The following is a 57,671-nucleotide window of genomic DNA, read 5'->3' on the forward strand; positions in this document are numbered from 1 at the left end:
ATTGCAGCATTTCCTAAAGCCGGAAGAACAAGCTTATCTGCAATTCTTTCAAAAACATGTAGATATACTATATTTCCCTTTCTTGTTGCTGCATATGCACTGTTAGGTTTATAAGGACCACCTTTAGTACCATAAATACTTGCACCATATTTATTTAACCAGTCTCCCATTTCTTTAAGACGTTCAGTTTGTCGGGCTTCTATGCGGCCGTCCATCATTGGACCGACATTAAAAAGTAAGTTCCCATTTCCTCCAGCGGTTTTTACAAGAGTCTGAATGCATTCTTTAAGGGATTTCATTTTATCATTTGGTTTCCAAGCCCATTGATTACAAATAGTAATACAACTTTCCCAAGGATCATTCATATTCAAATCACCAATTTTCTGTTCAGGCGTTAAATAATCACCCACTGAAGCTGAGGAGAATGAGTAATGATCTCCTTTTCCTAGTCTATTATTTACAATAACATCTTTATCAAGACTTTTTATGAATTTATAGACTTCTGCTCCATGTTCTAATTTCCATTGTTCTTCCCAGTTACCATCAAACCATAACATATAAGGTTTGTAGCGCGTAATTATTTCTTTTAATTCATTCTCCATCCTTGACACAAAGACTTTCATGCTTTCTGGTGTTTTCTTACTATAATCAGCGTCATGCCAGTCAGCGACTGTAAAATAGACACAAAATGCGATTCCGTATTTTTTACAAGCCTTTGCCAATTCATCTACTACATCTCTTTTAAAAGGAGAATTCATAATATTATAATTAGAGAAATCCGTTGGCCACAAACAAAAGCCATCATGATGTTTTGCTGTAATCGTAACATATTTCATTCCTGCATCTTTTGCCGTTTTTACCCAAGCTTCTGCATCAAATAGTACCGGATTAAATTCTTTATATAAATTATCGTATTCCTGTGTTGGAACTTCTTCTCCTCGGCTCCAGCCAATTTCTGTACCTCTCAATGTTACAGGTCCCCAGTGAATAAACATTCCAAAACGTTTGTCCATAAAACCATCCATAACCGCCTTGGATGTTTTAATATCGGAAGTTACCGCTTGTTGAGCATTGACAGTTACATTACAAAAAAGGGCGATAATTAATAACCCTGTAATCTTTTTTAAATATTTGGATGAAGCAGAAATATTGTTGCAAACACCTAATCGGTAGCTTTTAGTTCTAATAAAAAAATTGCGCATTATTACAAATTTAGGATTGATTATGAAGGCAAATTTATCTTTCCTTTTTTCCAAAATAAATAGTGCATTCAATTATTATAATGGACTATTTGACTGTTTTTGTTAAAATAATCAAGAACAACAATTATCAAACCGAATTTCTAATATAATGGAACTAAAACAGAGAAAAATTATTAATGAAATTCGCAATATATTTTTCAATTTACCATTCATAATTATAATAAAATCATAAAAATAAATCATACTTAAACATCATTAAACATAAAAACAACAATAAACACAATTGCGATACTGGTCAAGAAATTATTTTATTTAAATCGAAATGAAGGAATAAATCAAAACTTTAATTTGTGCGAAATGCTTTTTTATTTCATACAGAATACATTATATTTGAATTATAGATTTAAATCATGAAGAATTTCAAAATACGTGACGGATTTCAGGGAGAGAAATTAATTTCGCTGCCAGATACTGTCTGGAAAAAAGCTATAAAAGAAAACCCGGTACTAGCCAATTTGTACATTACTCATATTGGATATTTTCCGAAAGCAGCTTATCATTACAGAGCGCGAAAAAACGGATGTGCTGACAATATTCTCATTTATTGCGTTAGAGGTAAGGGATGGTATACTGTCAAAGGAACAAAGTTTGAAGTAGGCGTTAATGATTACTTTATAATTCCTGCCACAAAGGAAGCTACCTCATACGGCGCAGATGAGAAAGATCCCTGGACAATATATTGGATACATTTTAGCGGATCTGACATGAATACTTTCAACCGAAGTTTTAATATTGGCTTATATGATGGTCCACAGCAAATCACTCTTAATGAGAAAGGTTTAGAATTATGGGAAACCATGTATCGAAACCTCGAAATGGGATATGGAATTGAAAACCTCAACAAGACCAACCTATGTTTATATCACTTTGTTTCCACTTTTTTGTATCCTGACAAAAACCTCAACGAAAGAAGACAAGACGAAAAAGATTTAATTACCAATACGATTGCTTTTATGCGCGGGAAATTGGCTGACAAACTTACGCTGGAAGATTTAGCAAATATGAATAAATTATCAGCATCGCATTTCTCTACACTTTTTAGAAAAAGTACCGGCATGTCGCCTTTAGATTATTTTATTCACCTAAAATTACAACATGCCTGCTTATTATTATTAACCACTGAAATTAAGATTAAATACATCGCTGCAGATTTAGGATATCATGATCCTTACTATTTTTCGCGTCTGTTCAAGAAATACATGAAAATATCTCCAGTACAATATCGTTTTTCTGAGCTTTCGAAACATTTATAATCATAAAATTATTTTAGAAAATAAAAAAACCTCTAAATAAATATTCCCGAAATTAAAACAGTCTTAGTTGTGATTAATTCCCGTTAGCCCAATCAATTTTAAAAACATATGTTTCTGCGTTTTCACCGCCGCTTACATTTAAGCCCGCAGACGCATAAAAGTAAGCAGGTATACCATCTATCAAAAGTACCGCTGGACGCTCCAGTTTTCCACTTGAACTATATTCAAAATGTTTTTCATTTTGCAAGAGCTTTTTATGATCTTCCGGCGTTCCCCAGTAGTCAAGTATAGTACGCATTCCAACCTTTGCATCAGCGAGCTTAAAGTCTAAACCTGTTTTTGATTTCCACAATATGATATTTCCAAAAGTTCCTGAATTCGTACCATAATTATCCGTTGTCAACAAGAAGTACTCATTTTTAACTTTAAAAGCCATAGCGTCTTCGATATAATCAATATTATCTGTTATAGGATGATCCGAAAGAGTATAAGGCCCTTCAAGATTATCCGCTACAGCGTAACCATATTTGGCCGTTCTTTGAGTAGGCATTCCGGATTTAAAATAAATATAATACTTCTTCCCTATTTTCATAAATGCAGGATTATCAGTACCAATTACACCGCCGTATGTCCAATGTTTTGGATCTTTAGAATTTTCGACCATTAAACCATCATTTTTTCCTGCAAATCGCCATGGACCATTTATATCATCGGCAATCATCATTCCTGTATACATTAGCGCTTTATCTTTTTGCGTTTGAAATATATAAAGCAAAATATATTTCCCGTCTACATATTCAATTCGGGGATTATGCGGTGCCCACATTTTATCCGGATGTGGAAAATCAGAACTTTTTAAAACCGTACTTACATACTTAAAAGGACCTTCTGGTTTATCGGAAACAAAATGGGCTATTTCAGCATTTTTTCCCATCCATCCGTCCATTTGTTCTTTGGCCGGCCAACGGCTTCCAAAAATGTGAATCTTACCATCTTTTCCTTTAATTGGACTAACACACCAGTTATACCAATTTGGATCTGAAATTGCCGGACCAATTAATTTAGCCGTCTGAGCCATATGACTCAAAGGCATTTTTGTAGTTTTTTCTTTTGAAAGAACTTTTGTACTTTGAGAAGTTTGTGCTTTTAATGTTGAAATTGAGAAAATTGCAAGCAGCACAATTAGTGAAATATTTTTATTCATTACTTAATAGTTGATTTTATTAATTACTGAATATCAAGATTTTATTCAGCTTTTGCATTCTTGAAGTATTTACTATAAAATTCTTTATTTCCTTAAAAAGAAATAGATACAATTTCCAGCCTTATCATTAAACACAAAATTATATTTAAATCGACTTACCGTTTAATTCTATTTTATCATTATTTAGTTATTAATTGTCATTTTATGTTTTTCTGAACATTTAAAAAAAAAGCATTTAGTACTAAAATTAAAATTTACATTTATTTTAAAGTTTAATTACCAAGACACATCTTACATTTTTCAGTTATTAAAAAAACACTAAAACATCAATAATACCAATAAAAATAGATAATATTTAATACAAATTTACCATATAATCAATTTTACAAAACAATAATAGCTTGTTAATTTTGTAAGACAAATCTCAAATTTATTTTACATCCAAAATAATTGCTCTAAAAAAATAATCATATTATCCATCTTAATAATTAAATCCACTATTTATTTCAGGTAATGGATAAGATACATTTGCTTCATTAAGGATCTTAAATCTAGCAAAATGTCTGAATAAAAAAACCTGAATCGAGATTTGACTGCGCCTCTTTCTACGATGTATACATAAAAACAATTACATCAGCTTAATTTGACTAACAAGATGAACCCCCATTTCATCAGGCAATATTCTAAGGAAACTTCATTTGCCTACTTACAGACAAAAACGCTCTGAAAAACGCCCTCTACTTTACGAAGATATTCCCAGTACTTCGAAAGGTTAACCGTCTTTTTTTGATTTCAAAACTCGCTTTCCAGCGCATGCTTTTCAGCATTGCTAAGAAATTTTCTATTCCTTAAAAAAACAAACAAAAACGATTAAAAAAACTCAACTATTAACATTAACCAAACTTTAAACATTATGAGATTAACCAAAAACCGGCCTAGAGTTTTTTGGCCAAAAAATTTATTTGCACATTTTTCAAAATTTACCCCGATTGTCTTTTGCACAATTGCCTTACATGCTTCAGCATCAACAAATCCCACTACAGAAGCAACAACAAAAATCCATTCGTCTTTTGTTCAGAAAACAATAAAAGGAAAAGTAGTAGACGAACAAGGATTACCCGTTCCCGGCGCAAACATTATTGTAAAAGGCACCAAAATAAGTACACAAACCGACATGGATGGTAGCTTTAGTATTAGTGTTTCTGGCAATGCCTCCAAATTAATTGTTTCTTATATTGGCATGCAGGAACAAGAAGTTGCAATTACCGGCAATACACTTACAATAGTTTTAAAGCAAACAGGACAGAAACTGGAAGAAGTAGTTGTTGTGGGATATGGCAAACAAAAGAAAGTCAATCTTTCTGGCGCTGTAAGCACAGTAGATACAAAAATGATTACCAACAGAGCCGTTTCCAACCTAACCAATACTTTACAAGGAACTGTTCCCGGACTGACAGTAATCGCAAGACCTGGAGACGTAGGAGGAGATATTGGAACAATTAATTTGCGTGGAAAAGGAAACTTCGGATCATCTTCGCCTTTATTTATTATTGATGGTGTAATTGCAACTGCCGAATATTTTAACAGAATTAATTCTAATGATGTAGAAAGTATGTCGGTTTTAAAAGACGCATCTTCTTCTGCAATTTATGGATCTCGTGCTGCATACGGTGTTATCGTTGTAACCACTAAAAAAGGAAAAGAAGGCAAGGCGCAATTTAACTACAACAGTTATTTTGGAGTTCAGTCGGCTGTTATACTGCCAAATCGTGTCGATGCACTTCAATATGCTGAATTGTATAATGAAGCTAGACTTAATGCTGGTAAATCAGTATTTTACTCCCCGGACGAAATCAATAAAATCAAAAATAATTCAGATCCGGACCATTACGCCAATACAGATTGGTACAAGTTATTACTTCAAAAATCATCGCCAATATTTGAGCATGAAATTAATGTTTCCGGCGGAGGCGCAACGCGTTATTTTATAAGCGGATCCTTTTTTGAACAAAACTCACTTTTTGCCAATAAAAAAATCAACAGATATTCTTTCAGATCGAATACGGAGTCTAAAGTAAGTGACAAATTTACAATAGGAACTACCATTTCTTATAGCCATGATCGATTGGACAATGAAAATGGTGATCTGAATTTTACCTCTATAGACAGACTTGTACCATTGTCTGTAGCCACACAATCTGATGGTTCATACGGAGTTTTTACAGGAAAAGTGACACAGTCAGGTGGTTATTATTACAGATTACTAAAAGAAGGAGGAAGATCAGGATATACAAAAGATCGCTTTTTGGGTGCTTTGAGAGCCGTTTTTAGTCCAGTTAAAGGATTAGATATTACAGGTTCTGTTTCTTATAGTTTAGACAATGACTTTACAAATTCTTTTATCAATAGATTACCGGCTCTTGTAAATTTTGATACCAAAGCGGATGTTCCGGGAACAGCTGTAGTTCAAAATTCATATAATGAACAGTGGAGCAATTTAGGGAAATTCTTAACCGACCTTACAATCAGCTACGACAAGAAATTAGACAAGCATAATTTCAAAATTTTAGGAGGTCTTTCTTATGAAGATAACTCGGGGAGAAATATTTCAGTAACAAGAAAAGGATATGTTACTAATAATATTGAATCAATTAACGCCGGTTCATCAGACCCTATAAACACAAGTGCTTCCGGAGCTCCTGGACAAAATGCATTTCAGTCTTTTTTTGGTCGTGTAACGTATGCTTACAATAATAAATATTTATTCGAATCGAGTCTTAGATATGATGGTTCTTCGAAATTTCCGGTAGAAAACCGTTTTGGATTATTCCCTTCTTTTTCTGGAGCATGGCGTATTTCTCAGGAGGAATTTATGAAATCGACGGAGTGGATTTCAGAATTAAAACTGCGCGCTTCATGGGGTAAATTAGGAAGTGTGAGTAACGTAGGAAATTACGATTATTACAACACTTTAAACTCGGGAACACAAATTATTCTTGACGGAACAAAACAAGATGGAATTGTTCCGGGACAAATTTACAACCCTCTTTTAGGATGGGAAAAAGTAAATATGACAAACATTGGTTTGGATCTTGCTTTGTGGAACAACAAATTTAACCTACAAGTAGACGCTTATAACAAACTAACAGATGGTATCTTATTACCAAATCCTTACATCCCGGCTGAAGCAGGTTTGAGTACTATTCCTCCAATAAACTTAGGGCAAGTAACTAACAACGGTCTTGAACTTTCTGTTTCATACAACAACAAAGCAGGAGCATTAAAATATTCGGTAGGAGCAAATATGAGCCGTATCTGGAATAAGGTTTCAGACTTAGGCGATGTACAAGAAACTCCGCCTGACGGAAATTACATTAATAGAGTTGGTTCGCAAGTAGGTTCATTTTATATGTGGCAAGCAGAAGGACTTTTTGCTGATGCTAATGATGTTGCCAACCACGCGACGCAATCAACCAATACAAAACCGGGAGATATTAAATATAAAGATCAAAATGGTGACGGAAAAATTGACGGGGATGATCGTGTTATTTTAGGTAGTGAAATTCCTAAACTGACGTACGGATTCAATTCTACTTTGGAATATAAAAACTTCGACTTTGCTGTTATGTTGCAAGGCGTACAGGGAACAAAAGCTTATCTTGAAGCAGAAGCTGCTCAGGCTTTCTTTAATGGTGCCGGTGTAAAAACTTATGCATTAGACCGTTGGACAACAGAAAACCCAAATCCAAATGCAGCTTATCCGAGAATGTTGCTTTCAGCAGACAACACACAGAATCTTCAAAAATCATCTTTCTGGTTGTTTGATACTTCTTATTTGCGTGTTAAATCGATGTCATTGGGTTACAATTTACCAAGAACGGTATTAGAAAAAATTAAACTGCAAGGGTTTAGATTGTATTTAGCTGGAAACAACTTATTTACAATAAGAGGAGACAAACGCATGAAGGATTTTGACCCGGAAGTTGCTTCACAAAGAGCCTCTTATCCGCAATTGAAAACCTACTCTTTTGGTATAAACCTTTCTTTTTAATCTAACCAATTTGTCTTCTAAAAATTAAATCTGTCTGCATGGATTTTTTTTTTAAGACACATAAAAAACAGTACATACAAAATGAAAAATATAATTAACAAAATAGCACTATCATTTGCGGCAGCGACCATTTTTAGCTGTACTGCACCTCCGTTGGAGAGAGTGCCGCAAGATACAAATTCAAATAGTACATTCTGGACTTCAGAAAACGATGCCCGATTGGCATTAAATGGTTGTTACAGTTATCTGGCTTATGCCTATGGAAACTCCTACAATGACGGATCTGCGGATAATGCCTACTGTCAATATCCGTGGGAAAGTGACGCCACAACAATCAGTGAGGGAAACATTACTCCAGCATCATTAAGCGCAGGTAATTATTCGGGTAAATATCAAAGTATTCGAGGTTTTAATACCTATTTGGACAACATTGGGAAAATTTCAATGGATGAAAATCTTAAAAAACGTTTTATTGCCGAAGCAAAAGTTTTGCGTGCAATGACCTATTTTGACTTAATCCGTTTATACGGAGCTGTACCATTGCTTACAAGTGACTATACCAGTCCACAAGAAACCGCTGTAGTTCCAACACCAGAACCGGAGGTTGTAGATTTTATTATTAATGAGTTAGCAGCAGCCCAAGCCGATTTACCTCTTACTTACTCAGGAGGTCTAAGCAATGAAAAAGGAAGAATTACAAAAGGAGCTGCATGGGCACTAAAAGCAAGAGTAGAATTGGATTATAATAAATTTGCTGACGCCGCTGCAAGTGCAAAAAAAGTACAAGAATTAGGTGTTTATCATTTATTTAGAGGCGGCGATATTTCTAAAACCAAAGATGATTTTTCAAATTTCGTTGATTTTGCATCTACGGCAGAAAAACAAAAATTCAATCAGGGAGTTGCTAACTATGAACAATTATTCTGGGCTGCAAATGATGATAATTCAGAAGTAATTATAACTTCTCAAGCCATCAATAATTCATCCTATGAATGGGGAAATGGTTTAAATACTTTACTTCCTCCTAGTGATCTTGGAGGCTGGAGTTCAATAACACCTACAATTGAATTGGTAAATTCTTATTGGGATAAAACAGGACATTCTTTTAACGCGCCATCAGTTACAGAAAGAGCTTCAAATTATAATGGAGGAAATCCGAATGCTGCTTATTTTGCTGAATTTCACAACAGAGACACCCGTTTGTATGCAAGTATATTATTCCCTACCTCTCCTTGGGAGAATGCTTCACCAGGCTATCTTTATGATTGGGGTTCCTCTTACAGTTGGACTGGATACAATTTCAGAAAACTGGTAGATACTGCATATCTCTCTACAGAATGGGACGGCGCACAAGATTTTCCAATTTTACGTTATGCTGAGGTATTATTGATTTATGCCGAAGCAAAAAATGAAGTTAGCGGTCCGGATAGTTCTGTTTATGAAGCGATCAACGACATTAGAGATCGCTCAGGTATGCCGGCTGTGGATCAGACTGTTTATAATACAAAAGAAAAAATGCGTGAACTAATCCGAAATGAAAGACGTATTGAATTAGCGGGAGAAGGACAGCGTTATTTTGATATTCGCCGTTGGGGAATTGCCGATCAGGTAATGAAAACCGTTTACGACATTACAAATAACATCACGCAAGAACGCGGATGGCAAAATAAATTTGTAAAACTACCTTACCCTCAGGCAGCAGTAGACAAAAACCCTAATCTAGGTGCAGCCCAAACTGCAAAAGGATATTAAAACATAAATTTTAAAAGCATTATGGCTGCTGAAATTCTGAAACTAACCCTTCAACAGCAGCCATTTTAGTACCAGGCGTCGTTACATGTTATAAATAAAATTTAACATTGAAACAGACGGTCGTTTTGGTTTTTGTTTTTTGTTTAAAAGCACTGTCAAAACCTGACAGTGCTTTTTTTTATATCAAGACACAGTTAAAAAACATAGTCTACAAAAAAAGCTGCACAAACTCAGAATTGACATTTGCACAGCTTTTTATTAAAACTCCGTGAAAAGCGAACCTCTATTGTATTATAAAAATAGTATTAGGCAACCGCTACAATTACACTATTATTATTTGTTTTCCACAAAAATCAACTGATCAATCATCACATTGCTACCAGCAAGACTATTAGTACGGAGAATTAACTTACCATCATTTGTGTCTTCACGCATTACAAATAATTTGACCCATTTTCCTTTCTGATCCAATACACCGGTAACCGATTCTCTGCCTTCCAACAAGATTTTAGCTTCTCTATTTTCCTTATTCCAATCAGAAAAATGGACATACAAATCTCCTATTACACCTTGAGGTACATTTATTTCAATTTCAATTTCTTTTGCAAACCAAGCCGCTTTATCATCCCATCGCCAGATTGAAGGATTTTCATTGTTCTTAAAATTATATTGCATTTTTCGTTTAAGGACTGAAACATCCATTTCTTTTTTCCAAGGATATTCACCTGTTTCCTTTGGTACATTAATTCCTGCTTTTACATAAAGCAGTGCATTGGCAAATTCTTCCGGCACAGGAACTTTGCTTTGAGCTTCTTTTATTAGAGGAAATGTTGATTGTAAAAGTGACAATTCTACAGTACTAGTTGGATTGAAATCACTACTGCTAACATATTTCAACAAACTATAGCGAAGTTGTTTTGCCACAACATTTTTATTGTCTTCAATATCATATCCACAAACCAGCAAACGTCCTTTACCCACACGACATTCAAATAAAGAACCCAACTTTTCATTTATATGAAAATCGCTGATTGGCTGCGCAAAAGGCTCTATAGCCGCTGGCCAATTATCCAATTTAAAAGCCCTTCCTTTACTTATTGCTTCCCATTGCCAGTCTCCGTAGAAAGCTGAAGGAAAGTTTTTAAACGCTGGATGTTTTTCGTTTACACTCAAACCAAGAGTTGTATTTTCCTGTCCGGGAAAGAAAATATTAGACCAAAACAATGGTTCGAAAAATAATGGTCTAAAAGATTCCTGCTTACCTAATTTAGCTGCATACAAAACAACGGTCTCTCCTTTTTGCAAAGCTGCTATTGTTTTGTCATCAATCTTATTTGTCTCAAAAACTTTAGGAGACGTTTCATCAGGAAGACTTGACGGATAAATCCAAACTGTCCATTCATTATGATAAGAAGTTCCGGGAATATTAATTTTCAGTTTTGCTTCCGTAGCTTGTTGAATCGCATTTAGCGGCATATCAATTTCTTCAATAGTTTGAAGTTCTCCTCTTTTTATACTTGCTTTCTGTATTTCTCCTTTACCAATTGATTTTCCATCTGTCGCAATTAACTCCCATTCTACATCATTGATTAAATCTGCCGAACTATAATTCGCAATTTGAATTGTTGCTTTAAACCTTTCTTTGTTTTCCCATACAAATTTTTTAAATCTTGCCAACGGAACAATCACATTGCTATACTGTCTAAAATATTCAGGAGAAGTAGTTCCTTTATCATCATAAAAAGCATCAAGCCATCCAACCAATGCTTCACCTTGCCCTTGATAATCCTGCATACTTAGCATTTCAAAACCGGCACAAGACTTTGTTCTGTAAAAATTTTCAATTAAGGCTTTGTACAACTCTCTTTGTTGAGCACCACTTGCAGCGTGAAAATCTGCATCTTTATTCACAAGTCCATTTGACACCGCCGATTCCTTGCATTTTTCAAGATTACGCGCTTTCAAAACTCCTTTATATTTATCTATTTCACTCCATAAAGGATAAACTGGAAATTGTCCTACTTCATGAGCAATAATCGGAATAGTGCTTTTGGAGTAATTTTTTTCCAAATCATAATCAGTACTTGCCCCCTGAATTCCGTACGTTCCTCCTACTCCGGGAATATTATGAGTTACACTAAAATCATCTACAGGTGTAATTTTTCTTGCCGTTGAAACGGAATACAATCTTCTGCTATCTTTTTCTTTGAGCTTTTTTATCCATTGCTGCATCACATCAAAATTTGAATTCCCCAACTCATTTCCAATACAAAGCATCACAAAAGATGGATGATTACCATAAGCATCCAAAATACGCTGCAACTCTTCCTGAACAAACTTATCAGCTGAAGGATTTTTCCCCAAACCTTCCGGAAGTCCTTTTGTCAACATATCCGGTCGATCTTTTGGTGTGGATGTCATCCAGTAATCAATCCAAATAGTTTCGGCCTGAATATAAATCCCTAATTTATCAGCCGCTTCAAAAGCTGCTTCAGGCGGACACCACGAATGGAATCGCACATGATTTAGTCCATACGATTTATAAATTTTAAAAATTCGCTCCCATTCTTTGACATCACAAGATGGATATCCGGTAAGCGGAAAGTGTACGCAATCTAAATTCCCTCGCATAAATACAGGAGCCTTGTTGATTAAAATTTTTGAAGCTGATGTACTGACACTTCTAAATCCAAAGTCGGCACTTTGTTCTCCTCCATTTGCAACTTCAGCCGTAATTCTATAACGATTAGGTGTGAATTCATCCCATAATTTAATTGGAAAATTCATTTCCAATTTTTGCGTTTGTTCTTCGATATTCGAAAGTGTTTTTTTTGTCGTAACCACTTTTTCTCCGGTTTGTAAATCAGTTATGGAGTATACAATTTTACTTGCAACGGGATTTCGAAGCTTTAGTTTTACTTCCAATTCTTTTTTATCGGCATCCGGAAACAATTGCATATCATAAATCTGCATGTTTTCTTTTGCACGCAATTCTATTTTCCCAACAGCTCCATTCCATATACTTTGGGTATATTCTGTATAAACATGACCTTTATCTCCTATATTATAAATCAAATCATTATTTATTCTAATAGTAATGATATGTTTTCCGGGACTTAATTTTCCTAAACGATGCAAATGTGGCACCGCCAACGCATCTTCTTTGGTCAACAATTTTCCGTCGATCCAAACTTTCGATTCCCACATTACTCTTTCCAGAAAAAGTTCTATATCTTTTCCTTTCCATTTACTTGGCACATTTATTTCACGGCTATACCAGGCAGGTCCAACATATTTGTATTCGCGTGAAAGAATTCCATAATCAGGCCCGATTGTTTTTGTTCCTTTATGTCCTTCATCGGTTGTGCCGGGTAATTGAATTGTTTCCGAAAATTGCCCCATTGACCAATTTTCTTTTTCGCCATTGTCATTTGGATCTAATTTAAAGTTCCAGGAACCAGAAAGATTTAAGGTTTTATTCTGAGAAAAAATTTGATCTGCCGATAAGAAAAGAAGACAGACTGCAAGCATTAATTTAATTTTCATTTTTCTAAAATTTTAAATTGCCTGAGTGACAACTACTTTTTAAATATATTAATAAAACTAAAAAATAAAATTAATACAGTAGCTGATGCTATAAAATGGAAAAACTTACTAAATTGCTGGATAATTATCTGATTTAGACAAAAATGAAAGCAAAGAAAACATCAGTCCGGAAAAAGGAAGGTTTCAAGGGACAAAAGAGCATTGTCCTTCCTAATTTAGTGGTCGATCGTCTTTCTTCTAATCCAATCAATAGATTTTTATATGTTACCGACATTGGATTCTATCCTCAGGCATCAAATCATTATCGTCAAAGAAAACAAGGCTCATCAGAGAATATATTGATTTATTGTATTGGTGGAAAAGGATGGTGCAAAATTGAAAATCAACTTTACACAATCAAGCCTAATCAATTCCTGATAGTGCCAGTAGGACTTGCTCATACATATTCTGCTGATAAAGACGATCCATGGACTATTTATTGGATTCACTTCAAAGGAGAGGGCGGTTTACATTTAGCCACTAATTTGTATGAGAAGTTAATTGCTGGCGAAAACATGATTTATGCCAGCGAAGTACGAAATAATCTTTTTGAAGAATTATACAAAAACCTCCAACTTGGATATGGAAAATCTAACACAGGTTATGCCTCTATTCTATTATGGCAAATTTTAGGATCTTTTCTTTATGATGAACGCTTCGGCGCAAGCCTTATACAAGAACAATCTGATCCTATTGAAAAAGCGATAACCTACATCAGCGAAAATATTCAACGACGTTTAACTCTAGAAATGATAAGTGAACAAGCAAACTTATCCTTATCTCATTTCTCGATGTTGTTTAAAAACAAAACAGGTTATACACCAATAGAATATGTAAATCACCTTAAAATACAAACTGCTTGTCAAAATCTTCAATTTACAAACTTACGCATCAAAGAGATTGCGGAACTTTCCGGAATAGAAGATCCTTATTATTTTTCACGAGTTTTTAATTCACTAATGGGAGTTTCTCCAACACAATATCGACAGCAATTTTCACAAGCTGAAGCTGATTCTTCTTCTTTTTTATTCAAAAATAAATCGTGATTTTAAAGGTATTTCCAGCCCATTTCTAATCACTTTTGATGTAAAAATTAAAACGCTCCAGTCTTTCAGTAACAGAAAGAGATAGAAAGTCAGTTAACTATTAGAGATTCAAAGTAAAAGATAGCCTCACGCTATCTTTTTTTGTTACGTTCAAAAGGGTATCTTTGCCGCTTAAATAAAAAAACAGTCTTTATTATATAGAGACTAAATTAGAGACTTGTAGATTTAAACAAATTACAATTATCTGATTTTAAATAAAATAAAACAATGAACTACCTATCTGTAGAAAATATATCAAAGTCATTTGGCGAAAGAGTCCTTTTTGACAACATTTCTTTTGGAATCAACAAAGACCAAAAAATTGCTTTTATTGCCAAAAATGGTTCAGGAAAAACCACCATTATGAGTATTATTAATGGTTTGGATGAGCCAGATACAGGACAAGTTGTTTTGAGAAAAGGAATCAGAATGGCTTTTCTTTCTCAGGATAATAATCTACAAGATGAACTTACGATTGAAGAAAGTATTTTCGCTTCAGATAATGAAACACTTAAAATAATTGAGGCTTACGAAAAAGCATTAGAAAACCCAAATGACGAAGAAGCGTATCAAAAAGCTTTTGACGGAATGGATCAGCACAATGCTTGGGATTTTGAAACGCAATACAAACAAATTCTTTTTAAATTAAAACTGGAAGATTTTAAACTTAAAGTTAAAAATCTTTCCGGAGGACAAAAAAAGCGTCTTTCATTGGCGATCATTTTGATCAATCGTCCGGATTTATTGATTTTGGATGAGCCAACCAACCATTTGGATCTTGAAATGATCGAATGGCTTGAAAGTTATTTTGCCAAAGAAAATATTACCTTGTTTATGGTAACGCACGACCGTTTCTTTTTGGAACGTGTTTGCAACGAAATTATCGAATTAGACAACGGAAAATTATACCAATACAAAGGAAATTATTCTTATTATTTAGAGAAAAAAGAAGAGCGAATTACATCTGAGAACTCTAGTATTGACAAAGCCAAAAACTTATTTGTAAAAGAATTAGAATGGATGCGTCGCCAGCCAAAAGCGAGAACAACCAAATCTAAATCACGTCAGGATGACTTTTATGTAATTAAAGAAAAAGCACAAAGCCGACGTAAGGAAAACAAGGTTGAGCTTGAAATCAACATGGAAAGAATGGGAAGCAAAATTATCGAGCTTCATAAACTTTCTAAAAAATTCAAAGACCGTGTTATTCTGGATAATTTCAGTTTTGATTTTCAACGTGGCGAAAGAATAGGGATTATTGGTAAAAACGGAACCGGTAAATCGACTTTCTTAAATCTTCTTACAGGAACAATTCCGCCAGACAGCGGACGCGTTGTGAAAGGTGACACCATCAAAATTGGATATTACACACAATCCGGAATTAATCCAAAACCGGGTCAGCGTGTTATTGATATTATTAAGGAATACGGAGAATATATTCCGCTTGCAAAAGGGAAAATCATTTCAGCTTCGCAATTATTGGAGCGATTCTTATTCGATGCGAAAAAACAATATGATTATGTTGAGAAATTAAGCGGTGGAGAATTAAAACGTTTGTATTTATGTACCGTTTTAATTCAGAATCCAAACTTTTTGATTCTCGATGAGCCAACAAACGATTTGGATATCGTGACATTAAATGTTTTAGAAAGTTTCCTTTTAGATTATCCGGGATGTTTATTGGTTGTTTCGCACGACCGTTATTTCATGGATAAAATTGTTGATCATTTATTTGTTTTCAGAGGACAAGGCGAAATCGAAAATTTCCCTGGAAACTATTCTGATTTCCGTGCTTACGAAGACAGTGCCGATGTTGCTCAAAAAGAAGAAAACAAAGCTGAAAAGAAAGATTGGAAACAAAACAATCCAACTGGAAATCTAAGTTTTAACGAGCAAAAAGAATATCAGAAAATCGAAAGAGAAATAAAAGATTTAGAAATCGAAAAGACTAAAATCGAACAATTATTCTCTGACGGAAAAGTAGCCGATGCTGATATTGAGAAAAAAGCAAACGAACTTCAAAATATCATCAATAAAATAGATCAGAAAGAAGAACGCTGGTTTGAGCTTTCGGCTAAGATTGAGGGATAGTTTTTAGTTTTCAGTCGCAGTCGCAGTATTCAGTTTTACAAAATTGAGAGAAAATTCTTAGTTTTGTAAAAAACTGAATTATGGATTTTAAAGAATTATTAGCTTATAAAAAATCATTTGAACTTGCGATGGAGATTTTTGAATTGTCAAAAACTTTTCCAAATGAAGAAAAGTTCTCATTAACCGATCAAATACGTCGATCTTCAAGAAGTGTTTCCGCTAACATTGCCGAATCGTACCGAAAAAGAAGATATACAAATCATTTTATAAGTAAATTAACTGATAGCGATGCTGAAAACTCAGAAACGTGTACATGGCTTGAATTTTCTCTGAAATGTCAATACATTAATAAAGAAACCTTTGACAAACTAAACAGTAAAAGTCTCGAAATCGGAAGATTGATAAACTATATGATCAACAATCCCAATAAATTTGGATGCGGATAAAATTAACGACTATCACAAAACTGAAAACTGGCACTGCGACTGGCACTGCGACTAAAAACTATTTTCCTATATTTGACGCATTAACAAAATACCACCATGAAACATTTTTTATCTGCACTACTTGTTCTTACAGTTTTTATTTCTTGCTCAAGTCCTGAACAAGAACCTGTTACTATTGACCCACCAAAAGATTACACTGTAGAAAACGAAAAAGAAATCACCGATTATATCGCCAAACACAATTTAACAGCTCAAAAAACAGCATCTGGTTTATATTATGTAATCAATGAACCCGGAACTGGTGATCAGCCAACTATGACATCGAATGTAACAGTTGCTTACAAAGGATATTATTCTAACGGAGCTGTCTTTAACGAAAGTACAGCTGCAGGCATAACTTTTAACTTGCAACAAGTAATTAGAGGCTGGACAGAAGGAATTCCGTTTTTTAAAACTGGAGGAAGCGGCATTCTTTTGATCCCTTCTCGTTTAGGATATGGAAGTTATGATGACAGAGGAATCCCTGGAGGTTCTGTACTTATTTTTGATATTAAATTGATTGCAGTAAAATAAGTCCTTAATTAACTTTCAATTTCAAGATGTTTTTTCAAATAAAATCCTATTTAAATTTCCTTTGGAAATCCAAAAACGAACATGCCGTTCATTCGCCATTCGTATTTAATTTACTAACGAAATGTTTTTACGATAAAAAAACAAAAACCGAATATCAGGTTCTTAAAAATTATAGGAAATCAATTTTAGAAAATAAGAGTTTTATTGATGTTACTGATTTTGGCGCAGGTTCTAAAGTTTTTAAATCCAATAACAGACAGGTTTCAAAAATTGTTCAAACCGCAGGAATCTCTTCTAAAAGAGCCGAATTATTATTTCGTGTAACAAATTATTTCCAACCTGAAAATGTTCTTGAAATTGGCACATCATTAGGTTTGGCTACATCTGCGCTTTCTTTGGGTAATCCAAAAGCAAAAGTTGTTACGATTGAAGGTTGCCCATTAACATCGAGTATCGCTCAAGAACATTTACAACACTTTGAGTGCGATAATGTAGAAAACGTAGTTTCAGAATTTGGATCTTTCTTAATTTCGGAAGAGCTGCAATCTTCTATCTTTGACCTGATTTATTTTGACGGAAATCATTCAAAAAAAGCAACATTAGACTATTTTGAAGTTTTACTTCCAACTATCAACAATAATTCCGTTTGGATTTTTGACGATATTCATTGGTCGGCTGATATGGAAGATGCCTGGGAAATCATCAAAAAGCATCCGAAAGTAAAAGTTACAATTGATACCTTTCAATGGGGATTTGTTTTCTTTAGATACGAACAACCAAAAGAGCATTTTATCATTCGCACATAAAAAAATGGCAACCATTTCTGATTGCCATTTTACTACTAATTCAAAAACGTAAAAATTTATTTTTTAGCTTCTTTGTTTTCTTCAGATTTAGCTCCCATTCTGTTTACAGTATACATTGGAGCAAATTTTATTTTCAAACCTGCAATTTTTCTGTTGTCTTCAGAAGTTAAACCTTCTTTTTCAACCGTATTTTTTCGACTGTCAAGTGCTTCATACAAAAGTTTAATCTCATCCCAGTCTTCTCTTGAATAACGATCTTTATTATTTTCTACAGTGTGCACAAATTGCTGATAAACACTATGAATATTTTGAGCATTTACCCAGCTGAAACTCATATCGTCTCCAATTTTCCCTTCACCAAATAAAGCATTACGCAATTGTTGTTTCGGACTCGGAGCTGGTGGGGCAAAAACGGCGGTCATTTCTTTTCTAAACTCTTCGTATTTTACTTTACTTGTATTTATTTTTTCGGTCGCAGCCGAATTATCTTTTATATCAGCCAAAGCCAATTCAGCTTCCTGAGCTTTTCTATCATATTCAGATTCTACTGTTTTCCAATTTTCTTTCAAATCGGCTGCAGCAACATTTTTAACAGAGTCGACGTAGGTTACATAAGAGTCTACTGTTCGTTGTGCCTTTTCTTGTTTTTCATCTTTACAAGAAGTAAAGCTCAGTGCAATTAATGCAATTCCTGATAATAATTGTATGTTTTTCATAATTACTGATTGTTTAATTAATACATTAACAAATGTACCCATAACACAATATCTAAAATTACATTATTACCATGTTTTTAATATTAATAATATAATAAATCTATAAAAAACAAAAAATAATGACAATTATACAAAACATATCAAAAAAGATATAACTATTTTAATAATAACATTACTTATTATTAATTACGATTGTCGGCTAAAAGATGTTTTTGTAACAAAAACCAATTATCGACTACTCATCGTTTATTGAAAAGTGTTTTGTACTTTTAAAACCAAAATTGTAACACGAAATGGCAAATCCATTAATTAAGATCACAGACATAAAACGAAATTTTGTATTAGGTAATGAAATTGTTTATGTTTTAAAAGGAATTAATTTAGAAATCAATAAAGGAGAATATGTCGCTTTGATGGGGCCTTCAGGTTCCGGAAAATCAACTTTAATGAACTTATTAGGCTGTTTGGATACGCCAACTTCCGGACGTTATGTTTTAAATGGAAAAGATGTCAGTCAAATGAAAGATGATGAACTCGCCGGAATTCGAAATACCGAAATTGGTTTCGTCTTTCAGACCTTTAATCTTTTACCCAGAACAACCGCTTTAGATAATGTGGCTTTACCAATGATTTATGCAGGTTATTCTAAATCTGAAAGAAATTCACGCGCAACAGAAGTTCTTAAACAAGTAAATCTTGCAGACAGAATGGATCACCAGCCCAATCAATTATCAGGAGGACAGCGCCAGCGTGTTGCCATCGCCCGCGCTTTGGTAAATAAACCTTCAATTATTTTGGCCGATGAACCAACAGGAAACTTAGACAGTAAAACTTCCGTAGAAATCATGAAGCTTTTTGGAGACATTCACGCGCAAGGAAACACTGTAATCTTAGTAACCCACGAAGAAGATATCGCAGCGTACGCGCACAGAGTTATTCGTTTAAGAGACGGATTAATTGAAAGCGACACCACGAAATAATTTTAGATTTAAAATAGTTTAACCGTTTATTTGGTTAATTATTTAATCGCTTCAAAAAAAAACTTAGCATCTCAGCACCTTAGAATCTTAAAAAAATGAAAGTATATACAAAAACCGGAGATAAAGGAACAACTGCTCTTTTTGGAGGCACGCGCGTTCCTAAAGATCATATTAGAATTGACAGTTACGGAACTGTCGATGAATTAAATTCTTATATCGGATTAATTCGCGATCAGAAAATGGATGCACATTATAAGACCATTTTAATAGAAATACAGGATCGTCTTTTTACTGTTGGTGCCATTTTGGCAACTCCACAGGAAAAAGAAGTCTTAAAAAATGGCAAACTTCGATTAGAAAATCTCGGCATAATTGATTCGGATATCGAATTATTAGAAAACGAAATAGATAAAATGGAGGAAAGCCTTCCGCCAATGACGCATTTTGTTTTACCGGGCGGCCATCCAACTGTGTCACATTGTCATATAGCACGTTGTATTTGCCGTCGCGCAGAGCGTTTGGCAGTACATTTAAGCCATAATGAACACGTTCCCGAAGTAGCAATCAAATACTTAAACCGACTTTCTGACTACCTTTTTGTCTTGGCACGGAAGTTGTCCTCAGACTTAAAAGCGGAAGAAGTAAAATGGATTCCGAGGAAGTAGAAAGTCGCAGTTTCTAGTTTTCAGTTTTTCAAGCTGAAAATTAGCACCAAAACTGGATACTAAATGAAGTAACTTAGTTGCAAATTTAAGTCACAAGACTGCAAACTGCCGCTGAAAACTGATTACTAACAAGGACGTTCTTAAATTTTATTAAAATAAATCAAAATTTACTTGTCTTTTTCAGTAAAAAATTTATTTTTGCACAAACTAAACAGATAACAGATGTATTGGACATTAGAATTAGCATCTTATTTAAGTGATGCGCCATGGCCTGCTAACAAAGATGAACTTATTGACTACGCTATTAGAGCTGGAGCTCCATTAGAAGTAGTAGAAAACCTTCAATCAATTGAAGATGAAGGCGAGATATATGAATCAATGGAAGAAATTTGGCCTGATTATCCAACAGACGAAGATTATCTTTGGAATGAGGATGAATATTAAAAAATAAACCAAAGGAAAAAGTCTCATCACAGAGACTTTTTTTTTGGTTCAAATACATATATATAATAAAGAAATACAAAATAAATCATGAGTTTCATAAACAGTATTATTAAAGTCTTTGTAGGTGATAAATCACAGAAAGATGTCAAAGCTTTACAACCTTATTTAAACAAAATTAAAACATTCGAAACCAGCCTAATGAGTTTGTCTAATGACGAATTAAGAGGTAGAACCGTATATTTTAAAGATAGAATAAAAGAAGCCAGAGCTGATAAAGATGCTAAAATTGCTTCGCTTAAAGCGGAAGTAGAAAACATCGAAGACATCGATAAAAGAGAAGACATTTACGATGCAATTGATGCTCTTGAAAAAGAAGCTTACGAAATCTCGGAAAAAACTTTATTGGAAATTCTTCCGGAAGCATTTTCTGTAGTAAAAGAAACGGCACGTCGTTTCAAAGAAAACTCTCATATTGAAGTTACAGCAACTCCAAAAGATCGCGAATTTTCAGCAACAAAACCATATATTACAATTGATGGTGAAAAATCAGTTTGGGCTAACAAATGGAATGCTGCAGGAAAAGACATCACTTGGGACATGATTCACTACGATGTTCAGTTGATTGGTGGTATGGTTTTGCACGAAGGTAAAGTTGCCGAAATGCAAACTGGTGAAGGAAAAACGTTAGTTGCTACTCTTCCACTTTACTTAAATGCTTTAACAGGAAACGGAGTTCACTTAGTAACAGTGAATGACTATCTTGCAAAACGTGATAGTACATGGAAAGCGCCTTTATTCGAATTCCACGGTTTAACTGTAGATTGTATCGATAATCACCAGCCAAGTACTGAGGCTAGAAAAAAAGCTTACGATGCAGATATCACGTACGGAACCAACAACGAATTTGGTTTTGACTACTTAAGAGACAACATGGCGCACTCGCCAAGTGATTTAGTTCAGAGAAAACACAATTATGCAATCGTCGATGAGGTCGATTCTGTATTAATTGATGATGCAAGAACACCGCTTATTATTTCAGGACCGGTTCCTCAGGGAGATCGTCATGAGTTTAATGAGTTGAAACCAAAAATCGAAAACTTAGTTGCACAACAACGTCAGTTAGCGAATGGTTTCTTAGCTGAAGCTAAAAAATTAATCAAAGAAGGAAATACTAAAGAAGGTGGATTCTTATTATTAAGAGCTTACAGAAGTTTACCTAAAAATAAAGCATTAATTAAATTTTTGAGTGAAGAAGGAATCAAACAATTGCTTCAAAAAACCGAAAATCAATATATGCAGGATAACAATCGCGAAATGCATAAAGTGGACGAAGCTTTGTATTTTGTGATTGAAGAGAAAAACAATCAGGTTGAATTAACAGATAATGGTATTCAATACCTTTCTGGAGATACTGATGCTGATTTCTTCGTTTTACCGGACATTGGAACAGAAATCGCAGCGATTGAAAAACAAAAATTAGACAAAGACGCTGAAGCAGAAGCCAAAGAAAGATTATTCCAGGATTTTGGTGTAAAAAGCGAGCGTATCCATACTCTAACACAACTTTTAAAAGCATATGCTTTATTCGAAAAAGATGTAGAATATGTGATCATGGACAACAAAATTTTGATTGTCGATGAGCAAACAGGTCGTATTATGGATGGACGTCGTTATTCTGACGGTTTACACCAGGCGATTGAAGCTAAAGAAAACGTAAAAATCGAAGCTGCTACACAAACTTTTGCTACAGTTACATTACAGAATTATTTCAGAATGTACAGCAAATTGGGTGGTATGACAGGTACAGCAGTTACAGAAGCTGGAGAGTTATGGCAGATTTATAAATTGGATGTTGTTGAAATTCCAACCAACCGTCCGATTGCAAGACAAGACAAAGAAGATTATATCTACAAAACTACACGTGAAAAATTCAACGCTGTAATCGAAGATGTTACGCAACTTTCGCAAGCAGGAAGACCAGTATTGATTGGAACAACTTCTGTAGAGATTTCAGAATTATTAAGCCGAATGTTGAAAATGAGAGGCGTTACACACAACGTCTTGAATGCTAAAATGCACAAACAAGAGGCACAAATCGTAGAAGAAGCTGGTAAAGCCGGAGTTGTAACTATTGCAACAAATATGGCTGGTCGTGGTACCGATATTAAATTATCTCCAGAAGTTAAAGCTGCCGGAGGTTTAGCAATCGTGGGTACAGAACGTCATGATTCTCGTCGTGTTGACAGACAGTTACGTGGTCGTGCAGGACGTCAGGGAGATCCGGGAAGTTCTCAGTTCTACGTTTCTCTTGAAGATAACTTAATGCGTTTATTCGGTTCTGAAAGAGTAGCAAAAGTTATGGACAGAATGGGATTACAGGAAGGTGAAGTTATTCAGCATTCTATGATGACTAAATCTATCGAACGTGCTCAGAAAAAAGTAGAAGAAAACAACTTTGGTGTTCGTAAACGTTTATTAGAATATGATGACGTTATGAATTCTCAACGTGAAGTAGTTTACAAACGTCGTCGTCACGCTTTGTTTGGTGAGCGTTTGAAACTTGATATCGCTAACATGCTTTATGATACTTGCGAATTAATTGTAAGCAACACTAAAGTGACTAACGACTTTAAAGGATTTGAATTTGATTTAATTCGTTATTTCGGAATCACATCTCCAATTTCTGAAGCTGATTTCAATAAATTAAATGATATTGAAGTTACAGGAAAAGTATACAAAGAAGCTCTGGCTTTCTACACTGAAAAAACAGAAAGAAGCGCAAGAGAAGCTTTCCCAATCATTAAAGGAGTTTTTGAAGAGCCAAACAATCATTTCGAAAGAATTGTAGTTCCATTTACTGACGGAATCAAAACTTTGAATGTAGTAACTGACTTGAAAAAAGCATACGAAAGTGAAGGTGCTCAGTTAATTGCTGATTTCGAGAAAAACATCACTCTTTCTATTGTTGATGAGGCTTGGAAAAAACATTTACGTAAAATGGACGAATTGAAACAATCTGTTCAATTGGCCGTTCACGAACAAAAAGATCCATTACTTATCTACAAATTAGAAGCTTTCAATTTGTTTAGAGGAATGTTAGACAACGTTAATAAAGAAGTTATTTCATTCTTGTTCAAAGGTGATTTACCAGCACAAAACGTTAGTTCTGAAATTCACGAAGCAAGAGAAGTTCGTCAAAAAGAAAACTTACAATTAAGTAAAGACGAAATTCCAAGCAGTGAAGAAATTAACCGCGAAGCTGGAGAAACACAACAACGTCAAGTTACTGAAACCATTGTTAGAGATATGCCAAAAATCAACCGTAATGATACTGTAACAGTTCAGGAAGTTGCAACTGGTAAAACTGAAGAAATGAAATTCAAAAAAGCAGAAACGCTTTTAGCTTCAGGAGCTTGGGTTCTAGTTAAATAATTTTTTTTTGTATTCAGTCGCAGTTTTCTGTTTTCAGACTAATACTTAAATTTCATATCAAACCCGACAGGTTTTAAAAACCTGTCGGGTTTTTCTATTTAAAAAGTTTCCACTTTCCACATCAACTGTAAACTGAGACTAAATTTTTTTTTTATGTTAAATGGCAAAAATGATTATAATTAAAAATAATATAATGTATTTTTGCAGTCGAAACAACGAATTGACTCTTGAAGAAGTTTTTTATCATATTACTTTCTAGTATGCTTTTAGTGCCATCTTTTGGCAACTTCTTTGTTTATGCTTCTTTCAAATTAAATCAGGCTGAAATTACAAAAACGATTTGCGTACAACGTAAACAAGTTTTCAATACCTGTAACGGTCGATGTGAACTTCAAAAAAGCTTGAAAAAATACGCTGATAACGAAAAGAAAATGCAAGACAACCTAAAAGAGAAATCAGAGATTGTCTACATTCAAAATACAATTACAGCTCCTTATCAATTAGTCGCTCCTATTCAGACTAAAGCTGTGATCTTTTCTGCTTTAGATAAAAAACCAATTTCGGTTTCTGAGGCTGCTTTTCGCCCACCATCCTTTTTTATATAATTTTTTAAATCTGTTTCAATTCGTTTGAAACACTATTTCGTTGTCCAAAAACAGCGAAAGAAGTGCATGCGCACCTCCTATTTTAAATTAATTATATAAAAATCTCAAAATGAAAAACATACTTTACAAAGCATTCGCTATTGCAGCATTATCTATATCTCTAATTTCCTGCTCAAATGATGACAGTGAAAACATCTCAGGAAACGGAAAAATCACATTGAAATTTGATAATGCCTTTGGAGCAAACGACCTTATTTTAAACACTCAGGGAAATACAACTTCAAACAATGAAGTATTAAAAATCAGTTTAGTAAAATACATTGTAAGCAATGTTGTTTTTACAAAAGCAGACGGTTCTACTTATGTGTATCCAAAAAGCAAAAGCTATTTCATTGCTGACGAAGCTACAGCTGCAGGGCAACAATTTCAACTTTCAGATATTCCTGCCGGAGATTATACAAAAGTAAAATTCGGAATTGGTGTTGATGAAGAACAATGGAAACTAGGCGCTGCCGGTCAAGGCGATTTCCTGGCACAAGCCGATGATGCAGGTATGATGTGGTCTTGGGCTGCAGGATACAAATTCTTCGCTCTTGAAGGTAATTTTACTTCTCCGACAGTAACCGCTGCAACGCCATTTATGATCCATACCGGAAAAACCGGAACCGATTACAATTACACTGAAGTAACATTAGATTTACCAACAAAAGCTTTAGTTCGCACAGATATTACTCCAGCGATTCACATTATTACCGATCTTTCTAAAGTTATCGACGGACCAAACAAAATCAAACTTTCAGACAACAACATGGGCGGAATGGGCGCGATGATAATGGGTGGCGCAAATTTGCCAATAATTACACAAAACATCAACACGATGTTTAGAGTTGATCACGTACATAACGACTAAATTTTATTTTAGAAGCACAAACAGCAGGATTTTCAGAAATGACGTCCCGTTATCCGCTGTATCTTTTGTGGCTCCCGAGGCTTCTGGACCGCCACAAAAGGATGCCGCTCCTACCGGGGCTAATCCAGAAATTTTGTGTTTCATAATACCAAAAAAATCATGTTGAATATAAAATATTTTCTTTGGCTGTTGCTTCCATTATTATGGAGTTGTTCAGATCAGGATGATGCATATGTCAATATTCCTTTAGAATTTAAAGTTCCATCAAACTTTCCTGAACTGGCTTATAATATTGCATTGAATCCGCCAACAGAAAAAGGATTTGAATTAGGAAAAAAATTGTTCTACGACGGACGTTTAGCTTCAGACGGAGTAGTTTCCTGTGGTTTTTGCCATATTCAGGCAAACGCTTTTACGCATCACGGACACACTGTAAGTCATGGCGTAAACGATGCTCAGGGAACTAGAAATACACCACCTATTCAGAATTTAGCGTACCAAAGTATATTTATGTACGATGGTGCTGCAGATCATTTGGACTTACAGCCAATTATTCCGCTAACCAGTATAATTGAAATGAATGGCGATTTGACAGCTATTTTAAAAATGATGAAAGGCGACAAAGAATATCAAAAATTGTTTGGTCAAGCTTTTGACGACGGAGCCATCACAACCGAAAACATGCTGAAAGCGCTTTCGCAGTTTATGGTCATGGTTGTTTCTTCAAATTCAAAATTTGACAAATACAGACGAAATGAACCAGGCGGAACTTTAACAACCGATGAACTGGCTGGATACGATTTATTTAAATCCAAATGCGCGTCTTGTCATGCTACAGATTTGCAAACGGATAATTCTTTTAGGAATAATGGTTTAGCAGTAAATCCGGCGGTAAATGATGTTGGACGTTACAAAGTGACAGAATTAGCTAGTGATTATTACAAATTCAAAGTACCGAGTTTACGAAATGTAGAAGTTTCCGGCCCTTATATGCACGACGGAAGATTTGGAACCTTGGAAGGCGTTTTGGATCATTATGCAAATGGAATTGAAGATTCAAAGACACTTGACCCGATTTTAAAACAAAACGGAAAATTTGGAATAACGCTTTCTGAAACTGATAAAAAACAAATAATTGCATTCCTGAAAACGTTGACAGACAATCAATATTTGACAGATAAACGCTTCTCGGAATTTTAAAATATTTTGCCACTCCCGATAGCTATCGGGATAAAAGGATTAGCACAGATTATAAAAAATCCTTAAAATCACCTTAATCTGTGGCAAAAAGCAATAAAACAAAGTTTATCTGTAGAGACGCACCGCAGTGCGTCTACGAGTTGTGGATAATCGTTGCGTAGAAGCACTGCAGTGCGCCTCTACAATAAAAAACACAAAATATCAGGATTAATAATCTTATAAAAACAGGTGCCATAGCCCCGATTGCAGTGGAAAACCTTTTTGAAAAAAGACCTGATTTTTCTTGAGTTTATGAAGCGATCAACGGAAGCTTTATAAACTTTTAGAAAAATGGGATTTTGAAAAAAGTTTGTAACGGAAAGCGAGATTAGCTCCTAAAAACAATTAAAATGAAAAAAATATTTGTACTTCTAACTTTTATAATTGGCTTTTCAGCTTTTAGTTTCACTGAAAAAGATAGCATTTCGGTCTTTACTTTTAAGCGCATCGAAATGATGGAAGATTTTGATTGCGATGCTTGCGGATGCTCGGCAAGCGGCGGAAGCATGGGATTTAGTTCGATGCTGAATAATAATTTTGTGGGCTTAAGATACTTCAAACAAAGTTATACAAGCCGTGACGGAATCTTTGCAAATTCTCCATGGATTGACGAAAACTTCAATACCATTCAGGCTTGGGCAAGAATTCCGGTTACAGAAAAAATTCAGATTTCTGCTTTGGTTCCGTATCATTTTCACGAAAGACAATTGACAGCTGGAACCCAAAGTATTGAAGGTTTAGGCGATATTACCGTTATGGGACTTTACACGATTTATGAAACCAAAAAAGACAGTACCGTTTTTACTCATAAAGTAAATATTGGTGGCGGTGTAAAAATTCCGACAGGACAATTTAAAGAAATCAACAATTTGGGAACTATAAATCAGAGTTTTCAATTGGGAACTGGAAGCTGGGATTTTCCTTTGGTTTCTGAATATGTTATCAAACACAAAAATCTAGGTTTGAATACGACACTAAACTATATTTTTAAAACCGAAAACAGTAAAAATTACCAATACGGCGACCAGTTTAATTATGCCGGAACTTTCTTTTATTTGTTTGATGCGAATAAGTTTCAGATTGTGCCACAAGCAGGAATTGCCGGAGAGGTTTACCAAACAAATATTCAGCACGGACTTGATGTGCCAAATACTGCAGGAGATATTTTATTTGGAAAATTTGGTATTGAAGCTGGAAAAGATAAATTTTCGATTGGCGTAAATGCAATGCTTCCGATTTCTCAAAATTTATCAAACGGAAATATGGAAGCGAATTACAGATGGAGTATTAACCTAAATTATACTTTGTAAAAAAAGATACTAAGTTGCTAAGCTACTGAGATTCTAAGTTTTTTTCTTAGCAACTTAGTAGCTTAGAAAACTTACCTTGGATTTTCTTCGTAATAGCGAGCTTCGATTCTCTTGATATCTTTAATCGAGTTTTTCGCCCATAAAAGACGTTTTTCTAAAATTTCGTCTTCTGAAAGTTGCCATTTTATATCGGATCTTCTCAATCTGTTGGTCAGATTCTGAATAATGATTGCGGCTGAAACCGAAATATTTAAACTCTCTGTAAAACCAACCATTGGTATTTTTAGAAAACCATCGGCATTGTCCATAATTTCTTGTGACAAACCTTCTTTCTCCGTTCCAAAAAACAACGCACTTGGTTTTGTAATATCAAATTCTTCCAACACCGAATCTTTTTCGTGCGGCGTTGTAGCGATGATTTGATATCCTTTATTTTTTAAGTCTGAAAGACATCCGGAAACCGAATCAAATCGATTGATGTCTACCCATTTTTGAGCTCCGAGTGCTATTTCTTTGTCAATTCTTTTTCCGAAACGTTGCTCGATTACATTTAATTCCTGAATTCCAAAAACTTCGCAGCTTCGCATTACCGCACTTGTATTGTGCATCTGGAAAACATCTTCTACAGCAACTGTAAAATGCTTTGTACGATTAGTGAGAACATTTAAAAATCGTTCTTTGCGATTATCTGTTAATATATTTTCAAGAAAAGCGAGGTAATCTAAATCAATCATTTTATTTATGTTTGGCGCAAAAATAATAATATTTGTCCTATCAGGCAAAGCCACTTTATATTCATAAAGGTTTCGTTGATAAAACAGGAATCAAATTAGCTTTGGGAAAAGCAAAAAAACTTCCTATCTTTCTTCAAAATGTGAATCATGTTGACGGTTAAAGTCTGAAAAAATCAAAACCGATAATAATTCGCATTTTAGAATTTATCCATTTACCTGAATAATACAATATTAGAAAAATGAAAAAGAAACTTGTAGTCTTAACTGGTGCCGGAATTAGTGCTGAAAGCGGAATTAAAACTTTCCGCGACAGCGATGGTTTATGGGAAGGTCATGACGTTATGGAAGTAGCTACTCCGGAAGGCTGGCATAAAAATCAGGAATTGGTTTTGGATTTTTACAACAAAAGACGCCAACAGTTAAAAGAAGTAAAACCAAATTTAGGGCACATCATTTTAGCCGAACTAGAAAAAGATTTCGACGTTTATATTATTACGCAAAATGTTGACGATTTGCATGAACGCGCTGGAAGCACAAACGTTTTGCATTTGCATGGTGAATTATTAAAAGTTCGAAGTGTCCGAAATAAAAACCTGATTTTAGATTGGACTGAAGATTTATATATGGGAGATTTTGATGTAAACGGACATCAATTACGACCACATATTGTTTGGTTTGGCGAAGAAGTTCCGGCATTAGAAGAAGCAATCGACATTACAGAAACAGCCGATTACTTTGCCGTAATTGGCACTTCATTGCAAGTTTATCCTGCAGCGGGACTGATTGCTTACACACCAAGTACAACTCCGGTTTTTTATATTGATCCGAAACCAATTTCGATTCCGAATCTTCGAAATAAAGTGGAAACGATTGCCAAATTTGCATCTGAAGGTGTTGCTGATCTACGAGAAAAATTAAAATCGATTTAAACACATAATTTATTGAACACAAATTTCACGAATTGACACAAATTTTTTGCATTATCTATCAAGTAGCCAAAAAAATCCGTGTCAATTCGTGAAATTTGTGTTATGATCTCTTTTTTCCCTTTTTAAATTTATTCAATTGACTTTCTGATTACTTTAAATCCGCAAATTCTGTTTATATTTGCACCTTTCGAAAAACAACATAACAATGACTACTTTAAACGAACTGAATGCTATATCACCAATTGACGGCAGATATAGAAATAAAACTCAAAATTTAGCACCTTTTTTCTCTGAAGAAGCTTTAATAAAATACCGTGTATTAGTTGAAGTGGAATATTTTATTGCTTTATGCGAAATTCCATTGCCACAATTACAAGGCATTGATTCGAACTTATTTGAAAGTTTACGAAATATCTACAAAAATTTCTCTACTGAAGACGCACTTTGGATTAAAGAAACAGAAAAAGTAACCAACCACGACGTAAAAGCGGTTGAATACTTTATTAAAGATGCTTTTGAAAAATTAGGTTTATCTCAATACAAAGAGTTCATTCACTTCGGATTAACATCTCAAGATATTAATAACACTGCGATTCCGCTTTCTACAAAAGACGCTTTTGAGCAGGTTTATATGCCTTCACTAATTTCTGTGATTTCTAAATTGAAAGAATTAAGTGTTGAATGGAAAGACATTCCAATGTTGGCACGTACGCACGGACAACCGGCTTCTCCTACTCGTTTAGGAAAAGAGATTTTGGTTTTTGTTGAGCGTTTAGAAGAGCAAATGCGTTTGTTATTTAACGTTCCTTTTGCAGCTAAATTTGGTGGTGCAACTGGAAATTTCAATGCGCATCATGTAGCTTATCCACAAATTGACTGGAAGCAATTCGGAACTAAATTTGTTGAAACTGGTTTAGGTTTACAACATTCATTTCCAACAACACAAATTGAGCATTACGATCATTTTGCTGCCTTTTTTGATGGTTTAAAAAGAATCAACAATATCATTATCGATTTAGATCGTGATATTTGGACGTATGTTTCAATGGATTATTTTAAACAAAAAATCAAAGCTGGAGAAATTGGATCTTCTGCAATGCCACATAAAGTAAACCCTATCGATTTTGAAAATTCTGAAGGAAACCTAGGAATTGCAAATGCTATTTTTGAGCATTTAGCTGCTAAATTGCCAATTTCAAGATTACAACGTGATTTAACTGACAGTACTGTTTTAAGAAATGTTGGTGTTCCGGTTGGACACACTATCATTGCTTTTGAAGCTACTTTAAAAGGTTTGAACAAATTACTTTTAAACGAAAGTAAATTTGCTGAAGATTTAGAGAAAAACTGGGCAGTTGTTGCTGAGGCTATTCAGACAATTTTGCGTCGTGAAGCCTATCCAAATCCTTATGAAGCTTTGAAAGGTTTGACAAGAACAAATGAAGCAATCGACAAAAATGCTATTCATAATTTTATTGCAACTTTAGAAGTTTCTGATGCTGTTAGAGCAGAATTAATGCAGATAACTCCAAGCAATTACACAGGTATTTAAAGAAAATCTAAAATATTTTCCCAAAAAAAGCTATCTTTATCGAGATAGCTTTTTTTTATTTAACCCGGAGTTATTAGCCCAGATTGAAATGAAAAGCCTTTTGTGAAAAAAGCCATATTTTTTTGCAATTACAGAGCGACCGGAGGAAGCTCCTGGAATTGCTTAAAAAATAGGCATTTTTGAACAAAAGCTTGAAATGGAAAGCTGGATCAGCTCCTGAAACTAAAATACCACTTCTATATGATTGCCTTAAACGCCGCTGCCGAAACTACCCACCACTTACAACCTTTAATCAGCGACTTGGGACTAATCCTGATGACCGCCGGAATTGCCGTGCTTATATTTAAAAAAATGAAGCAACCGTTGGTTTTGGGATATCTGATTGCAGGATTTTTGGCCGGAAACCACTTTGATTTTTTCCCTTCGATTACAGATATGAAAAGTGTCGAAGTATGGGCAGAAATTGGTGTTATCTTTTTACTGTTTAGTTTAGGGCTCGAGTTCAGTTTTAAAAAACTGATGAAAGTTGGAGGTACTTCCTCCATTACCGCCATAACCCAGATTATGTTCATGACCTTGATTGGTTATATGGTTGGCCAATGGATGGGATGGGGAAAAATGGATAGTATTTTTCTTGGTGCAACACTCTCTATTTCTTCGACAACTATTATTATTCGTGCGTTTGATGAGTTGGGAGTTAAAGGAAAAAAGTTCGTTGGAATAGTATTTGGCGCCTTAATTGTCGAAGATATTGTCGCTATTTTAATGCTTGTTTTACTTTCCACAATTGCGGTAAGCGATCAGGTTTCCGGGGCTGCTTTATTGCAATCAGTTCTAAAATTGGTTTTCTTTTTAATCATCTGGTTTTTAGGTGGAATCTTCATTATTCCGACGATTTTGAAAAAAGCAAAACATTTATTAAGTGACGAAATGCTGCTTATTATTTCGCTTGCATTATGTTTAATGATGGTTATGTTTGCTGCCAATGTTGGTTTTTCTCCTGCGTTAGGTGCTTTTATAATGGGTTCTATTATTGCTGAAACTACTCAGGCAGAAAAAATAGAACATTTAATTCAGCCTGTAAAAGATTTATTTGGAGCTGTTTTCTTTGTCTCAGTCGGAATGTTAATTAACCCTGTAACTTTAGTTGATTTTGCACTTCCGGTTTTGATTATCACTTTAGTAACTGTTTTCGGAAAAGCATTCAGTTCTGCATTTGGCGCTTTATTATCAGGTCAGCCTTTAAAACAATCTGTACAAACCGGAATGAGTTTAGCACAAATTGGGGAGTTTTCTTTTATCATAGCCACACTCGGAATGACATTGAAGGTTACCAGCGACTTTTTGTATCCTATAATAGTAGCCGTTTCGGCAGTTACTACATTTACTACTCCGTTTTTAATTAAATATTCAGAATCATTTGCATTGTTCTTAGAATCGAAAATGCCTAAAAAATGGGTTAAAAATATCAACCGCTACAGTGTGAACGCACAAGCCATTAAATCGGTAAGTACTTGGCAAATTGTATTACGTGCTTCGGTAACGCAAATTATTCTCCATACTATAATCATCACAGCGATTATTTTATTGTCTTCCAAATTTGTTGCGCCTTTAGTAGCTGATACAAGATTTGGGAACACACTTGCTGCATTAATTACATTGGTTGTAATTGCTCCGTTTTTATGGGCGCTCTCATTAAGAAGAGTGAAAGTTGAAGAAGTTGAAATTTTATGGGAAGAGCGAAAATACCGTGGAGCGTTACTAATGCTGATTTTAATCAGAATGAGTCTTGGTCTGTTTTTTGTCGGCTTTTTATTGAATATTTTCTTCTCGCCTTTAGTCGCTTTTGTTGCGCTGATAATTGCTATTGGAGCGTATCAAATTTTCCCTAAAAAATTAAACGAACAATATCATAAAATAGAAAATCACTTTCTGAAAAACCTCAACGATCGTGAAAATAAAAAAATCGACAGACGTTATGCGAATTTAATGCCTTGGGACGGTCACATGTCATTTTTTGAAATTAAAAAAGAATCTAATCTTGTTGGGCAAACTTTACAGGAACTTAAAATCCGTGAGCAATTAGGTATTAATATCGCTTACATTAAACGTGGCGAAGTTACAATTCCGATACCGACCAAAACGGAACGTTTATTTCCAGGCGATGAAATTTGCGTAATTGGAACCGATGCACAAATTGCAGAATTCACGAAATTCCTAACTCAAAATGAAATTGAACCACCTTCAAAAGTAGAAGAAACCGATATTGTTTTACGTCAACTTGAAGTCTCGCAAGATGAATTCATTAAAAAAACCATTGGACAGTTTAGAGCCAAAACAGACGGAATGGTAGTAGGAATCGAACGAAACGGAAACCGTATCTTAAATCCTGAATCGAGTTTAATATTAGAAAAAGATGACATTCTATGGGTTGTAGGAGATAAGAAAAGAATGACGGCTTTGTTGGCTAGATAAGTTTTTTTTAGGTTCAAAGTGACAGAGTTACAAAGGCTCAAAGGTTATGAATAAAAAAGCGCTAAGGTTTCAAAAATGAAAATCTTAGCGCTTTTTTTACAAATAAAATAATATCCTCTTAGGAAAATCTTTGCAACTTTGTAACTCTGTCACTTTGAACCTAAAAAAAACTATTTATTCGGCTGCGGTGTCAAACGCAAGTACGGTTTTATTGGAGTATGCCCTTTTGGGAATTTTGCAGGAATATCGCTGTCGGGAATAGCTGGAGCAATTACAACATCTTCTCCATCTTTCCAGTTTGCCGGAGTTGCAACACTATAATTTGCAGTTAATTGCAAACTGTCAATTACACGAAGTAATTCGTCAAAATTTCTTCCTGTTGAAGCCGGATATGTTAGCGTAAGTTTAATTTTTTTATCGGCACCAATTACAAAAACAGAACGCACGGTAAATTTATCACTTGCATTTGGATGAAGCATATCATATAAAGTCGCAACTTTTTTGTCTTCATCAGCAATAATCGGAAAATTAACTTCTGTATTTTGAGTTTCGTTAATATCTTTAATCCATTCTTTGTGAGACTCTAATCCATCTACACTCAAAGCAATAACCTTTGTATTTCTTTTATTGAATTCCGGAACATAATTCGCTACTGTTCCCAATTCAGTTGTACAAACCGGCGTGAAATCAGCTGGATGCGAAAACAAAACTCCCCATGAATCACCTAAATATTCGTGAAAATTGATTGGTCCTTGTGTGGTTTCTGCATGAAAATCCGGAGCTATATCGCCTAATCTTAATGTTGACATAATTTTACTTTTTTAGTTCATCTAAAATTAAGTAAAAAATGCATAGAGAAAACACCCAAACTCTTAAAAAAAGTTAAAATTCTACATTCTCTATCTAATTAGTATTTTAAATCAAATAAAACCGACTATAAAATACCAAATAGCAATGGTTATAAAGGAAATAGGAATTCCAAAACCAATCATCATGCTGCTTAATTTTGGCTTTAAGCCATACGTTGAAGCCAAAATTGCACCCGTAATCATGGGTGCCATAGCGATTTCTATAATTGTAATTTTTATAGCTTCGGAATGTTGATTGAAAACAAAAACATATAGAATAAAAATAACCAACGGCGTTACAATAAGTCGGAAGAAAAGCCCAAGTCGTAAAAATTTCCAATGTTTACTGTTTCGGTCAAAACTCAGTTGCAAGCCAACTGAAAATAAAGCCAATGGCGTAACAAGACTTCCCACTTTCAACAACACTGACTGAATGTTTAAATCTAAATTATAATCAAAAACATTCATTAGGCAAGCGGCCACAAATGTCAGGAAAGGCGGAAAGAAGAGTATCTTTTTTGAAATACTTTTAAAATCAGGATTTCCATTAGAATAAAATGCGGCAACAAAAACGCCCAAAGTCGAAACCACTACAAAAGTTCCCGGCTGATCTACTAATACGGCAGTTTCTAATCCTTTTTTGCCAAATAACGCTTCAATAATGGGATATCCAAGAAAAGAAGAATTACTTAATCCGGCTGTTAAAATCAGACAACCAATCAGTTTATTTGACCAACCTAATCGCCTTCCCAAGAAATGAAAAAATACAAAAGCCAGAAAAAAGCTAATCCAGCCTGCTCCTATTGGAAACAGTAATTCATTGCTCCATTTTATTTTCGGAATGTGATACAAAGTAATCGCAGGAAGGCATATATAAATAACAATTTTATTGATTGTTTTATAAATATGAGTTGGAAATCGCTTTACATTCTGCAAAAGCAAACCCAAAAACAAAAAGAAGAATATTATAATAAAGTTGTTCATATCAAGGCTTCATGACAAAAGTAGACATTTAAACAATGTTGAAAGAAATTAATTTTTAGTTAAAATTACTTTTTATGTTATAAAACTTACTACATTTGTAACATATTTTATTACAGTATGATTTCAGGTAAATTTGCCATAACGATTCACATTCTTACTTTACTGAATAAATTCCCAAATGATTATTTGTCATCGGAATTTATTGCGGGAAGTATTAACCTCAACCCTGTTTTGGTTCGAAAAGAAATCGCAAATTTAAAAGCACATCATATTGTAGAAAGTAAAGAAGGGAAAAATGGCGGAACAAAATTAGCGGTAGATTCGTCTAAACTGACCTTAAAAGAAATTTTCGAAATGACTTTTGAAACCATTGGTTTGGGTTATGCTAAAAATCAACCCAATCCGGATTGTCCTGTTGGGAAAAAAATCAATCAGAATCTGGATGCTTTATACGCCGAAATGAATCAGAAAGTCAGCGCACAATTAGAAGGAATTTCGTTGGAAGATTTTTCAAATCAATTCTAAAAGTATTTTTTTACCCGAAACTGTAACATTTTTTATTACTAAATAAATTTATATATTATGAAAATCGCACTTATTGGAGCAACAGGGTTTGTTGGCTCAGCAATTTTAAACGAATTAGCAGACAGAAAACACGAAATTACAGCAATAGCAAGAACTCCAAAAGATACTGCAAACGCAACTTGGGTTGCTGCTGATATTTTTAATGTTGATGCTTTGGCAGATATCTTAAAAGGACATGATGCAATTATCAATGCCTACAATCCGGGATGGACAAATCCTAATATCTATGACGACTTTTTAGCCGGTTCAAAAGCGATTCAGGAAGCTGCTAAAAAATCAGGAGTTAAGCGTTTTATCACTATTGGCGGGGCAGGAAGTTTGTTTGTCGCACCAGATTTACAAGCTGTGGATACTCCGGATTTTCCTAAAGAAATTTTCCCAGGAGCCAATGCAGCAAGACATTATTTGAATATCATTAAAGAAGAAAAAGATTTGGACTGGGCATTCTTCAGCCCTGCTTTTGAAATGCACGCAGGAACAAAAACAGGAAGAACCGGTAAATATCGCTTAGGTTTAGAGAATCCTGTTTTTAACGATGAACAAAGAAGTATTTTATCTGTTGAAGATTTAGCGGTTGTAATTGCTGATGAAATCGAAACTCCAAAACATCATCAAGTTAGATTTACAGCTGGATATTAAATTTTAAGTTATTAAGATCCTAAGTTGCTAAGATTCTAAGTTTTTTTGCCGCGAATTACACTAATTTACACTAATTTTTTTTAAAAACAAGCCTTGTATGTCATCCTGAGCGGAGTCGAAGGACACGCTAGGAGCTCGACAAATATTGTCGATTTTGATTGTGGAGTTTCTATCGCGCCCTTCGACTCCGCTCAGGGTGATAAAAATGCAGTAAAAAAATTCGTGTAAATTAATGTAATTTGTGGCAAACTTAACAACACAGTTTCAAAGGAATATTTGTCTTTTGAAACTGTTTTTGTTTTCTGTACTTTTACATTACTAAAAAAATGTTTTGTCAAGTTTAAAGAAAGAATCGAGCAGCCTAACTGAAAAAGCTGGAATTTCATCTCCTGAAATCACCAATGTTTCAGCTATAAATGACATTAGAAACAAACGCAGACAACAACCTGCTGCCAGCGAATTAATATCCGAAATTCTTTCGGGAAACAGAACTGCTTTAAGCCGGGCAATTACAATTATTGAAAGCACAAATCCTGCACATACTACAAAAGCTGAAGAAATTATAAAAGGTTGTTTACCTCATGCTAATAAATCAATTCGAATAGGAATTACTGGAGTTCCCGGAGTTGGCAAAAGTACTTTTATTGAAGCCTTTGGAACTTATCTTACTCAAACAGGAAAAAAAGTGGCCGTTTTGGCAGTTGATCCAAGCAGTTCAATTTCGCATGGAAGTATTTTAGGCGACAAAACCCGAATGGAGGAATTGGTCAAAGATGAAAATGCTTTTATTCGACCGAGTGCTTCCGGAGAAAATTTAGGCGGCGTGGCACGCAAAACAAGAGAAACCATTATTTTGTGCGAAGCTGCAGGTTTTGATACTATAATTATTGAAACCGTTGGTGTTGGACAAAGCGAAACCGCAGTTCACAGTATGGTTGATTTTTTTCTGTTATTAAAAATTTCCGGAGCAGGCGATGAACTCCAAGGCATTAAACGTGGTATTATGGAAATGGCGGACGCAATTGTAATCAACAAAGCCGATGGAGATAATATCAAAAAAGCAAATCAGGCTAAATTAGAGTTTAATAGAGCTTTACATTTATTTCCTCCCAAAAAATCAAACTGGCAACCAAAAGTAACGACATGTAGTGCCATTACAAAAGATGGAATTTCAGAAATCTGGAATACTATTTCTGAGTACTTTGAAATGACAAAAGAAACTGGATTCTTTCAGGAGAAAAGACACGAACAAAATCAGTTTTGGATGATGGAAACCATCAACGAACAACTGAAATCAAACTTCTACAATCAACCGGAAATTATTTCGCTTTTAGAACAAAATAAAAAAGCAGTGCAAAATGATGAAATTTCACCGTTCGCAGCTGCTTCTGAGTTATTAAAATTATATTTTAATAAAGGGACAAAATAACAAAGGTTCAAAGTGGCAAAGTTTTCTCTGCTTCTTTAAACCTTTGCTACTTTGTAACTCTGAACCTTTGTTACTGTTTTTTAGCTTTAAGTTTGTATTTACTCTCCTTATACAAATTTCCTGCTGTTATAACATGTGCTAAAGCATCTTTTGCTAAATCTTCGTTTAATTTTACAGGAATTAAAGTTGTGTCGTTTTTGATTTCGAATTGCAATGGTTTCAAGTTTGGCTGCATGATAACAACCTGATTCTCTACTCTAAAAGCATTGATATCATTAAACTGCATGATTGATCTTCCTTGTACTTTTGGATCTAATTTCGTTAGATTTCTTCCTACCATTGGTGTTTCAAAAGGAATTCCTAAATAACCCAATAATGTTGGCGGAATATCAATCTGACTTGCTAATCTATTGTAAACAGCACCTTTTGCAACTCCTGGACCCATGATAAAAGCCGGAATATGGAATTTATTTATTGGCACTAAATTTTTTCCGTACGTTCTTGTATTATGATCTGCGATTACAATGAAAATAGTGTTTTTGAAATATTCTTCTTTCTTAGCCATTTCAAAGAATTTTCCAATTGAGAAATCGGCGTATTTCATTGCATTGTTTACTGTTGCCGCTTTTTTATCGTAAGGTTTGATTCTTCCTGCAGGATATTCAAAAGGCTCATGATTTGAAGTCGAAAACATCAAAGAGAAAAACGGTTTGTTTCCTTTTGATTTGAAATAATTATTCGCTTTAGTAACCAAATCTTCATCTGAATAACCCCAGGTTCCTTTGAATGCATATTTATTTCCATCCGATTCAAAATCGGTTTGATCTACAATATCACTGAAACCATTTCCGTTGAAAAACGAAGCCATATTATCAAAATTGGCCATACCTCCATAAATGAAACTGGTATCATATCCTTTTTGTTTTAAAGCATCGGCAAGTGTAAAAAAGCCTTGTTGAGAGTTACCTAATTTCACCACACTTTCAGAAGGTGAAGGTAAAAATCCGGTAACAACTGCTTCAATACCGCGTACACTTCTGGTTCCGGTACAATACAAATTAGTAAATAAAGTTCCTTCTTTAGATAATTTATCAAATTCCGGAGTTAATGGTTTTCCACCCAAAATTCCAACATATTCAGCACCTAAACTTTCCTGAAGGAAAATCACCAAATTATACGGTTTTTGAATCACAGAATCCGGTTGTTGTACATGAAGAAACGGAATCTCAGCATCTGTAAAATCATTTGGTCCGGCAATCATGTATTTTTTTACGCGGGCAATAGCTTCGGCTTCATCCATTTTACCATACATTTTTGTGTTTCCTTCATTCTTAATCGAATAAGCAGCAAACGCAACTGTATAAAAAGAGTTCAACCCTAAAGTATTTGTAAGCTGATCTGTAGAAAAAACAGCATTACTCGCATTAATTGGTCGTTTTGAAACTAGACTTGAACGGGCTCCGAAAAACAATAAAAAAGCAACTAATGGAAAAATCATCAGTTTGAATTTATATTCTGTACTTGTCGTATGAAAATATTTTTTCCCTTTTTTGAAGGCAAAATAAATCACAACTCCAAGAATTAAAAAAGTCACGATAATCGAAGTCAGATAACTTTTTAAAAGCATTCCTACAACCTCTTTTGGATAAATAAGATAATCTAGGAAAATCTTATTTGGGCGCGTATCATATTGTTTTACAAAATCTGGTGAGGCCAATTCTACAAAGAGAATCAAAAACAGAAATAAGAAACTGTAAATAACCAAAAACGAATTGGTAAACTTCAGCCATTTATTTGGCAGAAAAGTAATTAAAACAGCCGGCAGAAAAGACAAATAACAAAGTAAAATCAAATCCATTCGAAGACCGATTGGAAAAATGTACCAGAAATTTGGTGTCTCTACAACTCTTTCTTTAAAAAGAAAAAACAAAAATAAACGGCTAAGCGTTGTAATCAGCAATCCGATTGCTATGAAATTGAAAATGGGTTTTAAAAAACTTAATTTTTTCATTGAATGATTTACATTAATTTTAGACTGAAACACATTGCAAATACGCACTGAAGTAGTTTTCTACTCTTCGTAACGGTTTATTTCTCTGTCGTAAAAATCATTTGCTTTTTCAATCAAGCCTTCCATTTCTGCATTTAATTCTGCTTCATCAAGATCTTCTGCTTCTTCCAGAAATTCAACTTCATCATCTTTCAAATTGATGATAAATCGAGGATAATCTAAGTGAATGATGAAAATATCATCTGGAAAATCGGTATTGTCTCCAAGTAAAAATTTAGGTAATTCCATTTTATATAAGTTTATTTTAGATTTATAAATTGTCTGCTAAACAGACGTATTTTTTGCCACAGATTTCACAGATTAAAAGGATTTTATTCAAAAGTTCAACACTTAAATCAGTGTTAATCTGTAAAATCTGTGGCCAATATAATTTGTGCTTCAAATTTAGCTATTTGAAACTGAATTTGTGATTAATCTCTTTGTTAAGTAATGAAACCGAATGTATAGAAAAATAGCCGCGGCTGTTAAGCCTGCCAAAAGTCCAATCCAAACGCCCTGCGCTTTTAATTCTGTATGCTCGCCTAGATAATAGGAAATCGGAAAACCAATAATCCAATAGGCAACAAATGTAATGTACATAGGAATTTTAACATCCTGCAATCCGCGTAAAGCGCCCAAAACCACAACCTGAATTCCGTCAGAAATTTGAAAAATTGCCGCAATTAAAAGGAGTTTTGATGCAATAGCGATTACTTCAGTATTATCCAAAACTTGTCCTCCGTTTTCCATATTCAAAAAGATATGAGGGAAAAAGTCATGAAAAGTAACAAATAGAATCGCAAAAACGGTTTCTATTATAATGGCAAGCAAAAAAATAGAACGGGCTACAACAACTAATTTTTTAAAATCGTTCAATCCGCGTTGATTACTAACTCGGATCATCGAAGTTACGCTTAAACCCATTGCAAACATAAAAGTTAGCGAAGAAAGACTAAGCGCTATTTGATTTGCCGCCTGACTCGTTTTACCAATATTACCACAAAGCCATATCGAAGCGGTAAACAATACAACTTCAAAAAGCATTTGCATAGCCGACGGAAAACCTAAGTTTATTATTTTTTTTAAGGTTGCACTTTTAATTTCGCTAAAACTAAAATCTTTAAAAAAATGTTTTAAATCATTTCGTCTTGACAACATAATATGCATGAACGTTACAAGAAAAATTCTTGAAATTACGGTACCTAAAGCAGCACCAATAATTCCCATTTTAGGAAAAATCCAAATACCATAAATCAATACGTAATTTATTCCTACGTGCAGCACATTTGCCATAATCATTGCGTACATCGAATATTTTGTAAGCGATTTTCCGTCGGCAAATTGTTTATATCCTTGATACATAACTAACGGAATCAGTGAAAAAGCGACCCAATCCAGATATGGTTTTGCCAGTACAATTACCTCTTTTGGCTGTTCTAATAATTCCATTAAAGGTTTTGCTAAAACAATTACTCCAAAAAGCATTAATCCGATAATAGCACACAAAAACAAGCCATGATGAAAAGCAGAGCGAATTTTGGGATCATTTTTCTCAGCATCACCTTCGGCAACGATTGGCGTAATGGCGGTTGAAAAACCAATTCCGAGCGACATCGCGATAAAAACCATACTATTTCCTAATGAAACAGCAGCCAATTCAGTACTTCCTAATTTACCAACCATTATATTATCAACAATACCTATTAAAGTATGGCCAACCATTCCTAAAATAATAGGATATGCCAGTCTGAAATTATATGAAAACTCTTTTGTGTACTGCTTTAAATTCACTTCGTCTTTATTTTAGTCGGCAAAGATAATCAGAAGCTTCGAATTCTGTCCTATCAATAAAAAGATATAGTCTTTTTAAGGCAAAATTAAGAAGAGCCTAATATTATGTAACGATTTTTAAAAATTATATAACAAGCTCCAAAGTCCTTGATTATACTTTTACATTATTAATAATTCAAAAATATATGCCATGAAAAAATTAAAGTTTATATGCCTTGCTGCATTCGCTTTTTTATACGCTAACACAACTTTTGCTCAAGACAAAGCAGCAACAAATTACGACCAAGGTTTTAGATTAGGTTTTGGTTTAAATGGAGGAATTCCGACCGATAATGATTACGAGTGGTCATTAGGAGGAGATGTTAGATTACAATACGATTTATCTAAAAGAACATCATTAACCTTAACCACAGGTTTCACCAACTTATTCATGGGAAGAGATGATCTTGGAAATAATGTAAAAGATCTTGGATTTATTCCGGCAAAAGCTGGTTTTAAAGCTTTTGTTTGGGAAGACCAATTTTATGTTTTAGGTGAAGTAGGTGCCGGTTTTGCAGTAACAAACGGTTATGATAAAACAACTTTTTTATGGGCTCCGGGAATAGGATACGCAAACAAATACATCGATTTGAGCGTACGTTACGAAGATTATCACGATTTCAAAACCAATCAGGTAGCATTGCGTGTTGCTTACGGTTTTGACTTATAAAAGAAAGGTTTAAATTTATTTTTTTGTTTTTGGTAACAAGCCCGACAGTTCTCATAATCTGTCGGGTTTTGTGTTTTAAAAAATCATCCGATTTTAAAAATTATCTAATTATCTAATTCATTTCTCCTCCAAAGCCTTTTTGTACATTTCGAAATTAGCTTTTATTTTATCGTCTAGTTCCGGTTCTTTAATATCAGTGTACTTTTGCATTTCTTCCCAAATAATTTTTGCCACTATATAGCGCGCCATTTCTTTATCATCGGCAGGAACAACATACCAAGGCGCATAATCAGTAGAAGTTTTACTGATTGCTTCTTCATAATATTTTTGATATTCATCCCAATGTTCACGTTCTTTCAAATCGCCCGGAGAAAATTTCCAATGGTGTTTTTCTTCTTCCAGACGACGCAGTAAACGTTCTCTTTGCTCGTCTTTGCTCAAATGAAGATAAAACTTCATTACAATGGTTCCGTTTTGCGAAATATGTTTTTCGAAATTATTGATCTGATCAATTCTTCTTTCCCAAAACTCATCTGTAATATCATCAACAGATTTAATGTCCGGTAAATTTTCAGATAAAATATATTCAGGATGCACACGCGTTACCAAAACATTCTCGTAATGTGTACGATTGAAAATGGCAAACTTTCCTTTTTCAGGCAATGCAATATAATGGCGCCATAAATAATCATGTTCTAATTCGCTTGAATTTGGCGTTTTAAAACTATGAACCACCACTCCACGCGGATTAAATTCTTTAAAAACTTCCCGAATCAAACTGTCTTTCCCCGAAGTATCCATTCCTTGTAGGCAAATTAAAACCGCGTATTTATTATGCGCATACATAACATCTTGCAAATCGCTCAATTTTGCCTGAACTTTATCTAGTTTTTCTTCTTTTTCGTCATCGTCGGCATCAATATTTAATAAAGTCGGAATCTTGCTTAGTTTTATTTTATCTGTAACTTTAAAATCTTTCGGGTTTATTGATTTCATATTTTTAAATTTTGTCTCATAAATATAGTAATTTTACGAAGCATATTCCTGCTATTCATTGCAATACTTTTTCAATAAATTGCTTTTTTCCAAAGCCATAACAAGAGCTTCCGCTGGTCGCTTTGTTCTGTCAGGTAAAATGCAATTTCTTTTCAAAGTATTTCCATTACTATCAGGGCTAGGCAGTTATTTTTAAAAGTACATATTAAAAAAATCAATGAATAACATCAGAATTCTAATTTTAATTTTCTTTTTTATTGCCTTATCTTCAAATTGCCAAACAAATAAAGATACTGATACAGACAAGCTGACATCTGATTTTATTAAAAATCTTCAGTCAAAGACAATTGATACTATTTGTATTTATAAAAATTATTGTGGTGGTTGCGCCATGAAAATTGATCCAGATAGTATTGAAATTTGCATTGACTCCCCTGTTTATGTTTTTTGGAAGCAAAATGGAAAAACTTTTATAACTAAAATTAATCATTGCTGGGAATATTTAGATACTGCAATTAAAGTCGAATTTTGGAAAATTTATTTTTCTAATCAAAACATCATACAAAAAGAAAAGTTTGAGGAGTTTGAATATTTTCCATATAAAAATATTAAGGAAGTAAAAAGCAGTTTATTAATTGATCATTCTGGAGTTCAAATTTTTAAAATAATTCTTAAAGACGCAATCATTGAAAAACATTTTAATTCCTTTCAGATGAAAAAGCAAAATGACTCTGGAATAATAAACATTAATTACAAACACAACAACAAGCTAAAAAGCAAATTAATTATGGATATTCTCGAAAAAGCTGTTTCAGAAGCAGAAAAAAACAATACATTCAAAAAGATAAAATCAAGATAAAAAAGATTTTAAAAACATCATTTCATGGAAAAATTCACATTAGAAATATTATTTCAAATCATCGGAATCGGTTCTGCATCAGGATTATTTTATAATAATGATGCACTTTATGTTATTGGTGACAACAGCGGATTCCTTTACGAATACAATATGCAGAATCAGCAATTGAATCAACATCCTTTAATTGATAATCCATCACAAAATATTCCGAAAAATCTAAAACCTGATTTTGAATCTATCACGCATCAAAATGATACGCTCTATGTTTTTGGTTCCGGTTCAACCGAAAACCGAAACAAAATGATTGAATTCGATCTTAAATCTAAATCTGTTTTAAAGAAAAATAATTTGGTTGACATTTACGGTTTAATGCAAAGTTTCGGCGAAATAAAACCGGAAGATTTCAATCTGGAAGGCGCAATTTTTGATGGCGAAAACTGGTTTCTATTCAATCGCGGAAACGGAATTTCAAACAAAAACACCATTTTTACCATTCATGCAAAAAGTCTAGAAGATGAATTTGCTCTGATTGCTGTTAATTATAAACTTCCAAAAATAAAAGGCGTTCGTTCCAGTTTTACCGATGCAGTTTTTGTCGAAGATAAAATCTATTTCCTTTCAACTGCCGAAGACACAAAATCAACTTACGATGATGGCGAGATTCTGGGAAGTTTCATTGGAAGAATAGATCTTAAAACCATGAAAATTGATTTTACTCAAAAAATAACTTCAACAAATAAATTCGAAGGTCTGACTTTCTACAAAAAAGAAAACAACAAAATTGAGTTTTTGCTTTGCGAAGATAATGACACAGAACTTTTAGAAACAAAGATTTATAAATTGACTTTGCCGGTTAAATAAAGCTAGACGATTACAATATGTCGTTTAAAATATAATCGTTTTAGACTATTTGCGATTACAATATAATTCGTTTACAATATTTGCAATTACAATATAATTCGTTCACAATATTTGCGATTACAATATAATCGTAGAGGCGCACGGCAGTGCGTCTACGCAAAGAATATCAAACACACTTTGCACAAAAAAATCATTACGGATTCCCTGACGTTAGACGCACTGCCGTGCGTCTCTACAATAAAAAAACGTTAAACAATCTACATTAAAACCAATCAACATTAAAACCAACCTCAAAAACCTACAACCCAAATAAATGCTCAACATTTCAAACTCAGCAAAAAAACCGACTTTAATTATTGGCATTATACTTTCAGTTGTTCTTCCCTTTCTGGCAATTTACTTTTCGGTATTAATCAAAAAGTTAGGCATTGACAATGAAACCCAATTCTATATTTCAAGATTTGCCATTTGGATTTCCCTTTTGCTATTATATTTATTTGCTTTAAAAATAGAGAAACAGCCCTTTTTACTTTGGGGAGAAACAGAATACTCCTTTCTGTCTTTCGCGAAAGCAGTATTTATAACATTCTTAAAATTATTTATAGCAGTTTTTTTGACAGGCCTTATAATAATGCTTTTTAAAATAACCGAAGAAAGCACCGTGTTGAATAAAGCTATGGCTCTTTTTAAAAAGAGTTACTTACTACTCTTTTTTACATGTGTAACCGCCGGAATTACCGAAGAATTAATTTTTAGAGGTTATTTATTACCAAGATTGGAATTGGCATTAAAAAACAAAAAAATGGCAATAGTTGTTTCCAGCGTTCTGTTTGGTTTTCTTCATTTCGGTTATGGAACTTTGCTGAATGTCATTGGCCCAATTGTAATCGGATTGGTATTTGCAATCCAATATGATCAATACAGAAACATCAAAATCCTGATTCTGTGTCATTTTTTATGGGATCTTATGCTTTTGTCGGCAAAAACAAGATAAAAAACAGACAATCATAAAAACCGCTAAAACAACACATTACAAGATAAATTAAACTATTTTTATCTTTTTTTCATCTTCGTCCCAACCTTTTTATCTTTTTAGTTCTCTTTATAGTTAAAGACCATAATTGTGATAAACGAAACTCAAATTTCTAACTGCAAAAAAATGAACCGGGATGCCCAGCGTCAGGTTTATGAGCATATGGCTCCAAAACTGTATCGCGTTTGCAAACGATACCTCAAGAAAGAAGAAGAAATTGAAGAAGCGCTGGCCGACGCTTTCTATACCATATTTACAAAATTAGATCAGCTAAAAGAAGAAAAGGCTTTTGAAGCCTGGGCCAGAAAAATAGCCGTAAATCATTGTTTGGCAACCATCAGGAAAAGCACAAATTTCAACATGTATCTTGATGATGTAAAAGTACTTTCTCAGCCTTTTACAGGTGAAATGAACGGATTAGAAGAAGAAGATTTACTCAATTTATTAAACCATATTCCGGATGGCTGTAAAACCGTTTTTAACCTTTTTGTTATAGAGGGTTACGGTCATAAAGAAATTGCAGCGATGCTCAATATTTCCGAAGGCACTTCTAAATCGCAATTGAATGTTGCGAAAACCAAGCTGAAGGAATTAGTAAATAAATTGTATTATCAAAAAGCAAAATAGTCATGGACAATCAAGATAAAATATTCAACAGATTTAAGGAAGCTGCAGACAATGCAGAAACCAAAGATTTTCCGGGAATGGAAAAAATCTGGTCGCGCGTTGAAGAAAAACTCGATAAAAAAGAAGATAAAAAAACCATCGCTTTGTGGAAAAAAATTGCAATTGCAGCTTCTCTTTTATTATTGATTTCTTTAGGCGCACAATTTTTAAAATCGGATAAAACAACTATTCAAAATCCGAAAGTTGTAATTAATGAAACTGAAAAAGATGCTACTTCAAATTCGGTTTCAGAAAGTAATAATGCTGTTGTTTCTGTCGATTCTCCCTTAGTTTCCAAAACTGAAGCTATAAAGATTTTAGAAAATCAGACCAAAAAGAAAGAACACGTTGCAATTCAGGAAACACTTGCTCCAAATACGGATTTTACGCCAGCTGCAGCAGAACCACAAATTGCAGCAGAAACAGTTATGCCAGTTCAAGCCGCGAGAGCAGAAGTTTTTGAAGAAGAAGATAATAGAACATCAAAAAAAACAGTAACCATGGATATGGGTTATTCAAGTAGTCCGCAACGAGAAGCTGCCAAAGTTGCTTTTGCAGATAAAAGTGCCCAGAAAGCCAAGAAAAATGTACCCTTAGTAGTCCTTAACGGAAATGCAATGGCGCACAGTGATGATGTAAAAAAAGACAAAATGATGCAGAATGAACTTCCAAATCTAAGTCCCGAAAATGTCGAATCACTTGTAATTCTGGATGAACCTTTATATATAATTGATGGCATATATTATTCTGAAAATGATTTATTTGGGAATAATCCAACGAGTCCTTACGCTCCTTTAGACAAACAAGACATAAAAACAATAACCATTTTACAAGATCTTGAAGCCACATCAAAATATGGCGAAAAAGGTAAAAAAGGAGTTGTAATAATTACCACAAAAACAGGAAAACCAACTCCTAAAAAGTAACTGCAATTCAATTAAAGCTTTGTCAAATATCTAGAGTTGACAAAGCAACACACGAACATTAATCTTAATTTTTACTATCATGAAAAGTCTAAAACTTATTTCATCAGCCATTGCTATGCTTATATGTTTCGTATCCATAGCACAAGAAAAAACAATTTCCGGAATCATTTCAGATGAAAACAAACAGCCAATTCCGGGTGCGAATGTTTTCAATGAAAGTACAAAGGCCACTGCCACAACCAATTTTGATGGCCGATACAGTATTCAGGCAAAAACAGGAGACATGCTTGTTTTTAACTACGTTGGATATAAAACCCAAAGACAAAAGGTTCAAAACTCAAACACAATTAATATTCAACTTTTTGCAGAAAGTCTAAGCTTAAATGAAGTTGTTGTAGTGGGTTACGGAACAAGAGACGCTGAATATGAAGATCGAAGTTATGCTCGTGCAGAAAGAAAAAAAGCAAAAATGACTACTTCTGTAGCCTTGCAAGGAAAGGTCGCCGGAGTTCAGATTCAGAATAATGTTGGATATGTTGCAAACCCAAGTCCAACTGTTTCCATACGCGGAATCGCTTCGGTTTCTGCAAAAAACGAACCAATGTATATTATTGACGGAGTTCCTGCAAAAGCCAGTCAAATGGCAAAAATTAATCCGAATGATATTGATAATGTTTCTGTTTTAAAAGACAAAGCTGCAACTTCAGTTTACGGAAATAAAGCTTCTAATGGCGTTGTTGTTATTTCGACTAAAAATGAAATTTACAAAAACCTTTCGGAAAAAGAACTGGATAAAAAATTAAATATCATTCCAACACCAACTGAACCAAATCAGGAAGATTATGACACTTTCGTGGAAAATGCTTTCGAAAGTCCAAAAACTGCACCGCTTTCTACGTTTTCAATTGATGTTGATAATGCTTCATATACGAATATCAGACGTTTTTTAAACAACGGACAGCAGGTTCCAAAAGATGCAGTGCGTGTAGAAGAAATGGTTAATTTTTTTAAATATACTTATCCGCAGCCAAAAGATGAAAATCCGTTTTCTATTAATACGGAAGTAAGTAATTCTCCTTGGAATTCAAACAATAAAATCCTGAAAATTGGTTTACAAGGAAAAAACATTCCGACTAACGATTTACCTGCTTCGAATCTTGTTTTTTTAATTGATGTTTCAGGTTCAATGAGCGATATGAACAAATTGCCTTTACTAAAACAATCCATGAAAATTTTGGTAAATGAATTACGAGCAAAAGACAAAGTTGCAATAGTGGTTTATGCGGGCGCTGCGGGAATGGTTTTGCCACCGACTTCTGGCGATGAGAAAAAGACAATTATTGACGCATTGGATAAATTAGAAGCCGGCGGAAGTACTGCAGGTGGCGCAGGAATTGAACTGGCTTATAAAATTGCAGCCGAAAACTTTATTAAAAGTGGAAACAACAGAGTAATTCTCGCAACTGATGGCGATTTTAACGTTGGAAATTCTTCAAATACTGATATGGAAAAATTAATTGAAGAAAAAAGAAAAACAGGCGTTTTCTTAACTTGTCTTGGTTACGGAATGGGAAATTACAAAGACAGTAAAATGGAAGTTCTTGCCGATAAAGGAAATGGAAATTATGCTTACATTGATAATATTCAGGAAGCAAATCGTTTTTTAGGAAAAGAATTTAAAGGCTCGATGTTCGCTATTGCGAAAGATGTAAAAATCCAGATTGAATTTAATCCGAAACAAGTTCAGGCGTATCGTTTGATTGGTTATGAAAACAGAAAACTTCGTCCGGAAGATTTCAAAAACGATGCAATTGATGCCGGCGAATTAGGAAGCAATTATACCGTTACGGCTTTGTATGAAATTATTCCAGCTGGTGTAAAAAGTGATTATTTAGCTGAACAGCCAGATCCTTTAAAATACACTAAAACAGAACCCGATGCGAACAATTACAGTAATGAACTGGCAACTATAAAATTCCGTTACAAAAAACCTGATGGCGAAAAAAGTATCGAAATGGTTCAGGTTATTGAGAACAAATCGGTTGTTTTGGAGAAAGCGAGTGATGATATGAAATTCAGTTCGGCTGTGGCTTGGTTTGGATTGAAATTGAGAGATTCAAAATTAATTGCTGACAAATCTTCGGATGAAATTGTAAAATTAGCGAAGCAAGGAAATTCAAACGATGGCGAAGGTTATAAAGCTGAATTTATTCGTCTTGTCGAAGGCGCGAAACAATACAATTAATAAAAATTATATTACATTTGGGCTTTATTCGAAAACTTATTTTATTCACGTATGAACCCAATTTTAAGCCAAAATCTATTTTTAGTTAAAGAACACGTCGGAATGTTTAAAGCCTCAAACAATTACGACATTTATAATCCGGAAAGCAATCAAATTATCATGAACTGTCGTGAAAACAATTTGGGATTTTTTACCAAAATACTGCGTTTCACAGATTACAAAAGAGCAACACCTTTTAATGTTGAAATCACATCAGCTACGGGTGAAAAATTAATAACTGTAAAACGAGGAATTGCAATATTTAGATCTACTGTTGAAGTTTTAGATGAAAAAGATCGTTTGATTGGAACTTTCAAACAAAAATTCTTTTCGATTGGAGGACGATTTGAAATTTTAGACAAAAACGAAAGGCCGGTTGCAACACTTCAGGGAAAATGGACAGGCTGGGATTTTAAATTCTCACATGAAAATAAACAATTGGCTCAGGTAAGTAAAAAATGGGCTGGAATAGGAAAAGAATTCTTTACAAGTGCTGATAATTATGTACTTCAAATTGAAGAAACTGTACCAAATGACAGTCCGTTAAGACAATTGATTTTGGGAGCTGTAATGTGTATTGACATGGTTCTGAAAGAATAACGAAAAGTTGTTAAACTTAGATTAAGAATACTTTATAAAGCATCATTTTAGTTTTCAAAACATTATTTTTGTAAGACTTAAAATGATGCTTTATGCATTTCTAAAAATACAATCATGACCGACTTAAAAAATAAAAATGCCTTTATTACCGGCGCCGGAAAAGGAATAGGAAAAGCCGTTGCAATTGCTTTGGCAAAAGAAGGTGTAAACCTGATTTTGGTTTCGAGAACGCAAAAAGATGTAGAACAATTGGCTGACGAAGCTTCAAATTTGGGCGTAAAAGCGATTGCCATAACCGCCGACGTTTCTGATATCGATTCTATAAATGCCGCGGCAGAAAAAGCTTTGGCCGAATTTAAACATATTGATATCTTAATCAACAATGCAGGAATTGCTTCTTTTGGAAAATTCTTAGAATTAGAACCAGAAGCATGGGAAAGAATTATTAAGGTAAATTTAATGGGAATCTATTATACAACCCGAGCGATTATCCCAAATATGATTGAAAGACAAACCGGAGACATTATCAATATTTCATCAACTGCCGGATTAAACGGAAATGCTTTGACAAGTGCCTACAGCGCTTCTAAGTTTGCTGTTTTAGGTTTAACCGATTCTTTGATGCAGGAAATGAGAAAACACAATATTCGTGTTACGGCGTTAACACCGAGTACAGTTGCAACTGATATGGCAAAAGAGCTGAATTTAACAGACGGAAATCCGGAAAAAGTAATGCAGTCTGAAGATATCGCAGATTTGATTATTGCACAACTTAAATTAAACCGAAGAGTGTTTATTAAAAACAGTAGTATTTGGTCAACTAACCCATAAAAAATAAATTACAATATTTAAATTCCAAATTCCAATCTCAAAGTAATTGGAATTTGGAATTTTATAAGATTGGAATTTTAAAAAAAATAGTATGGAACAATATTTAAGACAATTAGTCGAAATAGAGTTTGAAGATAAAAAACAGATTTTTACAGGATTTCTAATCGACTATTCTGATGAGTGGATTTTACTTCGAAATAATCCTGTTGATTTTGTTTTGGATGGCTTTGTTATTTTACGAAATAAAAATATTTTGGCCGTTAATCGAGATCATGATTTGGCTTTTACAGAAAAAGTGATCCGATTAAAAGGATCAAAAATCAATTCGGAAGATATTATTCCGATTCGAGATTTGGAATCCATTTTGAACTATATCAGTACTAAATACGGGATTTTTCAAATTGCTAAAAAATCCGCTAAATCCGCTTATTTAGGAAAATTGCTTTCGCTTACGAATGAAGAACTTCTGATCGACTTTCTTGATATCAGAGGACAATTTGGTGGAGAATTAAGCTTCAATCCTGAAAAAATCAGAGTTATAGAATTTGATACGGACTATATTAATTCGTTGAAGTTGGTTGTTCAGGATAGTGAATAATTCATTAAAAAACAGAAAAGCCTCTAAAAAGAGGCTTTTTTTTGTCATTCCGAGAAACGAGGAATCACACTAATAATTCCATATGCTATTATTGTCATTCTTTGTAGAGTCTCGAGTGTGATTCCTCGTTCCTCGGAATGACAAACTTTACGTTTAAACCTCTGCCAATTTATTCAAAAACTCCAAACGAACACTTCCATCCTCATCAATTTTAGTCAAATTGATTTCTTGTAAAGTATTAACCAATTCCGGATTCCAAGGTGTTTTTACTTTTACGTAATTTTCGGTAAAACCGTGAATATAACCTTCTTTGTTTTCGCCTTCAAAAAGAACGGTTCTATTTGTTCCTAATTGACTTTCATAAAAAGCACGACGTTTTTTAACAGATAAACCACGCAACATTTTGCTACGTTTTGCACGCACATTTGCCGGAACAACTCCATCCATATCTACAGCCTCAGTATTATCTCTTTCAGAATAAGTGAAAACGTGTAAATAAGAAATATCCATTTCATTCAAAAAATGATAGGTTTCTAAGAAATGTTCGTCAGTTTCTCCAGGGAAACCTACAATAACATCCACACCAATACAGGCGTGAGGCATTACTTCACGAATTTTGTTTACACGATCTGTATAAACTTCACGCAAATAACGGCGTTTCATTAATTTTAAAATATCATTGCTTCCGGATTGCAGCGGAATATGAAAATGCGGTACAAAAGTGCGGCTTTTTGAAACGAATTCGATTGTTTCGTTTTTCAATAAATTGGGTTCGATCGATGAAATTCTCAAACGCTCAATTCCTTCTACTTTATCTAAAGCCTGAACTAAATCCAGAAAAGTATGTTCGTGTTTTTTGTTCCCGAATTCTCCTTTTCCGTAATCACCAATATTAACTCCGGTCAAAACAATTTCTCTGATGTTTTGAGCCGAGATTTCTTTTGCGTTTTTTAACACATTTTCTAAAGCATCACTTCTCGAAATACCTCTTGCTAATGGAATTGTACAATACGTACACTTATAATCACAGCCGTCCTGAACTTTTAAAAATGCTCTTGTACGATCTCCGATGGAATAACTTCCTACGTAGAAATCAGCTTCAGCAATTTCGCAGGAGTGAACTTCACCCATATCGTTCTTGCTCAAATCATTAATATAGTCTGTGATTTTAAATTTTTCTGTCGCTCCTAAAACCAAATCAACACCATCTACGGCTGCTAATTCTTCGGGCTTTAATTGTGCATAACAACCAACAGCAGCAACAAAAGCTTTTTCATTCAGCTTCATTGCTTTTCGAACTACCTGCTTAAACTGCTTATCTGCATTTTCTGTAACAGAGCAAGTATTAATGACATAAATATCTGCTATTTCTTCAAAATCGACGCGATCAAAACCTTCGTCATTAAAATTTCTGGCTATTGTAGAAGTCTCTGAAAAATTCAGTTTACAACCCAGCGTATAAAAGGCAACTTTCTTTCTGTTTTCCATAATCTGTCTTAAACTAATGAAATCGTTGTCAAAAAATTTAAGGGTGCAAATTTACAAACAATATTTGTAAAAGAAAATCAATAAGCCACTTCGTTTCAACAATTTGACTTATTAGTGTAATTATTAAAAGCAAAAACAGGTCTAAAAATTATATTTATTTTAAAAACCATTTTCTAGTTTTAACTTTAAGCGATTTAATTCAATAAGAATAAAATGACAAAACATCGATTAAATACACATTTCATCGATTAAATACTGTTTTTTATCTTTTGAATTGAAATTTTCTTACATTTAATCTGCTTTTACTTTTTTTTGAAAATGCAAATTGGAAGGCAAAAATAAAAGATTGAAAAAATATTGATTTTTAGTAACAAAATAGTCGCAACAATTTTGAATTTCCCTCGTTATGTTGTTGCTTTGTTATAATAAAAGATGGGCAAGCCGAAACCCATAATTGTAGGCATAAATTTAAACTATAAACTCCAAATGAAATTATTTCTACCCGCAATCTGCCTCATGTTCTTAACCGTTTTCAGTTCGCAAGCACAAACAACGCCTGCTCCAAGCACTAATCCGTTTCCTTCGATCAGTACTTTGACCAATTGGGCAAGTTTAAACTCTCAGTCACAGTTTGATATTGCTATTAGAGCAGTCGGCTTTAAATTTGAAGTAAAAGAACCAGGAGCAGAATCTACTGCCTACACTTATATCCGTAAAGTAACCGTAAATGAAGTAAACTATACTGATAGAATTGTGTACAGAATTACCAATAATAATTCGGCAAGTATTATTTCTTTGGTAACCGCTTCTACTGATTTAGTAAGTCTTTACACTCCGCAATTGGCATCATTCAAAAACAACAACTGTAAAACTGAAATGTCTAAAGACAAAAACACAACTTGCAGCTGCTACGAAAGTGCAAATTTTGCAATCGATCTTTGCGATGAGCGTGTAAAATTAACAATGGGTGACGGAAATAAATATTTCGTTTCTGTAGCTAAAAAATAATATTTCGCAAATACTACTCTGAATTGTTTTCAAATCTTTACGGACTTTTTATGTATGTAAAGATTTGAAAGACACTTCTTAGTTTGAGTTTGGATTTTTTAGTTCATACCAAACTTCTAATTCTTCTTGATACTCAAAAGAATTTATATAATTAAATCCGAGTTTTTCTAAGATCTTTCTCGAATTTTCATTTCCTGCATCCGCGTAAGCGTAAACCGCATCAACTTTCATATCATTAAAAGCATGCGCTATGAAAGCTTTCCCTGCTTCTGTAGCATATCCTTTTCCCCAATGCTTTTCTATAAAACGATATCCTAACTCATAAAAGTTTTTGTGATTATTGATTTCGTCTGTGATATACTTTATTCCTGACCAACCAAGAAATTCATTGGTTTCTTTAAGAATTACCGCCCAGCGACCTGTTCCAAAATCCTTATATTGTTTTTGAACAAATTTGATATAATCGCTACTTTCTTCGATATGCTTAATAGGCTTGTTACCAACAAACAAATGCACATTCGGATTAGATTCCAATTCAAACAATCCTTCAGCATCACTTGCAAGAAATTCTCTTAAAATTAAGCGTTCGGTTTCAATTGGATTTTTCATTTTATACTTAGTTTAAAATATATTTTTGCACAACCTCAGCAACGCCGTCGTCATTATTTGATGCTACAATCAGATCGGCTCTGTCACGTAATTCAGGCGTTACATTATCTACCCAAACTCCCAAACCAGCATATTCAATCATAGTCAAATCGTTTCCTGCGTTACCAACAGCAATAATTTCTTCTTGAAGAATTCCTAATTTATCTGCCAAAAGTTTCAAACTAGCAGCTTTGTCGATACCTTGCTGAGCAGCTTCTAGAAAGAAAGGTTTCGACATTGAAACACTTAAATGTGGCATTTTAGCTTTCAGATCTTCTTCTAATTCCTTTAATTCTGAAGGTTCTTTCAACAGAATACATTTTACAGCCGGTCGATCGACATAATCTTTAAAACTAGAAACCATAAGATGAGGCATTCCTGTAATCTCTTTCTCGATTTCGATAAATTCAGAATCGGTTTCGCTTATAATTTCGTCGTCTAAATAAGTTATGATATGCGTATTCATTTTCACACTGTAATCGTACAAATCGTGAATTTGTTCAACAGTTAATTTCTGTTCAAATAAAACCAAATCGTCTTTTACACGACTTATAATCGCTCCGTTAAACGAAATCATATAAGAATCGTTGATATCTAATTCCAATTCTTTTGCATAAGCCGTCATTGCTGAAGTCGGACGGCCCGAAGCCAGAACTACATAAACACCTTTTGCCTGAGCTTCTAATAATACTTTTTTATTTAAATCTGAAATTCTATGATCGTCTGTCAACAAGGTATCATCCATGTCGAGCACTAACATTTTGTATTGCATTTTTTTTAGTTTTCAGTTCATTCTAATCGCAGTCACAGTTTTCAGTCGCAGTTTTGCATCGTAAACTGAAAACTGAGACTGAATACTTCTTAAAGGCTCATTCTAAAATCTTCGATAACCGGATTTGCTTTTGCAAAATCGGTTTCCTGAATAAAAACCTCAACTGCTAAATCTGTTCCGCCAAAACCTCCCAAACGAGCTGACTGGATATTATCTTTTTTTACTGTCTCTACTCCAGCTTCTTCTAATCTTTCCTGCAAAGCAATTGCTAAAACTTCGCTTCCTGAAAACACCTTCATTAATCCCATGAAATTATATTTTTATTATTTATTGTAATATCACTTTTAATTGTTCTTGAAAACGTTCATTTTCATTCATTCCAATATGTCCTTGCCCTTTTAAAAGATACAAATGACCTTTAGAATTTAAAATTTTATTTAGTCTAATCGAATTTTCAACTGGAATCAATTGATCTTCTAATCCATGAAAAATATAAATTGGCGCTTTAACTTTTGAAAGGTATTGATACGTTTCTAAATGAAACTTTTTCATAAAATCCGGAAAAAACCGAACTCTCGAACCTGACAATTCTGTAAAGCTATAATAAGGAGACTGCAGTATTAAAGCCTTTGGTTTATTCTCGGAAGCCAGTATAGTCGAAAACCCTGAACCGATCGAATAGCCGGCAATAATAATTTTATTTTGAGAATATCTTTTACATAACTCTTTATAAACAATGGAAATATCTTTATTTAATTGGTCTTCATTTTCAATTTCACCTTCACTCTTACCAAAACTTCTATAATCCAGAATAAAAATATCATAATCTAAAGAAGTATATGTTTTTGCTATACTTCCCCAATTTTCAAGCGTTCCTGCATTTCCATGTAAATAAAAAATGAGTCCTTTCGGTTTTACCGCCTTAAATAGCAATCCGTTTAAATTTACACCATCAAAAGATTTGATC

Annotated in this window: 50 protein-coding genes (2 of these 50 only partly in view); 34 read left to right on the plus strand and 16 right to left on the minus strand. The window is 34.0% G+C overall.

Going from position 1 to position 57,671, the window contains the following annotated elements; translation table 11 throughout:
- On the minus strand, nt 1–1,202 hold the 5' portion of the coding sequence (locus BD847_RS14285) for an alpha-L-fucosidase (protein WP_115888929.1). It extends 160 nt beyond the left edge of the window; 1,202 of the gene's 1,362 nt are visible here — the first part of the coding sequence; it begins with the start codon at nt 1,200–1,202; the stop codon falls past the left edge of the window.
- 410 nt (nt 1,203–1,612) lie between these two features.
- Here BD847_RS14285 and BD847_RS14290 point away from each other — a divergent pair, with 410 nt between their 5' ends.
- Nucleotides 1,613–2,515 (plus strand): AraC family transcriptional regulator, encoded by a 903-nt coding sequence (locus tag BD847_RS14290; protein ID WP_115888930.1) that lies wholly within the window; start codon nt 1,613–1,615, stop codon nt 2,513–2,515.
- A gap of 73 nt (nt 2,516–2,588) precedes the next feature.
- Here BD847_RS14290 and BD847_RS14295 read toward each other — a convergent pair whose 3' ends face one another.
- The gene (locus tag BD847_RS14295) at nt 2,589–3,719 is read right to left on the minus strand and encodes a glycoside hydrolase family protein (protein ID WP_115888931.1); all 1,131 of its coding nucleotides are present in this window, start codon (nt 3,717–3,719) and stop codon (nt 2,589–2,591) included.
- 913 nt (nt 3,720–4,632) lie between these two features.
- Here BD847_RS14295 and BD847_RS14300 point away from each other — a divergent pair.
- Together BD847_RS14300 and BD847_RS14305 are read left to right on the plus strand one after the other, a co-directional pair.
- Entirely contained in the window at nt 4,633–7,770 is a 3,138-nt protein-coding gene (locus BD847_RS14300; protein WP_115888932.1) for a SusC/RagA family TonB-linked outer membrane protein, read from the plus strand.
- A gap of 81 nt (nt 7,771–7,851) precedes the next feature.
- Nucleotides 7,852–9,522 carry a RagB/SusD family nutrient uptake outer membrane protein gene (locus BD847_RS14305; RefSeq protein WP_115888933.1) on the plus strand — a complete coding sequence of 557 codons (1,671 nt, stop codon included), beginning with the start codon at nt 7,852–7,854 and terminating at the stop codon, nt 9,520–9,522.
- Between the two features lie 333 nt (nt 9,523–9,855).
- Here the strand turns inward: BD847_RS14305 and BD847_RS14310 are convergent, their stop codons facing one another.
- The gene (locus BD847_RS14310) at nt 9,856–13,068 is read right to left on the minus strand and encodes a sugar-binding domain-containing protein (protein WP_115888934.1); all 3,213 of its coding nucleotides are present in this window, start codon (nt 13,066–13,068) and stop codon (nt 9,856–9,858) included.
- Nucleotides 13,069–13,211: 143 nt separating this feature from the next.
- On the opposite strand from BD847_RS14310, the gene BD847_RS14315 reads away from it, so the two are divergent.
- From BD847_RS14315 to BD847_RS14335, 5 genes are all read left to right on the plus strand, one after another.
- Nucleotides 13,212–14,153 (plus strand): AraC family transcriptional regulator, encoded by a 942-nt coding sequence (locus BD847_RS14315; protein WP_115888935.1) that lies wholly within the window; start codon nt 13,212–13,214, stop codon nt 14,151–14,153.
- Nucleotides 14,154–14,420: 267 nt separating this feature from the next.
- Nucleotides 14,421–16,283: an ABC-F family ATP-binding cassette domain-containing protein gene (locus BD847_RS14320; protein WP_115888936.1), complete on the plus strand. Its 1,863-nt coding sequence runs from the start codon at nt 14,421–14,423 to the stop codon at nt 16,281–16,283.
- An 80-nt stretch (nt 16,284–16,363) separates the two neighbouring features.
- Nucleotides 16,364–16,729: a four helix bundle protein gene (locus tag BD847_RS14325; protein WP_115888937.1), complete on the plus strand. Its 366-nt coding sequence runs from the start codon at nt 16,364–16,366 to the stop codon at nt 16,727–16,729.
- 96 nt (nt 16,730–16,825) lie between these two features.
- The gene (locus BD847_RS14330; RefSeq protein ID WP_115888938.1) at nt 16,826–17,302 is read left to right on the plus strand and encodes an FKBP-type peptidyl-prolyl cis-trans isomerase; all 477 of its coding nucleotides are present in this window, start codon (nt 16,826–16,828) and stop codon (nt 17,300–17,302) included.
- A gap of 26 nt (nt 17,303–17,328) precedes the next feature.
- Complete coding sequence (locus BD847_RS14335; RefSeq protein WP_115888939.1) at nt 17,329–18,108, plus strand: O-methyltransferase; 780 nt, start codon at nt 17,329–17,331, stop codon at nt 18,106–18,108.
- 56 nt (nt 18,109–18,164) lie between these two features.
- On the opposite strand, the gene BD847_RS14340 is transcribed toward BD847_RS14335, so the two are convergent.
- Nucleotides 18,165–18,824 carry a DUF6565 domain-containing protein gene (locus tag BD847_RS14340; protein ID WP_115889033.1) on the minus strand — a complete coding sequence of 220 codons (660 nt, stop codon included), beginning with the start codon at nt 18,822–18,824 and terminating at the stop codon, nt 18,165–18,167.
- Nucleotides 18,825–19,117: 293 nt separating this feature from the next.
- Between BD847_RS14340 and BD847_RS14345 the strand changes: the two genes are divergently transcribed.
- From BD847_RS14345 to BD847_RS14380, 8 genes are all read left to right on the plus strand, one after another.
- Nucleotides 19,118–19,804 carry an ABC transporter ATP-binding protein gene (locus BD847_RS14345; RefSeq protein ID WP_115888940.1) on the plus strand — a complete coding sequence of 229 codons (687 nt, stop codon included), beginning with the start codon at nt 19,118–19,120 and terminating at the stop codon, nt 19,802–19,804.
- A 95-nt stretch (nt 19,805–19,899) separates the two neighbouring features.
- Nucleotides 19,900–20,469 (plus strand): cob(I)yrinic acid a,c-diamide adenosyltransferase, encoded by a 570-nt coding sequence (locus tag BD847_RS14350; RefSeq protein WP_115888941.1) that lies wholly within the window; start codon nt 19,900–19,902, stop codon nt 20,467–20,469.
- A gap of 222 nt (nt 20,470–20,691) precedes the next feature.
- Nucleotides 20,692–20,913, plus strand: coding sequence for a DUF2795 domain-containing protein (locus tag BD847_RS14355; protein ID WP_007138072.1), 222 nt, complete (start codon nt 20,692–20,694; stop codon nt 20,911–20,913).
- An 87-nt stretch (nt 20,914–21,000) separates the two neighbouring features.
- Complete coding sequence (secA, locus tag BD847_RS14360) at nt 21,001–24,345, plus strand: preprotein translocase subunit SecA (RefSeq protein WP_115888942.1); 3,345 nt, start codon at nt 21,001–21,003, stop codon at nt 24,343–24,345.
- A gap of 227 nt (nt 24,346–24,572) precedes the next feature.
- The gene (locus BD847_RS14365; protein WP_244201609.1) at nt 24,573–24,950 is read left to right on the plus strand and encodes a hypothetical protein; all 378 of its coding nucleotides are present in this window, start codon (nt 24,573–24,575) and stop codon (nt 24,948–24,950) included.
- A gap of 109 nt (nt 24,951–25,059) precedes the next feature.
- Nucleotides 25,060–25,860, plus strand: coding sequence for an MbnP family protein (locus BD847_RS14370; RefSeq protein WP_115888944.1), 801 nt, complete (start codon nt 25,060–25,062; stop codon nt 25,858–25,860).
- Nucleotides 25,861–26,019: 159 nt separating this feature from the next.
- Nucleotides 26,020–27,060 carry a cytochrome-c peroxidase gene (locus tag BD847_RS14375; protein ID WP_115888945.1) on the plus strand — a complete coding sequence of 347 codons (1,041 nt, stop codon included), beginning with the start codon at nt 26,020–26,022 and terminating at the stop codon, nt 27,058–27,060.
- A gap of 389 nt (nt 27,061–27,449) precedes the next feature.
- Complete coding sequence (locus BD847_RS14380; protein WP_115888946.1) at nt 27,450–28,409, plus strand: transporter family protein; 960 nt, start codon at nt 27,450–27,452, stop codon at nt 28,407–28,409.
- Between the two features lie 71 nt (nt 28,410–28,480).
- Here the strand turns inward: BD847_RS14380 and BD847_RS14385 are convergent, their stop codons facing one another.
- Nucleotides 28,481–29,143 (minus strand): TrmH family RNA methyltransferase, encoded by a 663-nt coding sequence (locus tag BD847_RS14385; protein ID WP_115888947.1) that lies wholly within the window; start codon nt 29,141–29,143, stop codon nt 28,481–28,483.
- Between the two features lie 32 nt (nt 29,144–29,175).
- On the opposite strand from BD847_RS14385, the gene BD847_RS21055 reads away from it, so the two are divergent.
- From BD847_RS21055 to BD847_RS14400, 4 genes are all read left to right on the plus strand, one after another.
- A complete protein-coding gene (locus BD847_RS21055) occupies nt 29,176–29,304 on the plus strand; it encodes a hypothetical protein (protein ID WP_262511889.1) in 129 nt (42 codons plus the stop codon).
- Between the two features lie 78 nt (nt 29,305–29,382).
- Entirely contained in the window at nt 29,383–30,072 is a 690-nt protein-coding gene (locus BD847_RS14390; RefSeq protein ID WP_115888948.1) for an SIR2 family NAD-dependent protein deacylase, read from the plus strand.
- A 205-nt stretch (nt 30,073–30,277) separates the two neighbouring features.
- Nucleotides 30,278–31,624 carry an adenylosuccinate lyase gene (gene purB / locus BD847_RS14395; protein WP_115888949.1) on the plus strand — a complete coding sequence of 449 codons (1,347 nt, stop codon included), beginning with the start codon at nt 30,278–30,280 and terminating at the stop codon, nt 31,622–31,624.
- A 240-nt stretch (nt 31,625–31,864) separates the two neighbouring features.
- Nucleotides 31,865–34,099, plus strand: a complete 2,235-nt coding sequence (locus BD847_RS14400; protein WP_115888950.1) for a cation:proton antiporter domain-containing protein — start codon at nt 31,865–31,867, stop codon at nt 34,097–34,099.
- Between the two features lie 170 nt (nt 34,100–34,269).
- Here BD847_RS14400 and BD847_RS14405 read toward each other — a convergent pair whose 3' ends face one another.
- Nucleotides 34,270–34,908 (minus strand): peroxiredoxin, encoded by a 639-nt coding sequence (locus BD847_RS14405; RefSeq protein ID WP_026727986.1) that lies wholly within the window; start codon nt 34,906–34,908, stop codon nt 34,270–34,272.
- Between the two features lie 111 nt (nt 34,909–35,019).
- Nucleotides 35,020–35,931 (minus strand): AEC family transporter, encoded by a 912-nt coding sequence (locus BD847_RS14410; RefSeq protein WP_115888951.1) that lies wholly within the window; start codon nt 35,929–35,931, stop codon nt 35,020–35,022.
- Nucleotides 35,932–36,048: 117 nt separating this feature from the next.
- On the opposite strand from BD847_RS14410, the gene BD847_RS14415 reads away from it, so the two are divergent.
- The 3 genes from BD847_RS14415 (at nt 36,049) to meaB (ending at nt 38,584) form a co-directional block, all read left to right on the plus strand.
- Entirely contained in the window at nt 36,049–36,456 is a 408-nt protein-coding gene (locus BD847_RS14415; protein WP_115888952.1) for an RrF2 family transcriptional regulator, read from the plus strand.
- A gap of 57 nt (nt 36,457–36,513) precedes the next feature.
- Nucleotides 36,514–37,155 (plus strand): NAD(P)-dependent oxidoreductase, encoded by a 642-nt coding sequence (locus BD847_RS14420; RefSeq protein WP_115888953.1) that lies wholly within the window; start codon nt 36,514–36,516, stop codon nt 37,153–37,155.
- 331 nt (nt 37,156–37,486) lie between these two features.
- Nucleotides 37,487–38,584, plus strand: a complete 1,098-nt coding sequence (gene meaB, locus BD847_RS14425) for a methylmalonyl Co-A mutase-associated GTPase MeaB (RefSeq protein ID WP_115888954.1) — start codon at nt 37,487–37,489, stop codon at nt 38,582–38,584.
- 70 nt (nt 38,585–38,654) lie between these two features.
- On the opposite strand, the gene BD847_RS14430 is transcribed toward meaB, so the two are convergent.
- The 3 genes from BD847_RS14430 to BD847_RS14440 form a co-directional block, all read right to left on the minus strand.
- Nucleotides 38,655–40,595: an LTA synthase family protein gene (locus tag BD847_RS14430; protein WP_115889034.1), complete on the minus strand. Its 1,941-nt coding sequence runs from the start codon at nt 40,593–40,595 to the stop codon at nt 38,655–38,657.
- A gap of 60 nt (nt 40,596–40,655) precedes the next feature.
- The gene (locus BD847_RS14435; RefSeq protein WP_026984926.1) at nt 40,656–40,883 is read right to left on the minus strand and encodes a hypothetical protein; all 228 of its coding nucleotides are present in this window, start codon (nt 40,881–40,883) and stop codon (nt 40,656–40,658) included.
- Between the two features lie 156 nt (nt 40,884–41,039).
- Nucleotides 41,040–42,425: an MATE family efflux transporter gene (locus BD847_RS14440; protein ID WP_115888955.1), complete on the minus strand. Its 1,386-nt coding sequence runs from the start codon at nt 42,423–42,425 to the stop codon at nt 41,040–41,042.
- Nucleotides 42,426–42,615: 190 nt separating this feature from the next.
- Here BD847_RS14440 and BD847_RS14445 point away from each other — a divergent pair, with 190 nt between their 5' ends.
- Nucleotides 42,616–43,134: a hypothetical protein gene (locus BD847_RS14445; RefSeq protein ID WP_115888956.1), complete on the plus strand. Its 519-nt coding sequence runs from the start codon at nt 42,616–42,618 to the stop codon at nt 43,132–43,134.
- 117 nt (nt 43,135–43,251) lie between these two features.
- Here the strand turns inward: BD847_RS14445 and BD847_RS14450 are convergent, their stop codons facing one another.
- Entirely contained in the window at nt 43,252–44,130 is an 879-nt protein-coding gene (locus tag BD847_RS14450; RefSeq protein WP_115888957.1) for a PPK2 family polyphosphate kinase, read from the minus strand.
- A gap of 217 nt (nt 44,131–44,347) precedes the next feature.
- Here BD847_RS14450 and BD847_RS14455 point away from each other — a divergent pair, with 217 nt between their 5' ends.
- The 9 genes from BD847_RS14455 (at nt 44,348) to BD847_RS14495 (ending at nt 52,788) form a co-directional block, all read left to right on the plus strand.
- Complete coding sequence (locus tag BD847_RS14455) at nt 44,348–44,989, plus strand: hypothetical protein (RefSeq protein ID WP_115888958.1); 642 nt, start codon at nt 44,348–44,350, stop codon at nt 44,987–44,989.
- 24 nt (nt 44,990–45,013) lie between these two features.
- Complete coding sequence (locus BD847_RS14460) at nt 45,014–45,850, plus strand: DUF6929 family protein (protein ID WP_115888959.1); 837 nt, start codon at nt 45,014–45,016, stop codon at nt 45,848–45,850.
- Nucleotides 45,851–46,163: 313 nt separating this feature from the next.
- Nucleotides 46,164–46,844 (plus strand): CPBP family intramembrane glutamic endopeptidase, encoded by a 681-nt coding sequence (locus tag BD847_RS14465; protein ID WP_115888960.1) that lies wholly within the window; start codon nt 46,164–46,166, stop codon nt 46,842–46,844.
- A 165-nt stretch (nt 46,845–47,009) separates the two neighbouring features.
- Nucleotides 47,010–47,510, plus strand: a complete 501-nt coding sequence (locus BD847_RS14470; RefSeq protein WP_115889035.1) for an RNA polymerase sigma factor — start codon at nt 47,010–47,012, stop codon at nt 47,508–47,510.
- 2 nt (nt 47,511–47,512) lie between these two features.
- Nucleotides 47,513–48,475 carry a hypothetical protein gene (locus BD847_RS14475; RefSeq protein WP_115888961.1) on the plus strand — a complete coding sequence of 321 codons (963 nt, stop codon included), beginning with the start codon at nt 47,513–47,515 and terminating at the stop codon, nt 48,473–48,475.
- 79 nt (nt 48,476–48,554) lie between these two features.
- A complete protein-coding gene (locus tag BD847_RS14480; protein WP_115888962.1) occupies nt 48,555–50,720 on the plus strand; it encodes a vWA domain-containing protein in 2,166 nt (721 codons plus the stop codon).
- 51 nt (nt 50,721–50,771) lie between these two features.
- A complete protein-coding gene (locus BD847_RS14485; RefSeq protein WP_115888963.1) occupies nt 50,772–51,359 on the plus strand; it encodes an LURP-one-related/scramblase family protein in 588 nt (195 codons plus the stop codon).
- Between the two features lie 114 nt (nt 51,360–51,473).
- Nucleotides 51,474–52,190, plus strand: coding sequence for a 3-ketoacyl-ACP reductase (locus BD847_RS14490; protein ID WP_115888964.1), 717 nt, complete (start codon nt 51,474–51,476; stop codon nt 52,188–52,190).
- Between the two features lie 91 nt (nt 52,191–52,281).
- Nucleotides 52,282–52,788 (plus strand): hypothetical protein, encoded by a 507-nt coding sequence (locus BD847_RS14495; RefSeq protein ID WP_115888965.1) that lies wholly within the window; start codon nt 52,282–52,284, stop codon nt 52,786–52,788.
- A gap of 153 nt (nt 52,789–52,941) precedes the next feature.
- On the opposite strand, the gene mtaB is transcribed toward BD847_RS14495, so the two are convergent.
- Nucleotides 52,942–54,276, minus strand: coding sequence for a tRNA (N(6)-L-threonylcarbamoyladenosine(37)-C(2))-methylthiotransferase MtaB (gene mtaB / locus BD847_RS14500; protein ID WP_115888966.1), 1,335 nt, complete (start codon nt 54,274–54,276; stop codon nt 52,942–52,944).
- A gap of 486 nt (nt 54,277–54,762) precedes the next feature.
- On the opposite strand from mtaB, the gene BD847_RS14505 reads away from it, so the two are divergent.
- Nucleotides 54,763–55,284, plus strand: coding sequence for a hypothetical protein (locus BD847_RS14505; protein WP_115888967.1), 522 nt, complete (start codon nt 54,763–54,765; stop codon nt 55,282–55,284).
- Nucleotides 55,285–55,362: 78 nt separating this feature from the next.
- On the opposite strand, the gene BD847_RS14510 is transcribed toward BD847_RS14505, so the two are convergent.
- The 4 genes from BD847_RS14510 to BD847_RS14525 all read right to left on the minus strand — a co-directional run.
- Nucleotides 55,363–55,893, minus strand: coding sequence for a GNAT family N-acetyltransferase (locus BD847_RS14510; protein ID WP_115888968.1), 531 nt, complete (start codon nt 55,891–55,893; stop codon nt 55,363–55,365).
- A 7-nt stretch (nt 55,894–55,900) separates the two neighbouring features.
- Nucleotides 55,901–56,704 carry a Cof-type HAD-IIB family hydrolase gene (locus BD847_RS14515; RefSeq protein ID WP_115888969.1) on the minus strand — a complete coding sequence of 268 codons (804 nt, stop codon included), beginning with the start codon at nt 56,702–56,704 and terminating at the stop codon, nt 55,901–55,903.
- Nucleotides 56,705–56,793: 89 nt separating this feature from the next.
- Nucleotides 56,794–57,012: a putative signal transducing protein gene (locus BD847_RS14520; RefSeq protein WP_035647983.1), complete on the minus strand. Its 219-nt coding sequence runs from the start codon at nt 57,010–57,012 to the stop codon at nt 56,794–56,796.
- Nucleotides 57,013–57,031: 19 nt separating this feature from the next.
- Nucleotides 57,032–57,671 carry the 3' portion of an alpha/beta hydrolase gene (locus tag BD847_RS14525; protein WP_244201610.1) on the minus strand. The gene runs 71 nt beyond the window's last position, so only the last 640 of its 711 coding nucleotides appear in the window; its start codon lies beyond the right edge, outside the window; its stop codon occupies nt 57,032–57,034.

Source organism: Flavobacterium cutihirudinis (assembly GCF_003385895.1).
GTDB classification, from domain to species: Bacteria; Bacteroidota; Bacteroidia; order Flavobacteriales; family Flavobacteriaceae; genus Flavobacterium; species Flavobacterium cutihirudinis.

Coding starts and splice junctions, on each gene's coding strand:
- BD847_RS14405 (WP_026727986.1), bottom strand. CDS start 34,908: ATGTCAACATTAAGATTAGGCGATATAGCTCCGGATTTTCATGCAGAA.
- BD847_RS14490 (WP_115888964.1), top strand. CDS start 51,474: ATGACCGACTTAAAAAATAAAAATGCCTTTATTACCGGCGCCGGAAAA.
- BD847_RS14345 (WP_115888940.1), top strand. CDS start 19,118: ATGGCAAATCCATTAATTAAGATCACAGACATAAAACGAAATTTTGTA.
- BD847_RS14480 (WP_115888962.1), top strand. CDS start 48,555: ATGAAAAGTCTAAAACTTATTTCATCAGCCATTGCTATGCTTATATGT.
- BD847_RS14515 (WP_115888969.1), bottom strand. CDS start 56,704: ATGCAATACAAAATGTTAGTGCTCGACATGGATGATACCTTGTTGACA.
- purB (WP_115888949.1), top strand. CDS start 30,278: ATGACTACTTTAAACGAACTGAATGCTATATCACCAATTGACGGCAGA.
- BD847_RS14315 (WP_115888935.1), top strand. CDS start 13,212: ATGAAAGCAAAGAAAACATCAGTCCGGAAAAAGGAAGGTTTCAAGGGA.
- BD847_RS14380 (WP_115888946.1), top strand. CDS start 27,450: ATGAAAAAAATATTTGTACTTCTAACTTTTATAATTGGCTTTTCAGCT.
- BD847_RS14475 (WP_115888961.1), top strand. CDS start 47,513: ATGGACAATCAAGATAAAATATTCAACAGATTTAAGGAAGCTGCAGAC.
- BD847_RS14330 (WP_115888938.1), top strand. CDS start 16,826: ATGAAACATTTTTTATCTGCACTACTTGTTCTTACAGTTTTTATTTCT.
- BD847_RS14340 (WP_115889033.1), bottom strand. CDS start 18,824: ATGAAAAACATACAATTATTATCAGGAATTGCATTAATTGCACTGAGC.
- BD847_RS14485 (WP_115888963.1), top strand. CDS start 50,772: ATGAACCCAATTTTAAGCCAAAATCTATTTTTAGTTAAAGAACACGTC.
- secA (WP_115888942.1), top strand. CDS start 21,001: ATGAGTTTCATAAACAGTATTATTAAAGTCTTTGTAGGTGATAAATCA.
- BD847_RS14455 (WP_115888958.1), top strand. CDS start 44,348: ATGAATAACATCAGAATTCTAATTTTAATTTTCTTTTTTATTGCCTTA.
- BD847_RS14385 (WP_115888947.1), bottom strand. CDS start 29,143: ATGATTGATTTAGATTACCTCGCTTTTCTTGAAAATATATTAACAGAT.
- mtaB (WP_115888966.1), bottom strand. CDS start 54,276: ATGGAAAACAGAAAGAAAGTTGCCTTTTATACGCTGGGTTGTAAACTG.
- BD847_RS14415 (WP_115888952.1), top strand. CDS start 36,049: ATGATTTCAGGTAAATTTGCCATAACGATTCACATTCTTACTTTACTG.
- BD847_RS14400 (WP_115888950.1), top strand. CDS start 31,865: ATGATTGCCTTAAACGCCGCTGCCGAAACTACCCACCACTTACAACCT.
- BD847_RS14435 (WP_026984926.1), bottom strand. CDS start 40,883: ATGGAATTACCTAAATTTTTACTTGGAGACAATACCGATTTTCCAGAT.
- BD847_RS14470 (WP_115889035.1), top strand. CDS start 47,010: ATGAACCGGGATGCCCAGCGTCAGGTTTATGAGCATATGGCTCCAAAA.
- BD847_RS14505 (WP_115888967.1), top strand. CDS start 54,763: ATGAAATTATTTCTACCCGCAATCTGCCTCATGTTCTTAACCGTTTTC.
- BD847_RS14510 (WP_115888968.1), bottom strand. CDS start 55,893: ATGAAAAATCCAATTGAAACCGAACGCTTAATTTTAAGAGAATTTCTT.
- BD847_RS14310 (WP_115888934.1), bottom strand. CDS start 13,068: ATGAAAATTAAATTAATGCTTGCAGTCTGTCTTCTTTTCTTATCGGCA.
- BD847_RS14460 (WP_115888959.1), top strand. CDS start 45,014: ATGGAAAAATTCACATTAGAAATATTATTTCAAATCATCGGAATCGGT.
- BD847_RS14305 (WP_115888933.1), top strand. CDS start 7,852: ATGAAAAATATAATTAACAAAATAGCACTATCATTTGCGGCAGCGACC.
- BD847_RS14325 (WP_115888937.1), top strand. CDS start 16,364: ATGGATTTTAAAGAATTATTAGCTTATAAAAAATCATTTGAACTTGCG.
- BD847_RS14445 (WP_115888956.1), top strand. CDS start 42,616: ATGAAAAAATTAAAGTTTATATGCCTTGCTGCATTCGCTTTTTTATAC.
- BD847_RS14335 (WP_115888939.1), top strand. CDS start 17,329: ATGTTTTTTCAAATAAAATCCTATTTAAATTTCCTTTGGAAATCCAAA.
- BD847_RS14375 (WP_115888945.1), top strand. CDS start 26,020: ATGTTGAATATAAAATATTTTCTTTGGCTGTTGCTTCCATTATTATGG.
- BD847_RS14495 (WP_115888965.1), top strand. CDS start 52,282: ATGGAACAATATTTAAGACAATTAGTCGAAATAGAGTTTGAAGATAAA.
- BD847_RS14295 (WP_115888931.1), bottom strand. CDS start 3,719: ATGAATAAAAATATTTCACTAATTGTGCTGCTTGCAATTTTCTCAATT.
- BD847_RS14390 (WP_115888948.1), top strand. CDS start 29,383: ATGAAAAAGAAACTTGTAGTCTTAACTGGTGCCGGAATTAGTGCTGAA.
- BD847_RS14410 (WP_115888951.1), bottom strand. CDS start 35,931: ATGAACAACTTTATTATAATATTCTTCTTTTTGTTTTTGGGTTTGCTT.
- BD847_RS14300 (WP_115888932.1), top strand. CDS start 4,633: ATGAGATTAACCAAAAACCGGCCTAGAGTTTTTTGGCCAAAAAATTTA.
- BD847_RS14350 (WP_115888941.1), top strand. CDS start 19,900: ATGAAAGTATATACAAAAACCGGAGATAAAGGAACAACTGCTCTTTTT.
- BD847_RS14430 (WP_115889034.1), bottom strand. CDS start 40,595: ATGAAAAAATTAAGTTTTTTAAAACCCATTTTCAATTTCATAGCAATC.
- BD847_RS14520 (WP_035647983.1), bottom strand. CDS start 57,012: ATGGGATTAATGAAGGTGTTTTCAGGAAGCGAAGTTTTAGCAATTGCT.
- BD847_RS14450 (WP_115888957.1), bottom strand. CDS start 44,130: ATGAAATCAATAAACCCGAAAGATTTTAAAGTTACAGATAAAATAAAA.
- BD847_RS14320 (WP_115888936.1), top strand. CDS start 14,421: ATGAACTACCTATCTGTAGAAAATATATCAAAGTCATTTGGCGAAAGA.
- BD847_RS14290 (WP_115888930.1), top strand. CDS start 1,613: ATGAAGAATTTCAAAATACGTGACGGATTTCAGGGAGAGAAATTAATT.
- BD847_RS14420 (WP_115888953.1), top strand. CDS start 36,514: ATGAAAATCGCACTTATTGGAGCAACAGGGTTTGTTGGCTCAGCAATT.
- BD847_RS14355 (WP_007138072.1), top strand. CDS start 20,692: ATGTATTGGACATTAGAATTAGCATCTTATTTAAGTGATGCGCCATGG.
- BD847_RS14465 (WP_115888960.1), top strand. CDS start 46,164: ATGCTCAACATTTCAAACTCAGCAAAAAAACCGACTTTAATTATTGGC.
- BD847_RS14370 (WP_115888944.1), top strand. CDS start 25,060: ATGAAAAACATACTTTACAAAGCATTCGCTATTGCAGCATTATCTATA.